The 56,585-nt window shown below is 53.8% G+C and carries 54 protein-coding genes and 1 CRISPR repeat array (2 of these 55 only partly in view); of the genes, 27 read left to right on the top strand and 27 right to left on the bottom strand.

The features are described 5' to 3' along the window. Positions 1-79: the beginning of a hypothetical protein gene (locus tag QLH52_RS08920; protein ID WP_240348211.1), read on the bottom strand. The gene continues 434 nt to the left of window position 1, outside the view; only the first 79 of its 513 coding nucleotides appear in the window; it begins with the start codon at positions 77-79; its stop codon lies beyond the left edge, outside the window. Between the two features lie 243 nt (positions 80-322). Here QLH52_RS08920 and QLH52_RS08915 point away from each other — a divergent pair, with 243 nt between their 5' ends. Beyond that, positions 323-1,162, top strand: a complete 840-nt coding sequence (locus tag QLH52_RS08915; RefSeq protein ID WP_319961287.1) for a CvfB family protein — start codon at positions 323-325, stop codon at positions 1,160-1,162. A gap of 54 nt (positions 1,163-1,216) precedes the next feature. Here the strand turns inward: QLH52_RS08915 and QLH52_RS08910 are convergent, their stop codons facing one another. The 8 genes from QLH52_RS08910 to gshA form a co-directional block, all read right to left on the bottom strand. After that, entirely contained in the window at positions 1,217-1,699 is a 483-nt protein-coding gene (locus tag QLH52_RS08910) for a cytochrome P460 family protein (protein WP_319961286.1), read from the bottom strand. A 240-nt stretch (positions 1,700-1,939) separates the two neighbouring features. Next, on the bottom strand, positions 1,940-2,488 hold the full coding sequence (gene fae / locus QLH52_RS08905; protein WP_020484951.1) for a formaldehyde-activating enzyme: 549 nt from the start codon (positions 2,486-2,488) through the stop codon (positions 1,940-1,942). A 54-nt stretch (positions 2,489-2,542) separates the two neighbouring features. After that, positions 2,543-3,199, bottom strand: a complete 657-nt coding sequence (locus QLH52_RS08900) for a pyridoxamine 5'-phosphate oxidase family protein (protein WP_319961285.1) — start codon at positions 3,197-3,199, stop codon at positions 2,543-2,545. A gap of 128 nt (positions 3,200-3,327) precedes the next feature. Then, positions 3,328-4,014 (bottom strand): DUF4336 domain-containing protein, encoded by a 687-nt coding sequence (locus QLH52_RS08895; RefSeq protein WP_319961283.1) that lies wholly within the window; start codon positions 4,012-4,014, stop codon positions 3,328-3,330. A 441-nt stretch (positions 4,015-4,455) separates the two neighbouring features. After that, positions 4,456-4,932 (bottom strand): hypothetical protein, encoded by a 477-nt coding sequence (locus tag QLH52_RS08890; RefSeq protein WP_319961282.1) that lies wholly within the window; start codon positions 4,930-4,932, stop codon positions 4,456-4,458. A gap of 104 nt (positions 4,933-5,036) precedes the next feature. Beyond that, on the bottom strand, positions 5,037-5,276 hold the full coding sequence (locus QLH52_RS08885; protein WP_101052192.1) for an integrase: 240 nt from the start codon (positions 5,274-5,276) through the stop codon (positions 5,037-5,039). Positions 5,277-5,332: 56 nt separating this feature from the next. Continuing rightward, positions 5,333-6,058, bottom strand: coding sequence for a phosphoadenylyl-sulfate reductase (locus QLH52_RS08880; RefSeq protein ID WP_319961281.1), 726 nt, complete (start codon positions 6,056-6,058; stop codon positions 5,333-5,335). A 4-nt stretch (positions 6,059-6,062) separates the two neighbouring features. Next, a complete protein-coding gene (gene gshA, locus QLH52_RS08875; protein WP_319961280.1) occupies positions 6,063-7,649 on the bottom strand; it encodes a glutamate--cysteine ligase in 1,587 nt (528 codons plus the stop codon). Positions 7,650-7,890: 241 nt separating this feature from the next. Here gshA and recQ point away from each other — a divergent pair, with 241 nt between their 5' ends. Beyond that, complete coding sequence (gene recQ, locus QLH52_RS08870) at positions 7,891-10,023, top strand: DNA helicase RecQ (RefSeq protein ID WP_319961279.1); 2,133 nt, start codon at positions 7,891-7,893, stop codon at positions 10,021-10,023. On the opposite strand, the gene QLH52_RS08865 is transcribed toward recQ, so the two are convergent. Genes QLH52_RS08865 through QLH52_RS08855 form a run of 3 tightly spaced genes read right to left on the bottom strand, consistent with a single transcriptional unit; the run spans position 9,992 to position 11,199 of the window. Beyond that, the gene (locus tag QLH52_RS08865; RefSeq protein ID WP_033157092.1) at positions 9,992-10,456 is read right to left on the bottom strand and encodes a DUF1249 domain-containing protein; all 465 of its coding nucleotides are present in this window, start codon (positions 10,454-10,456) and stop codon (positions 9,992-9,994) included. The genes recQ and QLH52_RS08865 overlap by 32 nt on opposite strands. Positions 10,457-10,458: 2 nt before the next feature. Then, entirely contained in the window at positions 10,459-10,863 is a 405-nt protein-coding gene (locus QLH52_RS08860; RefSeq protein WP_033157091.1) for a 6-pyruvoyl trahydropterin synthase family protein, read from the bottom strand. Between the two features lie 36 nt (positions 10,864-10,899). After that, positions 10,900-11,199 (bottom strand): PilZ domain-containing protein, encoded by a 300-nt coding sequence (locus QLH52_RS08855; RefSeq protein WP_033157090.1) that lies wholly within the window; start codon positions 11,197-11,199, stop codon positions 10,900-10,902. Between the two features lie 249 nt (positions 11,200-11,448). On the opposite strand from QLH52_RS08855, the gene QLH52_RS08850 reads away from it, so the two are divergent. The 5 genes from QLH52_RS08850 to QLH52_RS08830 all read left to right on the top strand — a co-directional run bounded on the left by QLH52_RS08850 (position 11,449) and on the right by QLH52_RS08830 (position 16,923). Continuing rightward, positions 11,449-12,462, top strand: a complete 1,014-nt coding sequence (locus tag QLH52_RS08850) for a tryptophan--tRNA ligase (RefSeq protein ID WP_033157089.1) — start codon at positions 11,449-11,451, stop codon at positions 12,460-12,462. 111 nt (positions 12,463-12,573) lie between these two features. Further along, on the top strand, positions 12,574-13,332 hold the full coding sequence (locus QLH52_RS08845) for a YdcF family protein (protein ID WP_319961278.1): 759 nt from the start codon (positions 12,574-12,576) through the stop codon (positions 13,330-13,332). A gap of 91 nt (positions 13,333-13,423) precedes the next feature. Next, positions 13,424-15,241 carry an ABC transporter ATP-binding protein gene (locus tag QLH52_RS08840; protein WP_319961277.1) on the top strand — a complete coding sequence of 606 codons (1,818 nt, stop codon included), beginning with the start codon at positions 13,424-13,426 and terminating at the stop codon, positions 15,239-15,241. 69 nt (positions 15,242-15,310) lie between these two features. Continuing rightward, positions 15,311-15,991, top strand: a complete 681-nt coding sequence (locus QLH52_RS08835) for a hypothetical protein (RefSeq protein ID WP_319961276.1) — start codon at positions 15,311-15,313, stop codon at positions 15,989-15,991. A gap of 422 nt (positions 15,992-16,413) precedes the next feature. Further along, positions 16,414-16,923 carry a GNAT family N-acetyltransferase gene (locus QLH52_RS08830; protein WP_205453473.1) on the top strand — a complete coding sequence of 170 codons (510 nt, stop codon included), beginning with the start codon at positions 16,414-16,416 and terminating at the stop codon, positions 16,921-16,923. Positions 16,924-17,229: 306 nt separating this feature from the next. Here the strand turns inward: QLH52_RS08830 and QLH52_RS08825 are convergent, their stop codons facing one another. Continuing rightward, on the bottom strand, positions 17,230-17,718 hold the full coding sequence (locus QLH52_RS08825) for a peroxiredoxin (RefSeq protein WP_033157086.1): 489 nt from the start codon (positions 17,716-17,718) through the stop codon (positions 17,230-17,232). Between the two features lie 329 nt (positions 17,719-18,047). Here QLH52_RS08825 and QLH52_RS08820 point away from each other — a divergent pair, with 329 nt between their 5' ends. The 6 genes from QLH52_RS08820 to QLH52_RS08795 all read left to right on the top strand — a co-directional run bounded on the left by QLH52_RS08820 (position 18,048) and on the right by QLH52_RS08795 (position 22,263). Then, complete coding sequence (locus QLH52_RS08820; protein WP_205453475.1) at positions 18,048-18,722, top strand: response regulator; 675 nt, start codon at positions 18,048-18,050, stop codon at positions 18,720-18,722. Then, positions 18,715-20,112, top strand: a complete 1,398-nt coding sequence (locus QLH52_RS08815) for a sensor histidine kinase (protein ID WP_319961275.1) — start codon at positions 18,715-18,717, stop codon at positions 20,110-20,112. Before QLH52_RS08820 ends, QLH52_RS08815 begins: the two co-directional genes overlap by 8 nt. A 99-nt stretch (positions 20,113-20,211) precedes the next feature. After that, entirely contained in the window at positions 20,212-20,838 is a 627-nt protein-coding gene (gene can / locus QLH52_RS08810; RefSeq protein WP_033157080.1) for a carbonate dehydratase, read from the top strand. Positions 20,839-21,007: 169 nt separating this feature from the next. Then, on the top strand, positions 21,008-21,319 hold the full coding sequence (locus tag QLH52_RS08805) for a hypothetical protein (RefSeq protein WP_101052182.1): 312 nt from the start codon (positions 21,008-21,010) through the stop codon (positions 21,317-21,319). A 117-nt stretch (positions 21,320-21,436) separates the two neighbouring features. Next, on the top strand, positions 21,437-21,793 hold the full coding sequence (locus tag QLH52_RS08800; RefSeq protein ID WP_051670067.1) for a hypothetical protein: 357 nt from the start codon (positions 21,437-21,439) through the stop codon (positions 21,791-21,793). A 44-nt stretch (positions 21,794-21,837) separates the two neighbouring features. Continuing rightward, on the top strand, positions 21,838-22,263 hold the full coding sequence (locus QLH52_RS08795) for a hypothetical protein (protein WP_101052181.1): 426 nt from the start codon (positions 21,838-21,840) through the stop codon (positions 22,261-22,263). 76 nt (positions 22,264-22,339) lie between these two features. Here QLH52_RS08795 and rpiA read toward each other — a convergent pair whose 3' ends face one another. From rpiA to QLH52_RS08780, 3 genes are all read right to left on the bottom strand, one after another. After that, positions 22,340-23,017 carry a ribose-5-phosphate isomerase RpiA gene (rpiA, locus tag QLH52_RS08790; RefSeq protein ID WP_319961274.1) on the bottom strand — a complete coding sequence of 226 codons (678 nt, stop codon included), beginning with the start codon at positions 23,015-23,017 and terminating at the stop codon, positions 22,340-22,342. 73 nt (positions 23,018-23,090) lie between these two features. Beyond that, entirely contained in the window at positions 23,091-24,119 is a 1,029-nt protein-coding gene (lpxD, locus tag QLH52_RS08785) for a UDP-3-O-(3-hydroxymyristoyl)glucosamine N-acyltransferase (protein WP_033157076.1), read from the bottom strand. An 8-nt stretch (positions 24,120-24,127) separates the two neighbouring features. Continuing rightward, positions 24,128-26,356: a spermidine synthase gene (locus QLH52_RS08780; protein ID WP_319961273.1), complete on the bottom strand. Its 2,229-nt coding sequence runs from the start codon at positions 26,354-26,356 to the stop codon at positions 24,128-24,130. Positions 26,357-26,693: 337 nt separating this feature from the next. Between QLH52_RS08780 and QLH52_RS08775 the strand changes: the two genes are divergently transcribed. Both QLH52_RS08775 and QLH52_RS08770 read left to right on the top strand, forming a co-directional pair. Then, the gene (locus tag QLH52_RS08775; RefSeq protein WP_319961272.1) at positions 26,694-27,440 is read left to right on the top strand and encodes a hypothetical protein; all 747 of its coding nucleotides are present in this window, start codon (positions 26,694-26,696) and stop codon (positions 27,438-27,440) included. A 172-nt stretch (positions 27,441-27,612) separates the two neighbouring features. Then, a complete protein-coding gene (locus QLH52_RS08770; RefSeq protein WP_319961271.1) occupies positions 27,613-28,866 on the top strand; it encodes a glutamate-5-semialdehyde dehydrogenase in 1,254 nt (417 codons plus the stop codon). A 48-nt stretch (positions 28,867-28,914) separates the two neighbouring features. On the opposite strand, the gene QLH52_RS08765 is transcribed toward QLH52_RS08770, so the two are convergent. From QLH52_RS08765 to QLH52_RS08750, 4 genes are all read right to left on the bottom strand, one after another. Further along, on the bottom strand, positions 28,915-29,847 hold the full coding sequence (locus QLH52_RS08765) for a hypothetical protein (protein ID WP_240617990.1): 933 nt from the start codon (positions 29,845-29,847) through the stop codon (positions 28,915-28,917). A 269-nt stretch (positions 29,848-30,116) separates the two neighbouring features. Beyond that, the gene (locus QLH52_RS08760) at positions 30,117-30,566 is read right to left on the bottom strand and encodes a hypothetical protein (protein ID WP_165786281.1); all 450 of its coding nucleotides are present in this window, start codon (positions 30,564-30,566) and stop codon (positions 30,117-30,119) included. A 120-nt stretch (positions 30,567-30,686) separates the two neighbouring features. Further along, positions 30,687-31,112: a VOC family protein gene (locus QLH52_RS08755; protein ID WP_171696384.1), complete on the bottom strand. Its 426-nt coding sequence runs from the start codon at positions 31,110-31,112 to the stop codon at positions 30,687-30,689. An 82-nt stretch (positions 31,113-31,194) separates the two neighbouring features. Next, entirely contained in the window at positions 31,195-32,559 is a 1,365-nt protein-coding gene (locus QLH52_RS08750) for a cytochrome P450 (RefSeq protein ID WP_319961270.1), read from the bottom strand. Between the two features lie 371 nt (positions 32,560-32,930). On the opposite strand from QLH52_RS08750, the gene QLH52_RS08745 reads away from it, so the two are divergent. From QLH52_RS08745 to csb2, 5 genes are all read left to right on the top strand, one after another. Next, positions 32,931-33,902: a helix-turn-helix transcriptional regulator gene (locus tag QLH52_RS08745; protein WP_319961269.1), complete on the top strand. Its 972-nt coding sequence runs from the start codon at positions 32,931-32,933 to the stop codon at positions 33,900-33,902. A gap of 92 nt (positions 33,903-33,994) precedes the next feature. Then, positions 33,995-36,349, top strand: a complete 2,355-nt coding sequence (cas3g, locus tag QLH52_RS08740; RefSeq protein WP_319961268.1) for a type I-G CRISPR-associated helicase/endonuclease Cas3g — start codon at positions 33,995-33,997, stop codon at positions 36,347-36,349. Beyond that, entirely contained in the window at positions 36,346-38,637 is a 2,292-nt protein-coding gene (cas8g1, locus tag QLH52_RS08735; RefSeq protein ID WP_319961267.1) for a type I-G CRISPR-associated protein Cas8g1/Csx17, read from the top strand. The genes cas3g and cas8g1 overlap by 4 nt, the downstream gene beginning before the upstream one ends. Before the next feature lie 163 nt (positions 38,638-38,800). Further along, a complete protein-coding gene (gene cas7g / locus QLH52_RS08730; RefSeq protein ID WP_319961266.1) occupies positions 38,801-39,796 on the top strand; it encodes a type I-G CRISPR-associated RAMP protein Csb1/Cas7g in 996 nt (331 codons plus the stop codon). Positions 39,797-39,799: 3 nt separating this feature from the next. Next, the gene (gene csb2, locus QLH52_RS08725) at positions 39,800-41,317 is read left to right on the top strand and encodes a type I-G CRISPR-associated protein Csb2 (protein WP_319961265.1); all 1,518 of its coding nucleotides are present in this window, start codon (positions 39,800-39,802) and stop codon (positions 41,315-41,317) included. 4 nt (positions 41,318-41,321) lie between these two features. On the opposite strand, the gene QLH52_RS08720 is transcribed toward csb2, so the two are convergent. Then, entirely contained in the window at positions 41,322-41,666 is a 345-nt protein-coding gene (locus QLH52_RS08720) for a type II toxin-antitoxin system PemK/MazF family toxin (protein WP_319961264.1), read from the bottom strand. After that, positions 41,663-41,971 carry a ribbon-helix-helix protein, CopG family gene (locus QLH52_RS08715; protein ID WP_319961263.1) on the bottom strand — a complete coding sequence of 103 codons (309 nt, stop codon included), beginning with the start codon at positions 41,969-41,971 and terminating at the stop codon, positions 41,663-41,665. Before QLH52_RS08715 ends, QLH52_RS08720 begins: the two co-directional genes overlap by 4 nt. 115 nt (positions 41,972-42,086) lie before the next feature. Between QLH52_RS08715 and QLH52_RS08710 the strand changes: the two genes are divergently transcribed. The 4 genes from QLH52_RS08710 (at position 42,087) to QLH52_RS08695 (ending at position 50,788) form a co-directional block, all read left to right on the top strand. Beyond that, positions 42,087-42,248 (top strand): hypothetical protein, encoded by a 162-nt coding sequence (locus QLH52_RS08710; RefSeq protein WP_319961262.1) that lies wholly within the window; start codon positions 42,087-42,089, stop codon positions 42,246-42,248. A gap of 24 nt (positions 42,249-42,272) precedes the next feature. Beyond that, a complete protein-coding gene (cas4g/cas1g, locus tag QLH52_RS08705) occupies positions 42,273-43,994 on the top strand; it encodes a CRISPR-associated endonuclease Cas4g/Cas1g (RefSeq protein WP_319961261.1) in 1,722 nt (573 codons plus the stop codon). Continuing rightward, positions 43,994-44,290, top strand: a complete 297-nt coding sequence (gene cas2, locus QLH52_RS08700; RefSeq protein ID WP_319961260.1) for a CRISPR-associated endonuclease Cas2 — start codon at positions 43,994-43,996, stop codon at positions 44,288-44,290. Before cas4g/cas1g ends, cas2 begins: the two co-directional genes overlap by 1 nt. Before the next feature lie 209 nt (positions 44,291-44,499). Beyond that, positions 44,500-46,565: a CRISPR direct-repeat array (repeat unit 36 nt; unit sequence GCATTCCCCGGCCTCCCGCCGGGGCCTCATTGAAGC). A 326-nt stretch (positions 46,566-46,891) separates the two neighbouring features. Continuing rightward, positions 46,892-50,788, top strand: coding sequence for a PAS domain S-box protein (locus QLH52_RS08695; protein ID WP_319961259.1), 3,897 nt, complete (start codon positions 46,892-46,894; stop codon positions 50,786-50,788). A 32-nt stretch (positions 50,789-50,820) separates the two neighbouring features. Here QLH52_RS08695 and QLH52_RS08690 read toward each other — a convergent pair whose 3' ends face one another. Continuing rightward, on the bottom strand, positions 50,821-51,096 hold the full coding sequence (locus tag QLH52_RS08690; protein ID WP_033157059.1) for a hypothetical protein: 276 nt from the start codon (positions 51,094-51,096) through the stop codon (positions 50,821-50,823). Here QLH52_RS08690 and QLH52_RS08685 point away from each other — a divergent pair. Continuing rightward, complete coding sequence (locus QLH52_RS08685) at positions 51,095-52,357, top strand: alpha/beta hydrolase (protein WP_319961258.1); 1,263 nt, start codon at positions 51,095-51,097, stop codon at positions 52,355-52,357. The two genes, QLH52_RS08690 and QLH52_RS08685, sit on opposite strands and share 2 nt — an antisense overlap. 105 nt (positions 52,358-52,462) lie before the next feature. Here QLH52_RS08685 and QLH52_RS08680 read toward each other — a convergent pair whose 3' ends face one another. Continuing rightward, positions 52,463-53,086, bottom strand: a complete 624-nt coding sequence (locus tag QLH52_RS08680; protein WP_319961257.1) for an NUDIX domain-containing protein — start codon at positions 53,084-53,086, stop codon at positions 52,463-52,465. Continuing rightward, positions 53,083-54,192: a PQQ-dependent sugar dehydrogenase gene (locus QLH52_RS08675; protein ID WP_319961256.1), complete on the bottom strand. Its 1,110-nt coding sequence runs from the start codon at positions 54,190-54,192 to the stop codon at positions 53,083-53,085. Before QLH52_RS08675 ends, QLH52_RS08680 begins: the two co-directional genes overlap by 4 nt. 112 nt (positions 54,193-54,304) lie before the next feature. Between QLH52_RS08675 and htpX the strand changes: the two genes are divergently transcribed. Then, positions 54,305-55,180, top strand: coding sequence for a protease HtpX (gene htpX, locus QLH52_RS08670; protein ID WP_319961255.1), 876 nt, complete (start codon positions 54,305-54,307; stop codon positions 55,178-55,180). 42 nt (positions 55,181-55,222) lie between these two features. Continuing rightward, positions 55,223-55,450, top strand: coding sequence for a DUF2835 domain-containing protein (locus tag QLH52_RS08665; RefSeq protein WP_205453501.1), 228 nt, complete (start codon positions 55,223-55,225; stop codon positions 55,448-55,450). 175 nt (positions 55,451-55,625) lie between these two features. Here the strand turns inward: QLH52_RS08665 and QLH52_RS08660 are convergent, their stop codons facing one another. Beyond that, the gene (locus tag QLH52_RS08660; RefSeq protein ID WP_205453502.1) at positions 55,626-56,135 is read right to left on the bottom strand and encodes an RNA polymerase sigma factor; all 510 of its coding nucleotides are present in this window, start codon (positions 56,133-56,135) and stop codon (positions 55,626-55,628) included. 258 nt (positions 56,136-56,393) lie between these two features. Then, positions 56,394-56,585 carry the 3' portion of a TonB-dependent siderophore receptor gene (locus tag QLH52_RS08655; protein WP_205453503.1) on the bottom strand. The gene runs 2,343 nt beyond the window's last position, so 192 of the gene's 2,535 nt are visible here — the last part of the coding sequence; the start codon falls outside the window, past its right edge; it ends in the stop codon at positions 56,394-56,396.

The following is a 56,585-nucleotide window of genomic DNA, read 5'->3' as shown; positions in this document are numbered from 1 at the left end:
TAAACGAGTTAGGCGGGACTAACTCGGACGGGTTGTTCAGAAACCAGCAAGAGGATAGATACTTCAGGAGTAAATTCATAATCGACACTTATATTCGATAAAAGCAGGTTTTATCGAATTGAAAAAACCGTCCATTATAGACGGGCGGCAGATTAACGGGGTTTTTGACTTCGTTTTAGGTGCGTATTTGGAGTATATGGTGCCGCCGTTTAAGGCGATGCAGCCTGCGGTTTTACCGATTCGTTTGTATAATAGCCCTTCATTTCTCCGCGTGTGGCTAGCAAGTGCCAACGCTCATGCCCAATCAAACTCCGGAACCTTCATGATCGAACTAGGCAAATTCAACATTTTAACCGTCGTCAGCCAGCGTGATAATCAGTATGGTCTGGATGGTGGGGAGCTTGGCGAGATTGGCTTGGCGGACAAAGATGCCGCGGATAATCTAAAGGTTGGCGATACCGTAAACGCCTTTGTCTACATTGACGGCAAGAATCAAACCATCGCTACCTTGCAAACTCCGCTAGCGCAAGTCGATCAGGTGGCCTGGTTGAAATGCGTGTCTCTCAGCCATGCCGGCGCGTTTTTGGCTTGGGGTTTGCCCAAGGATTTGTTGCTGCCGTTCAGCGAGCAAAAGGGGAAAGTTGTCGAAGGCCACTCTTATCTGGTGCGTCTGTTTTTAGACGAAAACAACCGCATCGCCGCCACGATGATGCTGGATGATTTCATTCAGGATCAGGCGTTTTATTACAAAGACGGCCAGGCGGTGCAACTCATTATCGCCGACGAAACCGACTTGGGCTTTAAAGCCGTGGTGGACAATCAATATTGGGGCGTGTTGTATAAAAGCGAGACGTTTCAGCCCTTGCAAAAAGGTCAGTCATTGACCGGCTATATTAAAAAAGTGCGTCCGGACCACAAGTTGGATTTGGTTTTGAGTCAGGAAAAATACGGGCAGAAAGTCGATGCCACGTCCGCAAAGATTTTGGCGATACTGGAAAAGCGCGGCGGTTATGTGGCGCTAACCGACAAAAGTGCGCCGGAGATTATTTACGACACCTTTGGCGTCAGTAAAAAGGTCTTCAAGCAGGCGATAGGCGGCTTGTATAAACAACGGCGGATCGTCATCGAAGAAACCGGTATCCGTTTGGTCGATCAAGCTTAAAGAAAATGGAGAGACGCAATAGTTTGCGTCTCTCCCGAGCATCAGCGGTAGAGGCTAAGGCCGATATTGCGAGAACACATAATCGGTTTTTTGCTCGGAGGCATGACAGGCAAAGCACGATGTGCCGCCGTCTTTCACCAGCCGTTCGGTTTTGCTGTTGCCGGCAAAACCTTCAAAGCCCCAGCCGCCGGTCGCGGCAAATTTTTTCGCGTCTTTCAGCATCACGCCTACCAGCTTGCGCTCGCCTTCCTGAATGGTTTTATCCTTTTCCTGATATTGCAGTAAGTCGAACACCAACACCGAGCCGTCTGCGTACTTACCTGTCTTTAAACCCGCTTCCGCTTGTTTATTGGCGTAGACATGGTGCAGGCCTTGAAACGGATTCTCCAATGCGTGGCCGGGCTGAATCAACATGCTTTTAGCGTGCAGCCAGTTGCGATAGCCCTCCGGAAACGGCACGGCCTGATCGGCCGCAAACGCGGTAACGGCGGTTGTGCTTAGCAGACCCATCAGCAATATCGAAATGCTTTTTTTCATGATCGTATCCCCCATAAAAAGTAAATGCCACATAATTTCGAATCGAAACCATAGGGTCTTTTTAAGCGGGTTTACGGATTTTGTCAAACAAATAGTGATGCGCTATTAGTTTGCTTGGCGAGGCGCTACTGGATGGTAGGGGCGGTGTTAAGCGGTAATGGCGGCTAAGACGACAGCAGGGGCGGGAAAAATGGCGTGGTGTTGGGCTGCAATAGGCATGCAACCCAAGTTTCCAGCTAATTAAATCTTACCGTCCAACCCCATCTGAAAATATTTGTGGGTGATTTTTTCCTGGTTTTCCAGTAGCCAATCAATGTCCGGCGTGTTGGTCATGGCCTTATGAATGGCTTTGGCCATGGCCTCGCGGTGGATGTTGAACAAAATTTGATGATCCAGATTGTCGTCTTTGATCACGCTGGGATTCAGCCAGACCGAGCAAATAATCCCCAAGTCGTTGGCTTTTTCTTTGGGAATATCACCCGCGCGCACCGCATCCAGCACGCCATTGGCAATCGCCGCCTGCACGGTGCCCATTAAAATATTGGTGTAACGGCTGTTCTTGACAGTGACCTTGCTGACCATCAGCGTGACCGGGCGCACCTGAATATCAGTATTCAAAATCGCAAACACCCGAGTATGGCCTTGCACTTGATCGCCGGTTAGGGTGGCAATGGCGGTGCCGACCGGTCCGTCCAGTTCGCCGATGATAATTTCCGGTTCCGCTGCCGTGCCGGCTGGTCCGCCAGCCACCAGGGCTTCGCCGGTGCGCATAATGATTCTTTCGCTCATGTGGGTCTCCAAATGTATGTTGAGGTTAGAAATTTTCCTGAGGGAGGGGGTGAGCTAAGCATCACCGCTCAACACCATCGCCCCGTATTCTTCCGGTGTGATTACGCCGCCCAGACTTTCCGCAACGCGGCTATCGCAAGCCGGTAACACGTCTTGCACCGCATCTATACGCTTCCATTGCGGCAACGGCGTGTCCTGATGGGCTTGCGGGACGTATTTCGAGCTGGCAAGCCGGTTCATCCGGTGAATGTAACGCGGACAATTGATGAATATCTCGCTGATCGCCACCCGCACGATCAGCTCCGCGCCAGGGTATTCGGCCAGCAACGGATCGTTGGCTTCAATGCGGGCGTCGCCATGCACCCGAATCCGGTGCGGGGTTTCGAAGTCGATGAACAGCATGCCGATTTTCGAGTTGCCGTTGATATTGCCCATCGACAAAAACATGCCGTTACCGTCGTAACTGGGGAAGGCCAGTTCCTGCGGATTAACGACCTTCACCAAGCCAGGATTACCGCCTTTGTAAAAGCAAGTTGGGTAACCGCGTTGGTCGATCGTGGTCAGAAAGAAAAAATCCCGGCTCTCTATAAACGGCTGATGCTGCTCGCTGACTTGCTGTTCAACGATCATTTGTTCCAAACGATCCGCCAGATTGACGGTGTCATGTTGCTCTTGCAATTGCCGGTGCTGCGGGCTGTAAAAGTCGCTCATGGGCGATGCTCCTTGATGGGGTGTACTGCGATTCTAACAGGAATGCTGGTTAGTCAGGTTTTGCGGTTGCATGAAACAGAACGCCGGGTCGGATTGCTAAGAGGAGCGTGGGAACGATAAAAAACGGCTTATTTTCTCAGCCAGTTGAACGCCGCGCTTAATTTGCGCTTGGCGTCGTTTTCGATGATTTGGTCGTGAGCCAGCACAATCCGCTCAACATCCAGTGCCAGCAGCGCATCGACCGAGCGCGCCAATGCGGTTTTATCTTTAACCAGCAGTTTCATGGTTCGCGACATTGCCAATTGATCGTCGACGCCGAGCAGCCTCGCTACCACGCGCGCTAATCCGATGTGCTCAGCGCCGAAGCAAAATAGCAGGTCGGTAAGAATCAAAGTACCCGTTGCGCTGTGAAACCATGCCGTCTCGTTAATGATGGGCAGGCCTTCCACAAATACGGGGATTAATTCGGTCGTCCAGGCCGGCTTTTTCAATGGTGACAGCACCTGGTAAGCGCGAAGGTCTGGCCGCTTTTCTGCTAACCCTGGCGCGATATAGCCTTCGGCATTCGGGAACGCCTTCATGAATGGCGTAAAAAACAGGTGGTGGCTCTTGTTCGGTGCAAGCACATAACGCACTGGGCCGATTTCGGCAATTTCAGCCAACAGTTGGGCTGACGGTTCGATTGGCGAATGCACCCAAACCGAGCCGTCCCGCAGTTTGATGAAAGTGGCTCTGGTGCTTAGATTTAACGGACCGAATTTAATAGCTTGCTGTGCATACCAGATTTGGCCGGGAACGAGAGTTTTTAGGAGCACTTGGTCTTGGGCGCTGGGTAAAACTCGATATGCTAAAAGACGAAAACTACGGTGTCAAAGCCTTGAATGGACAAGAAGAGTTAGTCCGCGTGGGCACAAAAACCGTGCCCATTCTAGATCTGGCGAAGGGTTTTCTCCCGTATGTCGCGCCGAGCACCGCAGCTTTTGAACGGACCAGCCCGAAGGGGCGATGCAGGGATGCATCGCGTTGCATGCAGGGGCTGGGAAGCCCCTTCAGGCAACCCCGTTCAAAAGCGAGGAGCGCAGGAATCAAGCGGCATCCGGGTCGCCTTTTCTTTGGATACTTTCTTTTGGCGACGCAAAAGAAAGTATCTCGGTTGTCGGTCCGAGAACCGACATTAAAATACTCGTCGCGATAGCGACACAATATCCAAATTCCGCATCGGCACAAAAAGACGTGGCGACCCTACGATGAATTATTCAGTCAGGATATGGGCTGGTCGGATGAATTGCGAATCCAAGAGATTCTAATCTGTTCATTTCATCCAAAAGGTTTTTGACGGCTATCCGTAGTTTTTTGCCCTTTAGAAAGTGCACGTTATTAGTTACATCAATCACCCGGATTTCGCGAATACCTCTATGACGGATGTGACCACAAGGAATTAGGCCGATTAGATTCCGTCGTGGTGCCACCTCTGAGCCTCTAGGAACGAGGAAAAAAAGGGGGTAAAAGGTTTCCCCATAATCATTGGTTGCTTCAAGTTGTTCGAAAAATATGGATTCAGCGCCAGGATTAATGATTTTTATGGCGAGGGCCAAAAAGCTTCCAACGCCGTCCGCATTAGGCTCGTGGCACCAGTCGCAGGCAAGCTTGAGGCGGGGACGCTTTAAAAAGTAAGACGCCAATTCCTTCGCGATAGCCAAAACTGGTTTTATGAATATTTCAGGTCCGAGCATAGCGGCTTATCAAGGACAGCAGGAGATGCATACTCTGATACAAATCGTCTGCTTATCGGTGGAAAAATAAAATGTTGTTAGTCTGTTCTCTTAAGCTAACTAACTCAAGCAAACACTTTCCAAAGCATCGCCATAGTAAACGCCAAATTAAACCCAATCATCCATTTCAACAACTTAAACTCACCCTCTGCGTACATTTGATACTTGAGCATCTGCTCTTGTACAAAGTGCAAATGATCTTCCTTGCTGAGCTGCTGGATGGCTTCCGCAGCCTTGATTGCCTTGGACTCGCTGACGCCGGCTTCTTTCAACGCTTCATAGACTTCTGTAATCATCGTGGCCATGTTGTTCCTCCGCTAACGTGCTGCCAAAGTATACCAAGTTTCATCAGCTTGAAATTTCAAGCCGATTTAACATTCCCCCCATGCAACCCACATTCCTTCTTCGCCGCATCCTCCCACCACCAACGCCCCGCGCGCTCATGCTGATTCGGCAACACCGGCCGGGTGCAAGGCTCGCAGCCGATGCTGATGTAGCCGTGTTTGTGTAGTTCGTTGAACGGCACCTGATAGGCTTCGATGTAATCCCACACCTGCGCAGACGACCAGTTCAGCAGCGGGTTGAATTTGATCAGCTGTTTACCGGGGCCGGAGAAGCCGGCGTCCAGCTGCACTTCCGGGATGTCGCCGCGGGTGTCCAGACTTTGGTCTTTGCGTTGACCGGTGATCCAGGCATCCAGTGTCGCCAGCTTGCGTTTTAAAGGTTCGACTTTGCGGATGCCGCAGCATTGTTGATGGTTGTCTTCGTAAAAGCTGAATAGGCCTTTTTCTTTGACAAAGGCATCCAGCTGCTCGCGATCCGGGCTCAAGATGTCGATGGCAATTCCGTAATGCTTACGCACTTTTTCCATGAAGCGGTAGGTTTCCGGATGCAGGCGGCCGGTGTCCAGCGAGAATACTTGAATGTCCTTGCGGATTTGCAAGGCCATGTCGATCAGTACGACGTCTTCCGCGCCGCTGAAGGAAATGGCGATGTTGTCGAAGTGAGCCAGCGCGGCTTTTAAGATCGTGCGCGGGTTTTTGCCTTGTAGCTCGGTTTGGGCGGTGCTTAAGTCGAATTCAGTCATGGGTTTAGCTCTGGGCAAAGTAACGGGATAAATACTCGTCAAAGTCCAACTTGTCGTTGGCTTCAATGTCGGCTTGTTTTTGCAGGGACGCGGCGGCCATGTCCTCGAACTGCCGTTGCGTTTCATCGTCCAGCGGTTCGGCGTTGAAATAATGTTTATGCAAGGCCGAAGTGTTGCTGGCGAAGCAGCCAAATTCCTGGCCGTTCTCGCGCATACAGGCCAGAATGCGGGCCGAGGGCGTCAGCGCCGGGTTGTCCACCACCGCCAGTTGCTGTTGTAAAGCCAATTGGTACGGGCGCTCCAGGCTGCCTCTATCCAACACCGCGCAGATGGGTTGCATGGCGTACAAGATGCTGTGCGCCCATTGCTGCAGGGTGACGGTGTCGCCGCCTCGATTTAACTGCAAACCGGGGCGGCGGCCTTGATTGGCGACCAGCAATTGGTTGCTGTTGTTAACCTGGAATTCGTCCGGGCCTTGCGGCGGGCTGTCCTGCAATAGGCAGTACAACAAAAACGCCTCGACAAAGCGGGCGGTGCTTTCGTCTATGCCAATCGGATTCAGCAGATTCAAATCCAGCGAGCGCATTTCCACATACAGCACGCCGCGCCGTTTCAGCGCCAGCGTCGGCTTCTCGCCGGATTTGGCGATCTGTTTGGGGCGCATGGTGCTGTAAAACTCGTTTTCGATTTGCAGGATGTTGGCGTTCAGTTGCTGATACTCACCATCCACTTTCACGCCGATAGCTTCGTAGTCCGGATAAGGGGTGTTGATGGCTGCGCTCAGGCTGTCCACGTAACCGTCCAGCGAGTTGTAATCGATCTTTAAGCCTGCCTGGTTTTTGCTCTTGTAACCGATGTCGCTCATGCGCAGCGAGGTCGCATAGGGGTGGAACACGGTGTGCTCGTCAAACTCCTTGAATTGCTCCATCAATTGCGGGCGGCTTTTGAAAAAAGTTTTGCAAATCGCCGGCGAGGCGCCGAACAGATACAGAATCAACCAGCCTTGGCGGTGGAAGTTACGGATCAAACCGAAATAAGCGTTGGAGATAAAGTCTTCCAGGCCTACCGTGCAGCCGCTTTGCTGGTACAGCGCCGGCCACAGCGCTTCCGGCACCGAATAATTGAAATGGATGCCGGCGATGGCTTGCATGGTGCGGCCGTAACGGTGCCACAAACCTTTACGGTAAACATGCTTCATCTTGCCGATATTGGATTTGCCGTATTCGGCGATGGGTATGCTCAAATCGCCGTCGATACCGCACGGCATGCTGGTAGCCAGCAGCATTTCCTCGCCTAGATGCGGATAGACAAACTGGTGGAGCTGGTGCATGTAGTCCAGGGTTTGGCGGATGTCGGCAAACGGCGGAGTGATGAATTCCATCAGCGCTTCCGAATAATCGGTGGTGATGTAAGGGTGGGTCAATGCCGAACCGAGCGCCGTGGGGTGAGGCGTTTGGGCGATCTCGCCATGCTCGGTGATGCGCAGGCTTTCTTTCTCGATGCCTTTCAGGCCTTGTTTTAACAGGTATTGTTGATCGTTATCGATCAAATATTTAAGACGGTCGGGTAAACGGCAGTAAGTAATGAGCATAGAAAATTAGGCGCCTTCCGCGGCTTGGGTAAGCGCGGCATTATATAGGGTGGATTTTGAATTGTTGAAATCGGCGTGCTGTACATTGAATTAAGGAGATTGGGGATGTGCGTTACTATTTCAAGGCGTAGAAGGCCGTAGCGGATTTCGCATGGATCGGGCGGTTGCGGATGATGGCCTGATCTATGGTCTAATACCGCGACAACTTTTTTGCCGGTTTAGATTTAGCAAGTAATGATTTATGAGCAATAACCCCGCCCTGCAAACCCTGCGTAGCGTGTTCGGCTACGATAGTTTTCGCGGCCAGCAGCAACACATTATCGAGCAATTGATCGGCGGCCGGGATGTGTTGGTATTGATGCCGACCGGCGGCGGCAAGTCCTTGTGCTACCAGATACCGGCCTTGGTGATGGATGGCGTCGGCATCGTAATTTCGCCGTTGATTGCGTTGATGCAGGATCAGGTCAGCGCTTTACACCAAGTGGGCGTGCGAGCGGCCTATTTAAATTCGACGCTGGCGCTGGAGCAGGTACGCGAAATCGAACAGCAATTGCAGAACGGCGAGTTGGATTTGCTCTACATCGCCCCGGAGCGCTTATCCAACGCCAGAACCCAAGCCCTGTTTGCTCGCTGCAAGATTGCGTTGTTTGCCATCGACGAGGCGCATTGTGTGTCGCAATGGGGCCACGATTTTCGTGCCGATTACTTGTTGTTGTCGGTATTGCACGAACAGTTTCCGCAAGTGCCGCGCATTGCCTTAACCGCGACCGCCGACGAGCGCACCCGCCAGGAAATTATTGCCCGCTTGGCGCTGGAACAGGCCCAAGTCTTCGTTAGTGGTTTCGACCGGCCGAACATTCGCTATCGGATCATTCAAAAAGACAATGCCCGCCAGCAATTGCTGAACTTTATCCGCACCGAACACCCCGGCGACACCGGCATCGTCTATTGCTTGTCGCGCAAAAAAGTCGAGGAAACTGCCGACTGGTTGAATCAAAAAGGCCTGAAAGCGCTGCCTTACCATGCCGGCATGGAGCATAGAGAGCGGCAGAAAAATCAGCATCAGTTTTTGATGGAAGACGGTTTGATCATCGTCGCGACCATCGCGTTTGGTATGGGCATAGACAAGCCCAATGTGCGCTTTGTGGCGCATCTGGACTTGCCGAAAAGCGTGGAAGCCTATTACCAAGAGACGGGCAGGGCGGGGCGCGACGGCCTGCCGGCCAATGCCTGGATGGCTTACGGCTTGCAGGACGTACTGACGCTGCGGCAAATGCTCAGCACCTCGAATGCCGACGAGGCGCACAAGCGGATTGAATTGCATAAGCTGGACGCGATGCTGGCCTTGTGCGAAATGGTCAGTTGCCGGCGGCAGGCGCTGCTTGGCTACTTTGGTGACGTTCTGGAGCAGGGCTGCGGCAATTGCGATACCTGCCTGGAGCCGGTGGAAACCTGGGATGGCAGCGTTGCCGCGCAGCAAGCCTTGTCGTGCATCTATCGCACCGGCCAGCGCTTTGGCGTGACTTATTTGATCGACGTGTTGCTGGGCAAAGCCGATGACCGCATGCGCCAGTTCGGCCATGACAAGCAGTCCACCTTCGGGATCGGTAAAGCGCTGGACGAAAAACAATGGCGCTCGGTGTTTCGGCAATTGGTCGCCAAGTCTTTGGTGGAAATCGATTTCGAAGGTCACGGTAGTTTGAAACTGACCGATGCCTGCCGGCCGGTGTTACGCGGCGAGCAAACTTTGATGTTGCGCAAGGATGCGCAGATCGCCAAGACCCGCCGCGAAAAAGCCGAAAAACGCCAGCCGGGTGGCGCTGCGGACAGCGCCTTGTGGAATGCTTTGCGAGCCAAACGCAAGGAACTGGCCGACGAGCAGGACGTGCCGCCGTACTTCATCTTTAATGATGCGACGTTAATGATGATGGTGGATGTTCGTCCACGTAATCACCAACAAATGGCAACAATTTCCGGTGTTGGCCAGCGCAAGCTGGAGCTATACGGCGATGAGTTTTTGGCGGTGTTAGCCCAATTCGACGACGAGCCGCCGGTGTCAGCCACCGACACGGTTGCGGAAAGTCTGGATTTATTCAGATTGGGCTATAGCGTCGAGCAAGTGGCGAAACAGCGTGGCCTGAGCGAGGACACGATTTACAATCACATGGCCAAAAGTCTGGAACTGGGGCTGGTGGCGCTGGGCGATGTGTTGAGCTTGTCGCCGGCGGAAGTCAGTGAAATCGAAGCGGTGTTGTTAAGCTTGCCGGAAGAACAACGCAATGCCTTGAAGCCGGTCTACGAGCAACTGGGCGGCGCTTACAGTTACGGCGTGTTGCGTTGTGTCAGAGCGGCTTTACAGCAGCAGCTTGGTTGAGTTTGTCGTGCGTGAAGCGGTAATCAGTCTTAAGGCAATGATCCAGCCACTTTTGCAGGAAATAGTTTAAGCGCCATTTGTAGTTTCTGATTTCCACTAGACTGCCGGGATCTTGGTAAACCTTATCGACTGTCGGCCGGTCAATGTCGCGCAGCACTTCCGCCAATTGCGCATCCAGATAAATCCGAATTTTCACCGCCGGCACGATGTGCTCTGACAGTTGTTGGTCGAAGCAATGGCTAAGTTCTATCGTCAAGGTGTAGGGGTTACGCTCCAGCACTTGCAGATACAGCGCCGGTTTGTTTTGAGTCAGGCCGACGGCGGTTTTATCAAAAGAGCGCAGATTCGGAATCAGCCTGAACAACTTCTGATAATTGGATTCGCAGATCTTTTCCAGGCAGAGTGCGGTGTTGACCGGTTGCACCAAGCTCATGCTTAGTCTTCCCGATAGCAAGCATTGGCGCTGGCGGTTTCCCACAACACCACTTGATCGACATTAAAGCCTTGTTGTTTGACGTGCTGGTAAATCATCTTACTCAGTACTTCGGCGGTGGGATGTTCGTCGATTGCCAAAAACTGTTCGTGGTTGGCGACCAGGGCCGGGATGATAGGGTCGTCTTTATGCAGTAAAAAGTTGTGATCCAGCACCTTATTGATAAAGCCATCCACGCAGTCTTTCACGTCGGAAAAATCGCAGACCATGCCTTGGTCGTTTAGGCTGTTTTGTTTGATGGAGATGCTGGCTTTGACGCTGTGGCCGTGCAAGTTGCGGCACTTGCCCGGATGGTTCATCAGGCGGTGGCCGTAGCAAAAATAAACTTCTTTGGTGATGATATACATAGCGTGCTACGTCCTTGTCAGGAGCGGGTGTTGTCCTTAATTGCCTTTAATGCTTTTGATTGATGCGGCTATTTCAAAGCTGCCGTCGCCTTGTTTGACGCTACGCACCACTTCGATGAAGGCCGTCATCGGTGGGGTGATTTGGGTTTTCGGCATGATGCTGACTTCCATGGCTAAACCGACATCGAACGGCCGGTTGGCAATAAACGATACGCCGGCGCCGCTCAGCGTTGTGCATTTACCGGTACTGACCTCGCTGGAATCGGCCAGCTTATAGGTAATGTCACAGTCCACATCCATACGGATGTAATCGCGTTTTTCATCATGATTCAGCATTGGCTTCCCCCGATTCGGATTGGCAGTGGTTGGGTAAAAAATCAGTCGCAGGGAGTTTACTATAAAAATCCGTGGCTCTGGTTAGGAAATAGTGGCTCATATCGCCCGAATCAGCGGATTTTTTGGGCGGGCTGTGACGCAGTTGGCATCCAGGCAATTGCCAGGTTCGGCGGTTTTATTGCCTGACTATCCCAGGCTATTTGTGTAAAATTCCGCCACTTTTTCATTACAGACAGCGCAGGCAGCAGCATGAGTAAATCCATTGTCCTTACCGGTATCACCACCACCGGCACGCCGCATCTTGGCAATTACGCCGGGGCGATCCGGCCGGCGATCAATGCCAGCAAAGACGAGCAGGTCAGACCGTTTTATTTTCTGGCCGACTACCATGCGCTGATCAAATGCAACGAGCCTGCCAGGGTCAAGCAATCCAGCCTGGAAATCGCCGCGACCTGGCTGGCGCTGGGATTGGATACCTCCAACGCGGTGTTTTACCGCCAGTCCGATGTGCCGGAAATTCTGGAACTGACCTGGATGCTGACTTGCGTGACCGCCAAGGGCTTGATGAATCGCGCCCATGCTTATAAAGCCGCCGTCGCCGAAAACGAAGAAACCGAAGGCAACGATCCGGACAAAGGCATCACGATGGGCTTGTTCAGTTACCCCATCCTGATGGCCGCCGATATTTTGATGTTCAACGCCAACAAAGTGCCGGTGGGCAAAGATCAAATCCAGCACATCGAAATGGCCCGCGACATCGCCAGCCGCTTTAACCATATTTATGGTGAACATTTTGTCTTGCCGGAAGCGGTGCTGGACGACAACGCCGCGACCTTGCTGGGCCTGGATGGCCGGAAGATGAGCAAAAGCTACAACAACACTATCCCGTTGTTCGAACCGGAAAAGAAACTGCGCAAGTTGATCAACAAAATCAAAACCAACTCGCTGGAACCTGGCGAACCCAAGGATACGGAAGGTTGCACCTTGTTTGGTATCTATCAGGCCTTTGCCAATCACCACGAAGTCGAAGCGATCCGCCAACGCTACGCCGAAGGCATAGGCTGGGGCGAGATGAAGCAGGTGTTGTTCGAGAAAATCAACGATGAAATCGCCCCGGCTCGCGAGCGTTACGAAGCCTTAATGGAAGCGCCGGAGCATATCGAGCAGCAATTGCAAGAAGGCGCCGAGAAAGCCCGTGCCATCACCCGGCCGTTTATCAATACCTTGCGGGAAGCGGTGGGGATTTCCAGATTGGCGATATAACCGCGCTAAGCCTGTAGGGACGCAAAATCTTGCGTCTCTAACTCACTCCCAATGTGGTTTGTCTATAGCCATATTGACTGATACTTGCTTGCTCAAGGATGATCGTGTCCCATGTCCATCATCGCTATCTACTTTATCAAGCTGCTGTTGTTGCCGCCAACCTCTTTGGCGATGCTGGCGCTGGTTGGCTTGCTTTTGCGCAAGCGTAAATGGGGGAAGAACATGGCGATAGTCTGTCTGGCACTGTTGTGGTTATTGAGTTTGCCGATTGTGGTTAAGCACTGGGCCATGCTCTGGGAAAGGGTTTCGCCTCTTTCTACCGAAGCCGTGCAGCAATTTAAACCGCAGGCCTTGGTGGTGATAGGCGGCGGTATCGAATATAGCGCGCCGGAATATCCAGGGCAGGTGACTTTACATGTCAGAACCTTGCTGCGTGTGCGCTATGCTGCCAAGTTGGCCGGGGAATTGAGTCTGCCGATTTTGGCTTCAGGGGGCGGTATGCTGGAGCCGGATGACATTCCCGAAGCGGATTTGATGGCGCAAACCTTGGAGAGCGAGTTTAAAATTCCCGTGGCCTGGCGGGAGCCACGTAGCAGCAATACCGCCGAAAATGCCCGTTTCAGCCACGAGCTGTTAAAAGAGTTTGGCATCAATAAGATTGTTCTGGTCACCCAGGCCTACCATATGCCGCGCGCTGCTTTGGAGTTTCGCAAAGCCGGTTTTGAAGTATTGCCGGCGCCAACGGCCTTTATCGGTCATGCAGGCAAATCCCGCTGGCTGGATTGGTTGCCGTCTCCAACAGCCTGGTCCAACAGCTTCCTGCTGGCCCACGAAATGGTCGGCATGTGGTGGTATCGAATTCGTTACTGATATAACGCTGCTCTACCTGGCCCGCTCATCAACGGCGCGGCCGCCGGGCAATTGGCTATAATGGCCGGCCGCTTTCTTACTTGACGCCATCATGTCCAAATCGCCCACCAAGGAAGGTCTCCGCCGCGCCGCGGACGCACCGCCATTACCCGCCAACCCCTGGCGTTTTATCCTGTTTTGCTTAAAGCCGTTCCGCTGGCTGTTGCTGTTGATGCTGATACTGGAAACCGGCCAAGCAGCCGGCAGCATTTTAGTGCCTTATGCGATCAAAGCCTTGATGGATGCGGTCGCCAATCAGCCCGTGCCGGTTGTTGATTGGCTGGAGACTTTCAAACAACCCTTGTTGTTGCTCGCCGGCCTGAATCTGGCCGAGATTATATTCAGCCGCAGCAGCGGCGCGGTACTGATCATCATGGGTCCGCGCTTGCGGCAGGGCACAGCGCGGTCTTTGTTTGCCTATCTGCAAAACCACGCGCCGCGCTACTTTGGCAACCATTTCGCCGGCGCGCTGGCGCATCGCATCAGCGAAACGGCGATGAGCGTCAATCACACCACCTGGTCCATCATCTGCGATTTCTGGCCGATAGCCGTGACGTTTACGGTGTCGGTGACGCTACTGCTGGGGGTGCATCAAGGCTTGGGCCTGTTCGTGGCTGGTTGGGTATTGATGTACGTGTTGATCTCGTATTGGCTGGCCACTCGCTGCCAACCCTACGCCCAGGATTTTGCCGCCACCCGCAGCATGGTCAACGGCAAGATCGTCGATGCGGTGACGAATATTCTCAACGCCAAATTGTTCGCCCGCTTGCAGCACGAACGCACATATCTGGATAGCTTTCTGGACACCGAACTAAAAAGCGCCCGCCGCACCTTTTGGTATATGGAGCGGGTACGCTGGTTTCAATTTACCGCCGCCGCCATTTTAAAGATCGGCACCATCGGCTACGCCTTGCAACTCTGGCAGGCCGGGGAAATCAGCGTCGGTGCCTTTGCGATGAGCACCGGCTTGGCGATTTTGGTGATCGGCGACGCCCGCAATTTGAGCCGGCGTTTTCTGGAGTTTTTTGAATACGTCGGTAACGTCGCCAACGGCGTGGACACCATCATCCAAAGCCACGAAATCATCGACCTGCCGGACGCCAAACTCCTGCACATCAACCAAGGCCGCATCGAGTTTAAAAACGTCTGCTTTAGCTACGAGCCGGGCAGGCAGGTGTTCGACCATTTAAATGTAGTGATCGAACCAGGGCAGCGGGTGGGTTTGGTCGGATTCTCCGGCTCCGGCAAATCCACGTTTGTGAATTTGATCTTGCGCAACTTCGAGCCGCAAGCCGGGCAAATCCTGGTCGATGGGCAGGATATTTTGTTGGCGACTCAGGATTCCCTGCATGCGCAAATCAGTCTGATTCCACAAGACCCCAGCCTGTTTCACCGCAGCCTGAAAGAAAACATCGGCTACGGCAAACTGGACGCCGACGACGCGCAAATCAGCTTCGCCGCCAAGCTGGCACATGCCGAAGAGTTTATCGCAGCCATGCCGGAAGGCTATGAATCCCTGGTCGGTGAACGCGGCGTGAAACTGTCCGGCGGCCAACGCCAGCGCATCGCCATCGCCCGGGTGATGCTAAAAGACGCGCCCATCCTGATCCTGGACGAAGCCACCTCCAGCCTGGATTCGGTCACCGAAAAAACCATCCAGGAAAACCTGGACCGCGTCATGGGCCGCAAAACCGTCATCGCCATCGCCCACCGCCTCTCCACCATCGCTCATCTGGACCGGGTGCTGGTGTTCGATCAAGGCCGTATAGTCGAGGACGGCAGCCATCAGGAGTTGCTGGACAAGCAGGGCTTTTATTATCGGCTGTGGACGATGCAGGCTGGTGGTTTTTTGCCGGATGAGGTGGTTTAGTTGACCTAATCCGAAATCTCTAAAGTGGGTTGGAAAATGCTATTCTGCTCACGCCAACAGACTATCTAAATGGTTATGACCAATAAGTTTACTGTAACCGAGATTATTGATCCGACTTCCGGAAATATTGAACGTGTTTATAAGTACAAAAAAAAGCCATGTCGTCGTCTTCTTCTAGACTCCAAACTTTGTAGGCAACTTGCTGGCTACACACTCATAGAAAAAGATCTACGTAACGTGCTTACGTGGCTCCATGAGATTGAGACTCGCCATGATGAGAGGCCAACTCGAAAAGATCAAAACGTTCATAAACCAACTAATCGCGAAAATTATGATTTGATCAAGGGGTTGTTCGTTGCTGCTCTTACGTTTTATGGAAAGTGCTTTTCAAAATGCGAAGGTCGACCAGTAAAGCTTGAACGTGCACAGCTTGACGTTAAATTTCATGGGCTACACGATAATTGCATCTCCTATCGCCATAATTTCGCTGCTCATAGTGGTGCGGAGCGAGTTGAGCACGTGGAAATAGCCCTTGTATTTCCAGTAAAGTTCAAGAATAACGTGCCATTTGATTTATACCGGGAACTAAATCAACCGTATTTGTTATGGCATACTTCTGATGAAATTGCGCTTGCCGATCTAGTTGAGCATGTACGATCAATCGCCGTGTCGAAAATTGATTTTTTGAGCGAAAAAATCAAGAGGGAGGAAATACTACCTAATGCTAAAAAGTACTGGGAACCAAAATGAGCCCGAGTGGGTGTGATTAGCTCGAAGCCTCGATGCAATCGAGGTTTCGAAGGCCAATATCCTTCAACTGCCGATATGGGTTTTGACTGGCTCCCAAGCTCTGGCTTGGGAGCTTTGGTCTTGGAAGCTATTGCTTCCAGTAGAGTCGGGAAGCTGAGCTTCCGAGATAGAGTTCCCAAGCCGGAGCTCGGGAACCAGGCAAAAAACCGCTACGCGGTTTTTGTCGGGTGAGCCCGGAGTTAGCAAGTAGCCTCGATGCAATCGAGGTTTCGAAGGCAAATATCCTGCAATTGTCAATATATGTTTGGTGGTCGGTAAGCCTACGCCCTCGATTCCGCTGACGCTGCATCGAGGCTACAATGTCTCATCGTTACGAAAAGCTAATCTGACAAACAACAAAAACCTTATCCGTGATTCCGCCCATGTCGATACGTCTTGCTATTCCGGCCGATGCAAAAGCCATTGGTCAAATTCGCGTGGCGGCTTGGCGCTCTGCTTACCAGCCGTTCATGCCATCGGAGTTCTTGGCGTCATTAGATCCTTCCGCAAACCTGGACGCACTAACAGAACGGTTAACTAATCCAACCAGAGAGTTCATGGTGTTTGTTGCGGAGGACGAAGGCAATACGGTTGGCTTTTCAATTATCGGCGCACCTCGTTATCCGACACAGGAACTGACTGTTGAACTTTGGGCGCTCAATGTGTCGCCTGCCCATTGGCGCCAAGGATTAGGGAGAAAACTCATTGATCGTTCAGTGGCGGAATCATTCAATTTAGGTTTTGCCGGCATCGAGCTGTGGTGCATCAAAGGCAATTCCCCAGCCGAAGCTGCGTATGCGGGTTGTGGTTTTACACTCACCGATAAAGAGCGCACCTCGTCGGCATTGACGGGACATCCATTGCACGAAGTTCTTTACTCAAAGATACTCTAAGATCACTTCGAAATGGATGTGACAGTAAAGTAACCGTCCAGGCTGCTATCTAAAACAAGTAGCCTCAATGAAATCCAGGTTTCGAAGGTTATTTCCTCCCAATTGCGAACAAGAGTTTGGCGGTCGGTAAGCCGACGCCCTCTTTCAGGGCTGTGGATGTGTTGAACAGCGTGCAGCGCATCGTTCGTGATTGCTCAGGGTTGGAAATTCGGTATGAGCTAAGCGATATTTCTGGTCGTCTTGGCTGGTAGGATTCATTCCGGTAGGTCGGGATAGGCATAAGCCGCAACCCGACCTAGTCATCTTTTATGCCTCAGCCGGCGCGTTCAGTCCTTTGATAATATCCAACACCGCCTGCGCATGTCCTTCATGGTTAACACCATACATGGCTTCGATCAGTTTGCCGTCTTTGCCGATGATGAAGGTCGAGCGGACGATTTTCCATTTTTTCACGCCGTCTTTTTCCACTTCCTGCCAAACGCCGTAAGCTTCGCAGAGGTCGCCGGAGGTGTCGGCCAGCAATTGTACGTTTAGGCCGTATTTGGCGATGAAGTCGCGGTGGCTTTGGCAATCGTCTTTGCTGACGCCGATGATTACGGTGTCCTGGGCGTCGAATTCGCCGGCCAGCGCGGTAAAGTCGTTGGCTTCGATGGTGCAGCCGGGGGTGTCGTCTTTGGGATAGAAGTACAACACTACATTTTTGTCCTCTTGATAATCGGACAGGTAAATGAGTTTGTTGTCTTGATTGGCGGATCTAAAAAAGGGCGCTTCCTGGTTTTTTTGTAATTGTGACATGCGATTCTCCTCTTGTTTTTGGCCGGATAAGTTCCAGCACGCGGGCTGTCGGCGGCGTTTTGCGGCGCCAGGTTTTCACGACGCTGGGTCGTTGAAACTGAAAGGCTTTCTCAGAAAAGGCTGCTTGAACGGATTATGACCCAGGATCACGGCGGCATCTACCACAAAAGTGTTGGGATAAAGCTTAATCCTTGCAGTTAAGCCATTCGCGTTAAGCACTGCCTAACCGCGAGCTGCTTTTTCCGATATGGCGCTAAACTGCGTTGATTGTAGAATTTGATGCGAGCGCTCTGCCAATGTTCATTAACCGATCAAGCTAGGAAAAAAACATGCGAATTTTATTAGTCGAAGATGACGCCGCATTGGGGGACGGCTTGTCGCGAACCCTGAGCGATTGGGGCTTCGACACCACGCTGGCCAAGACTGGGAGTTACGCCGGTAGCGCGCTGATGACGCAACCCTACGATCTGGTGATTCTGGATTTGGGCCTGCCCGACATCGACGGCCGGGAGGTATTGCGGCAGTTGCGGGCGCGTAAATCGGCGATCCCGGTATTGATATTGACCGCCCGCGATGCGCTGAATGATAGGGTCAGCGGTCTGGAACTGGGCGCGGACGATTACATGACCAAACCCTTCGAACTGCGGGAGTTGGAAGCTAGGGTCAGGGCGCTTCTGCGCCGCAGCCATGGCGGTTTTAACCATGACATTCGTTTCGGGGCATTGACTTTGGATACCCGCAATCAGCAGATCAGCGCCAACGACATGCCGATGGCGCTGCCGCCGCGGGAATACGGCGTGTTGGAAGCCTTGATGTTGAACAGCGGCCGGGTGGTCAGCAAGGATAATATTGCGCAACGGCTGGCGGCCCATGCCGAGGAATTGGCCGACAATGCCATCGAAGTGTATGTGCATAGGCTGCGCAAGCGCTTGGAACCGTTGGGGATCAACATTAGAACCCTGCGCGGGCTGGGTTATCTTTTGGAGAAAAGTCAGGATGAATAAACCGCAAAGTCTTAGGGCCCAGCTGCTTTCCAAGCTGACTTTGCCCCTGCTTTTCGTGGTATTGCTGGATGCCGCTGCTTCTTATTTCGTGGCAATGCACTATACCGATCTGGCGTACGACCGCTGGTTGCTGGATTCGGTGAAGTCGTTGACGCAAGAGGTTCATGCCCAACAAAACCACGTCACTTTCGAATTGCCGCCGATCGCTGTCGAGGTATTTCGTTGGGACGACGTCGATAAAACCTTTTTTAAAGTGGAGTCGCAAGCAGAGGGTTTCATGGCCGGCGATGCAGACTTGCCCAGTCCAGCGATTAACATGTTAACCAGTAATGAACCGTTTTTTTCGAACGGCGAGATCGAAGGCCATGAGGTGCGGATCGTGTCAGTGCTGACCACGCCGACGCCCAGCTCCGAGCATGTGCTGGTGTCGGTGGCGGAAACTCTGAACAAACGCCGCAGCATGATGACCGAGATTTTGCTGGCCGTGGTCCCGCCACAATTTTTGCTGCTGTTCATCGTCGGTTTTCATGTTTGGACCGGCGTTAATCGCGGGCTCAGGCCGTTGAACGATCTGGCCGCGCACCTGGCCGAGCGTTCGGCTCGCGACTTTAATCCGATCCTGGATGCCGACGTGCCGTTGGAAGTACGCTCGCTGACGCATACGATTAACGATCTGTTGCAACGGCTGGGTTCGACCTTAATCACCCAGCAGCGCTTCATCGAAAATGCCGCGCATCAACTGCGCACGCCGCTGGCGGGTCTGAAACTACAGGCTGAACGCGCGCGGAGCGCCGACAACCCGGAAGCGATGAAAGCGGCGCTGGGCCATATCAAAAATGCCGCCGACCGCGTTGCTCACCTCAGTACGCAATTGCTGGTTCTCGCCCGCTCGGAATCGGTGTCGCAAAGCGCTCCGGAATTCAAACCGGTCGATTTGGTCAAGCTGGCACAGGAATCGTGTATGGATTGGGTGACCAGGGCTTTGGATCGCAATATTGAACTGGGATTCGACGCGCCGAACGTGGCGGTGACGGTCGCTGGCGACGAAGTCTTGCTACGCGAATTGCTCAGCAATCTGCTGGACAATGCCATTTGCTACGGCAACAGCGGCGGCCATATCAATGTTGGCGTTCTGGCTTTGCCGCATGCGGCGCTGATTGTCGAGGACGACGGCCCCGGCATTTCGATTATCGAGCAGGAGAAAATTTTCGAACGCTTTTATCGAATCCAGGGCAGCCAAGGGGAGGGTTGCGGTTTGGGTCTGGCTATTGTCAAAGAAATTGCCGATTTGCATGCGGCACGGGTCACGGTAGTCAGTGGCGGCCAGGGTAGGCAGGGTACTCGCTTCGAGATTGTTTTTAATGCTGACGAAAGTGTATTAAATAGTTAGCAGATGCTTTTGGGATAGCCAGCCGTTCTTTGAAAGGTTGATGAAAGGTTAAGCCGTTAATTTAGCCTCACCATCAACTCAATAAGGAATGTGCGTGCCATGCCTAACAAACTGCTTTTAGAAAACAAAGCCTGGTCTCAACAACTGGTAAACAGAAATCCGGACTATTTCGTCAATTTGGCCAAGGAGCAACGTCCCGAGTTTTTATGGATAGGTTGCGCCGACAGCCGGGTGCCGGCGGAGACCGTGGTCAACGCCCAGCCGGGAGAAATTTTTGTGCACCGCAACATCGCTAACCAAGTCGTTACCACAGACTTTAATTGCCTCAGCGTGTTGCAGTACGCGATTGAAGTACTGAAAGTCAAACATGTGATTGTCTGCGGTCATTACGGTTGCGGCGGCGTTAAAGCGGCATTGCAAGCGCAAAATGTCGATTTGGCGATCACCAATAAATGGCTGATGCATATCAAGGATGTCTATCGTCTGCATATGGACGAGTTGGATCATATCAATCCGGAGAAGCAGCTTGATCGGATGGTTGAGTTGAACATTATCGAACAGGTGTATCGCCTGGCGCATACCTCCATCATTCAATCGGCCTGGAAACAGGGTCATAAACCAACCGTGCGCGGCTGGGTGTATGGGCTTGACGATGGCTTGATTGAAGAGCTGATCAAGCTTGACCATAACACCCCGATCAACCCCATTTACCGTTACGCAGCTTGATTACGGCTGCTTTTTAAACAAAAAAGCGGCGTTTGCAATGGCTAACTGATAGGAAGAAAGGCAATGGTGTTGCTATTAAGGTAGCGATTCGCTATCTTAATGATGTGTGAAGGGGCATTTTCAAAAATCAAAACTGGGTCAGGCCAGATAACAACAGGAGCCGCAATTCATGTTTATTCCATTAGCTTCGGGAAAAAGCGCTGCACGGATAAGTGCCGCGTATTTAATCAGCGTTAGTTTGCTGATGTCCGCTTGTGCAACTAGGGAAAATGCCGAGTATCCCCATGCTGTTGGTGTGAAGACTGTCTTATCCGCTGTGGCGTCATCCACAACGGCTGCTGACAGCGCGTCTTCGACGCCGCAGCTTAACCGAGTTGCCGCAACGCTTACTCCGCATTCCGACGATATGCTGCAATCCTTTGAGCAAGCGTCGATGAAGATGGATCAATTGCATCGGCAAAAGGGCGAATGGAGTTTCTAACTTTTTTATTCCCTCCGTACCTTTGCCGAATCAGGGAGTTGGTTAAGAGTGATTGTAAAAACAGCACATTGCATTAGAAAACATTGTGATCACAAATAATAAGAAAGGAGACCATCAATGAAAACTAAACACTTAGCATCGCTACTGATTGCCGTCGGATTGCTGTCTGCTTGTGCGACAGAGTCTGGCCCCAAGCCGCAAAGTTGGGCAAAAGCGGTACAGACCGCTGATACCCGAGATGCGCATATACGTCTTGCCGATCATTACGAAGATGTCGCTAAAACGCTGGATGCGGATGCCCAGGAAGAGCGGGAAATGCTGGATCAATATATAGCCAAACCCTGGAAGTATGGAAAACGCATTCAGGATTTGAAGGCGCGGGCTGACGCGATGGTCAGAGATTTGGAGATGGCCGCTAAAGAAAGCAGGCAAATGGCGGAATACCACAGGCAAATGGCCATGGAAGAGCGCTAACCGGCCAGGTTGCGTTTGTTATTCACAAATCCTGGAGAATTGAGATGATTAAAGACCATCTTGACTTGGTTATCGTGGGGCTGATCGCGCTATCAATCGCCATGTATGACATGGTGATTGATTTGTTTATGAATGTTCTGCATCTGTGTTTCGAGCTACTGCATTTTCTGTACGAATGGTTCGAGCTAGGCATAGAGCACACGGTTGAACACCTATTTCATACCTCCCGGCACGGTAGCCAGATCGTCACGTTCTATATTCTGTTATTGATCGCCGGTTTGTTGTTGTACGGCTTATGGCGGCTTATGCCGCGCCTTTACCGCAAGTGTGTAGAGTGTTTGCGGTTGACTTGGGAACGCCGAAAAACCGAATGCCATTATTACTGGCTGTCGCTGCCTTTGCTGAATAAAGTGCGGCTGATTTCCACGGCAACCGGGGTTTTTAGTTTGACGTTTTATTTCGTAACGTGAGGGTAAACCGCCGAATGGGTGAGAACCTGCCCATTCGGCGGCATTGCTTGGGGTGGCTGTTGTCTGTTCGCAGGCACTAGGCCCACTGCTCTTCGACTTGGCCGTCTTGACCGCAGAATACTGCTCGGGTCAGGCCGCTGAAAATGCCGTGTTCGACGATGCCCGGAATGGCATTCAGCTGCTCGTTCAGGGTTTTGCCGTCCGGATTGGATGCGAAGGCTACATCCAGCACCAGACTGCCGTGTGAGGTAACCACCAATCCGTCTTGATTCGCCGTTTGTCGCAACGAGCCGTGGCCGCCAATCGCTGCAACACTGCGCTGCACCAGCCGCCAGGCAAATGGGCTGACTTCGAGGGGAATAGGGAATTTCTCGCCGATGCGATCAACCTTCTTGCTGGCATCAATCAATACCAGAAACTGATCAGCAGCCTTGGCCAGCAACTTTTCTCGCACCAGGTCGTAACCGCGGCCTTTCAGCAAAGTCAGGTCTGGGCTTACTTCGTCAGCGCCATCCACATATAAATCCAAGCCGTCGATATGTTCGATGCCGAGCAAGGACAAACCCAGTTGTTTGGCTTTATTGGCGCTGACTACTGAACTGGAAACCACCTTGAACTGCAGGCCTTCCTCGTTTTGCCGACGCGCCAGTGCTTCGATGAAAAAATTGGTGGTGGAACCGGTGCCCAGTCCCACTATCATGCCCGGTTTGACATGTTGTACCGCGTGTTCCGCGACCCGCTGTTTGTCGTTCATGATTCTGTCCTGTTGAGTGGTATAGAAATGTGCCAAGTTGTAGGGGCGATTTAAAGCGCCCCTACAAACCTGCTTACTCTTCCAGTTTGAGCACCCGGGCTTCCAGCGCCTTAAATTTTTGCAGCAACTCCGGCAATTTGGCCAAAGCGGCCAATTCTTTCCAGGCCACTTTGCGATCCTTGGCCGGGCTGCCGAACACTTGCGCGCCGGGATCGATGTCGCCGGAGATGCCGCTGCGGGCCATCACGACTGCCCGCGCACCGATTTTGACGTGGTCTGCCACCCCGGTGCTACCCGCCAGAATCGCGCCGTCTTCGATGGTGCAAGAGCCGGAGATGCCGGACTGGCCGCAGATAATCACATTACGGCCAACGATATTGTTGTGACCTAATTGCACCAAATTGTCGATCTTGCTACCCCAGCCGATTTTAGTGGCGCCCAGCGCGCCGCGGTCGATACAGGTATTGGCACCGATTTCGACGTTGTCGGCAATTTCCACATGACCGACATGCGGCACTTTCACATGCTGATTGTCTCGGAATTTATAGCCAAAGCCGTCGGCACCGATTACCGCGCCGGCGTGAATGATCACGTTATTGCCAATGATGCTGTGATCGTAGATCACCGCGTTGGGATGGATATGGCAGTGCTTGCCGATCATCACATGATTACCGATGCGGGCGCCGGCTTCGATGGTGCTGCTGTCGCCGATGCTGCTTTGTTGGCCCACGGTAGCGAACGGCCCGACATGTACGTCAAAACCCAAAGTCGATGTTTCAGCCAACACCGCATGCTCGGACACCTGGCGTTTAAAAACCGGTTCCGGGTGCAGCAGTTTTACCGCATTTAAAAAGCTGATTTCCGGGTCTTTGCAGACCAACAAGGTCAGATTTTCCGGAATCTCGCCATCTAGCAATTGTTCGGCGATAAAGCAGGCCGAGGCCTTGGAGTCTTTCAAATATTTTTTGTATTTACCGTCGCTAAGCACGGTGACTTGATGCGGGGTGGCTGACATGATGTCAGCCGCAGAATTAATAAAAGTGGTCGAGTCGCCGCCCTGGGCGGTGGCGCCGCAACGTTGGGCAAGGTCCGTAATGAGCATGTCCTATCCTATTTCCAAATGCCAATAATATGAGTGAAGTCGTCGGTCCAAGGCTGCAGACCGAACGTCAGCGGTAGTTTCTGCCAATGCCCGAGCCGGCTTTGCTGCAAGCGCTGCAGGCGCTCGGGCTGTTTCGCAATCACTACCCAGTCGGTAGCGATGACCAGAGGGACATCGGTTTCCGGTTTAAATTCCTGCAACAAGGCCGCCAAATGCAATTGGTTGACATGATCGGCCATGACTTTTTTCAAGGCCAGATGGCGGTTGGTGATATGAAAAGCCAGTAAACCGTTGTCTTTCAGCTTGCTAAAGTATAGCTGCAAAGCCTCGCGCGTCAGCAGATGTGTGGGCACCGCGTCGGAGCTGAAAGCATCCATGATCAATAAATCGAAGCTGCCGTCGGCTTCCTTCAGCAGCGACTGCCGGGCGTCGCCGACGATCATTTCCGCCTGCTTGTTGCAGCGGCTCAGGTAGGTAAACCAGGCCGGGTTTTGCGCCACGTCGACTACTAACGGGTCGATTTCATAGAATTTCCACAGTTGGCCTTCCTTGGTGTAACACGCCAGCGCGCCGGCGCCTAAACCTACCGCGCCGATGTGCCAATGTTGGTTTTCGCCGTCAAATTCCGCAAACAGCTGGCCGATGGGGCCGGGACGGCTGTAGTAGGTTAATGGCGTAGTGACGTTGGCGGCGGTCAGACGTTGCGCGCCGTGTTTGGTGGTGCCGTGATAAAGCTCGCGGACGGTTTCCGGCCGTTGGTTTTCATCGGGGATGACGGTGTCGCGCACCGACATCACGCCGAAAAAGCTGCGCTCCTGGTAAATGGTGTTGGAGGCCATGCTGTGCAAGCCCAGCGTGAACAACAAAATCACTCCGGTTAATGCGCCCAAACCGAAGGGGCTACGCCGTAGCGAATAACTCAAGCCGGCCAACAAAATCAGTGCGCCGCCGATCAGATCCAAATAGTCGAACAACTGCTGGGTAGTGAAATAAACCGTCAGGCCGGTGATTAGTAACAACGCCGGGAAAATCGGTTGCAAAAACCAACGGCCGTTGAAAAAACCGGGGCGCAACAGCAAGGCGGCGACGATCATGATCGGATATTCGTACACCGCGTTAAAGATAAACGGCGCCACAAAGGTATTGAACAAACCGCCCAGCATGCCGGCAAACGACATCACCAGATAAAAGCGGGTCAGATATTGCGGATGCGGCCGGCTTTTCGCCAATTCGCCGTGACAGACCATCACCGCCAGGAAGAAGGCCGTTAAATGCAGAATCAAATCCAGCCAGTAGGGTAGGGTAGCCGGATTGATGAAGGAATAAGCGATGAATATCGTCAATACCGCCGGCTGCGCGGCCAACATCCACGGCCGGATGCGGTCCGCCCAGGTGCTGAACACCAGGATAAAGGTCAACAAATACAGGGTCAGCGGCACGATCCACAGCAAGGGTACGGCGGCGATGTCGGTGCTGATAAATTGGGTCAAGCCCAGCAACAAGCTGGATGGCACGAAAGCCAGGGCCAGCCAGTGCAATTGTTGCAGTGTCGAAGGCGGTTCGATGCCGGCATCGCTTAACACTTCGTCGTCTTCGTTGTCTGCCTGGCTGCGCCAGAAGCTAATCGCGCACACCAAAATCAACGCACACAAACCAATATATCCGCCGCTCCAAATTAGTCTTTGGTTCGCCAAGCCCAGATTCGGTTCGATCAGAAACGGATAGCTCAACAAAGCCAGCAAACTGCCGGCGTTGCTGGCGGCATATAAATAGTAAGGATCGTCGCTACTATGGTGGCCGCTATGTGAAAACCATTTTTGCAGCAGCGGCGCGGTGGTGGAGACCACGAAAAAGGGCAGGCCGATTGCCAGGAATAAGGTCCAGACCAGCCACAAAGTCGGGTCGCCGTTGGTGGGCGGTGCGGCATTCTCCGGCAGCGCCACCGGCAGCGCAATCGCGCTGAAAACCAGCAAAGCGGTATGAATCTGAATCTGCCTTTGACTGCCCAGCCGCGAACTCAGCCAATGCGCATACAAATAACCCAGAAACAGCAGCGTTTGGTAAAACACCATGCAGGTGTTCCACACCGCCGGCGTGCCGCCCAACAGCGGCAGCAACAGCTTGCCGAACATAGGTTGCAGCACAAACATCAACGTGGCGCTGATGAACAGGGTGGCGGCGAATAAGATAACGGGAGAAATCAAAGATTTGGCGGTGGGTTGCGGAGTGTTATTCATTGTAATTATGCGAGTTCCGTACGTGTCCTGGCCCAATGATAAAGCATTTGGCTTTTAAAGTGGTTTTGGATGAGGGTGCGGGATGGCGGTATTGAGGCGTCGGAAGAGAAGGTTTGTCAGAGAGAATAAGCCTTCGGCTGCGTTTACTGTTAAATCTAGCAGGGATGTCTATGCTTCTATCTCAGCGTTTTAGATGTGACGTGGTTATTGATCCTGGCGTTGCTGATTGACTGTCGTTGTTTGCCTATTCGTTTGGTCAAAATTGTCATATAGCATTCGAAACTGGGACGTAGCCAATTACTTAAAAATATTTATTGAAATTTATGGAAGACTGGAAATGACCTTGGAATTTAAACTTCAGGCCTGGGCAATTATTCTTAATAGCTTAAAAACGGCTTGGAGAATTAAGAAAATATTCTTCAATGTAATATCACTGCCGGCTTTAATTTTATTAGTTTATTATGCGCTGGTCTTTAACTACGCTAAAAACATTGGAATCCCGTTAATGTTGGTACTTATGGGAATATTAGGCATAGGTTTGTCCTGGCTTGCAGTGGTATGTCAACGTCTTATTCTTGTCAGCGATTTTACAGCTTATAACAGTTTTGACTTCAGAATGGGGGTGCGGGCTGCTAAATTTTTAGTGATGATTTTTCAGGTATGTATAGTCGTGTGGCTTGTTGAAGGAGTAGTTTTTATGAGTATGTTGTTTATGTTTAACAAGTATTTTCCTTTCAATGGACTAGAGGATATAAACTATTGGATTAAATCATTCTCCCAAGTTATAGGGGGATATGCACTAGCTAGGCTCAGTTTGGTTTTTCCCGCTACTGCTATCGACAAAAAAGTAAGTTTAAAGTGGTCTTGGGTTGTTACTAGAGGTAATGGTTTGAACATGTTTGCCATCGTCGGTTTGTTTCCGGCGTTTTTTGATTTTATTATTACGTCGCTCTGGCGTGAAAATGCTACCGACGTTGAAAACGTGTTGTTATCAATAATATCTTTTTTTGTTATCGCCATTGAGGTTTTCGCTCTTTCACTTACTTATAGGGAGTTTGAGCGTTTTTATAGTGATAGCCAGTAGGATATGCAAGGTGCAGCGTCTTGAACGTGATTGGTAGATAGTAAACTCGCCATACCCAACGTAAGATTTGGGTGTAGATTATTCTTCGAGGTGCGAGCGCTGGTGACCTTTAATTCCTTACGTAAAAAAACCGGTCAGTATCAGCAGCCTCAAAATCAATTTTTTAAGACATATGACTATCAACACCGTCCAAACCATCGCCCAACAAAGCCGCGCCGCGTCGCGCCAATTAGCATCAGCGTCCGAATCTGCGCGCAATCGGGCCTTGGCGAAAATGGCCGAAGCGCTGGACTCGGTCAGGCAGAAGGTGCTGGAGGTAAACGCCCAGGAAATCGTCAAAGCTCGAGACGAAGGACAGTCTGAAGCGATGGTAAAGCGGTTGACAATAGACGACAAAACCTTTGATTACATGTTGTCGCGCCTGAAAAAAGTGGCGCAGTTGCCGGACCCGTTAAACCGGATACTGACCGGCCATACCAATCCGGCCGGGTTGCGGGTTTACAAAAAATCGGTGCCGCTGGGCGTGATCGGCATCATTTACGAATCGCGCCCGAACGTCACCACCGATGCCGCCGGGGTGTGCATCAAAAGCGGTAACGCGGTGATTTTGCGCGGTGGTTCGGAAGCCTTGCAAACCAACGCGATACTCACCGATGCGATGATTGCCGGCGCGGTCGCGGCCGGTCTGCCTGAACATGCGATACAGATCATCCGCACCCCCGGCCACGAAGCGGTGGGTGAGCTGCTGAAAATGGATGAATACATCGACGTATTGATTCCGCGCGGCGGCAAAGGCTTGATCAAGCGCATCGCCGAAGGCACGCGGATTCCGGTCATTAAGCATTACGACGGCATTTGCCACCTGTATCTCGCCGCCGATGCCGATCCGGAGCAAGCCGTCGCGCTGGCGGTCAATTCCAAATGCCAAAGCGTGCAGGTTTGTAATGCGCTGGAAACCTTGCTGGTGGACAGCGCATGCGCGGCACAGTTGCTGCCGTTGCTGCAAACCGCATTTGCCGAAAACCGCATCGAACTGCGCGGCTGCGAACAAACCCAAAAGCTGTTGCCCGGTGTTGTCCCAGCGACGGAAGAAGACTGGCATAGCGAATATCTGGCGCCCATTCTGTCGGTGAAGATCGTGGACGGCATTCAACAGGCCATAGACCATATCAACCACTACGGTTCCGGCCACACCGACGGTATCGTCACGCAAAGCCTGAGCTTGGCTCGGCAGTTTGAAGAGCAGGTGGATTCGGCGTCGGTGATGATCAACGCCTCGACCCGTTTGTCGGGCGGCGGCGATTACGGCTTGGGTTCGGTGGTGGGTATCAGCACCGATAAGCTGCACGTGCGCGGCCCGGTCGGGCCGGATGAGCTTACCACCTACAAGTGGGTGGCGTATGGGGAGGGACATTTGCGCGGCTAGGTAGCAACGCTAGAGACCTGTCCGTGATTTAACTACAGGAAATGCCGATTATTTTTCTATCCTTAAGCCAATACCCATGTGATCGGTAACAGCCGCTGTATATCTGCCGCCGCCGCTTACTGGTGTCGATTGCGAGAGGTAGACGACTTCCGCCAGTTTTAGGCTAGTCGTGTTAAAAACGGCTACATCGTATTTTTTGGTGGCCGTGCTGTTAGTGCCTTCAAAGCTGCGTTGATGCGAGTCGAAGGGATTTATGCTGTCACCGGGGTGGGCGTCGCTAAATTTGATGCCCAACGCTCGACTAAGCACTCTGGCGGTAAAATCGTTGGTCGGCTGATTCGTATCGCCCATTACCACGTCAATCGGCCCCAGTCCGGCTTGAATCACCACGCTGTTAATTTTTTGGTAATAGCTCATCAGGCTATTTTCATCTTTGGCGATGGAATTTGGCACGTGTACGAATACCACGATGATGTTGTAACACGCTATCGCCAGCCAACCGTCGCCTTCGCCCAGAAATTTGTTGGCCGCATCTTTAGTGGAATGGACGCTAAAGCAATTACAAGCCTTGGCAGGCGAGGATGTATGAATCAATTGCCCGGCGTTGCTATGCAGGGATGTCCAGTCCGAATGGCTGCTGTCCAGTTCGCCGCACACCAGTAAATCGGCGCCGCCGAAAGCGCGTATCAGGTTTTGGTAAATTTGCCGGACCTTATTGGCAACCATACTCGAAAAACTGTCGTTGCTGTGTTGGCCTTTATCCATGTATCCGGACGACGCTGTCGAACGCAGTTCGGCTGGTCCTTGTACCGGAATGTCCGGCGAAATATCGGGCGCGGTCGGCAGAACCAGATTCCAGGGGGCCGAATTTTGCGCCATATGCTCATGTGTCATTCTCGTGAAGTACTGAGAATTGGAGGCGCTGATACCGTGCTCGGAACTGGAGTTAGAGTTAAGGGATTGGTACGCAATAATCGGCATGTTTAGGTCCTTAAATCCGCTGAGATTTTGTTTGGAAGCAAAGAGAATATCGCGCTGAGATAGATCAATGAGGATATTGTCCGCCGATGGTAGCAGTTTGTCAGGCGGCTCTCAACAGCCTGTTTGGCGGCTTGGATAACCGGTCTTTGCGCAAATGGATTAACCGGGACTTTGCAGTCCGGAGCCTTTGGACCACGCAGCGATTCGGTATAGCCGCTGTGCTCCCGCCTGCGCGGGAGCGACGATATTGGCCAGGGGCGGATTAATAATCAGTTTTCGCCTCTACTGATATTATGCTGATGCTCAATAGATTCGGTTAAGTTATAGCCGTTGTCATTAAATAAATCGCCGGTAAAAAACAAGCGCATATCGATAATCCAGCCTATTTTTCTTTGCTTGTTATTTTCGACAATAATAGTCGCCAGCTTTTGGTTGTTATCAATAACCTGCGTCACAATGGTCTTTGGATAATCAGGATCTTCTTTTAAAGCTCCGGATACTATGCGCTGAGCCGATTCTATGGTTAGTATCTGGGTGATATTAGGGGTTGCCGAGTTTTTATCGTTTATTAACGATTGCGCTTTAAAATAACCAATATCGTAAGCCAGTTTGGCAATCAGGCTAATGACAATAGCCACGCCCCAAACGGACAGGCCGATTTTTAATCGTCTTCTAACGCGAGGATGAGATAGTCTTTGCAGAAAAACTCTAAATTTCATTTTGATGTGATTATCCGGCCTTATCGGCCACTATTGAATATTAATGGTTGCAGTTTTTGCCCAATAACGCCCGAACAACTGATATAACGCCAGTGCAAGGCGGGGTATTGGAATCTTGGTTTAGTTCGGCAGTTGCACAAAACCGTGTTGGTCGATTGGAAAAAAAGGATTGAAACAAACCTCCCAAAGAAAGCCGTCGGGGTCGGAAAAATACCCTCTGAAGCCGCCCCAAGCCGCTTTTTCGCCCGGACGAACCAGCTTACCTCCCGCCGAAACCGCTTCAAGCAAGGTCGCGTCAACTTCTTTTGCCGATGCGACGTTGTGAGCCAGCGAAAATCCGGCAAAGCCTGAGCCATCGGCCGATACCATTGCGTCGTCTGCTAATGCTTCGCGGCCATACAACGCAAATGCCAGGCTCCCTACTTGGAAGAATGCCACTTCCTGCTGGCTGCCGGAAGACTCTTGCCAACCCAGTGCCTTATAAAAACGCCGGCTTCTAGCCAAATCGGCTACGCCTAGTGTGACAAAACTAATGGTCTGTTTCATGACGCTCCCTGTTACGTAAAAAGGCCGTCTAGTCGGCCCGTGCGACGCCGACTAGCTATAACCGTCAGCGCAGACCGTAAGCTTAACCAATTGGTTCCACTCTGCCAACAACCGGACGGTCCGGTTTCAACGTAACGCTGAAGGCTTCTTTGACGGAAATGTCGGTTTCGAAGGTAAATGCCTTGAAAAAACTGGCTATGACCAACAGCATTTCCAGCTCGGCAAAATGACGCCCTATACAATTATGCAAACCGCCGCCGAACGGAAAAAAGGCGTATTTGTGTCCGCCGGGCGTCGCGGTTTCCAGAAATCTGTCGGGATTAAAAGCGTCCGGGCTGTCCCAAAGCCGGGCGCTATGGTGAGTGGTGTGCATGCTCAATAACACGATGGTACCGGCGGGAATCGCATAATCGCCCAGCTCTATGTCCTGAATGGTTTGCGTGGACAGCGCCGACGTGGGCGGATACAGGCGCAGGGTTTCGTTCAACGCGGCTTTGGTATAACTCAGCTGGCCCAAGTGCGCGGCGCTTAAGGTTTCGTTCGGCAAGCTGCGGATTTCGGCGGCGATCTTGTCGCGTACCTCCGGGTGCCTGCCGGTTAAATAAAAAAACCATACCAAGGTATTGATGGTGGTTTCCTGGCCGGCGAAGAACAGATTGACGGCTTCGTCTTGCAGCAAATTGTCGGGCATCGTGTAACCGGTACTGCGGTCGCTGGCTTGCATTAACTGCGATATCAGACTTTGTCCCGGATTCGTCCGCGTCTGCGCAATTTCCGCACCGATAAAGGTTTGCAGATAGTTCACGGCGGCGAGATAACGCTTGGATTTTAGCGGGATGAAGCGTTTCAAACGGCGGCCAAGCACAATTTCGCTGCCCAACTGTACCGGCAACTCCTGACAGATGATTTCAATCACCTTGATCAGCTCCGCGCCGTTGCTTAGCTGATCCACGGACTTGCCCAGCAGGATGCGGATAAAAATCCGCTGAATCAGCCGCTTTATCTCCGTGCTTAAATCAACTTGGCCGGACGCCGCCTTTTTCAACTCTTCCGCCATCGCCGCCGCTTCTTCGACCATGATCAACTCATAGTTTTTAACCGTGTCCTTGGTAAACAAAGGTTGCATCAAGCGGCGCTGTTTACTCCAAACCTGGCTTTCGCTATTGACCAAGCCGTTACCGAACAGCGATTTCTTGGCACTATAAAGAAAATTTCGGTTCAACTGGCCTTTGCCCTCCAGATTGAAAATCTGCTCTATATATTCCGGGTCGCAGACGAACAGAATTTTTCTGCCCAACAGCCGTCCCAACACCAGCTCGCCGTATTGCTTATGAATTCCGGCCAGCGTCGCCAACGGCCGCCAGATCAACTGCATCATCGGTAAAAGCACCGAATGCTCGGGCAGTGAGGTTTTTTTCGAACGGTTCAATAAAGTCGAGTTTTCCATGGTTTCAATCGATCATAGACTGCAGTTTTAACGATCATTCAGCCCGCGGCCCGCATGTTAAGCGGACGCCGTTGAATTGCCTTCCTCATATGCAAGCGGGCTGGAGTCAGGAACGTAAAGTAAGGTTAAAGCTTTGTTGAGCCCATTATCACCAGCTTCTCCCAAAGGGCAATGGCAGTTTTTGCCTGTCTTAAGCAAGGCTGGTAAGACAAGGCATCATCTTGCCAAGTTTAGCGGGTAAAGGTGTCATCATGCGGCTGGCTTTATAGGTTTTGGCAAACTCAGTCCGGCCCGTAAAGGTCAGCCCGGCCATGCTTGAAAAACTGGTCTAAGCTGTTAGCGACAAATCATCAAGGATAGAGATTTCCGCCATGCATCACCTCGACAAAATCGTCAAACTCCACGGCTTGCTGAAAAACCGCCGCACGCCGATTTCCGGATCAGAAATAGACAAAGAACTGGTTTGCTCAAAAGCCACCCGTCAGCGCTTGGTGGACGACTTGCGCTACCGTTTGAACGCGCCGCTGGTCTGCGACCGCAGCGCCGGCGGTTACTACTACGACCGCGACGACCCGCGCCACCCGTTCGAACTACCCGGCATCTGGCTCACCGCCGAAGAACTGCAAGCCCTGATCGCCTGCCAACACCTGCTCGGCAACCTGGCGCCGGGCTTATTGCAAAATGAAATCGGCCAACTCCGCGACCATCTGCAAAAACTGCTGGACCGCTCGCCGGGCGTTAAGACCCCGCAATTGGGCCGCATCAAAATCCTTAGCCAAGCCTACCGCAGCCGCAACGACGACTTGTTTCTGACCTTGGTCCAAGCCCTGTTCAATCAACACCGGCTAATTATCCAGTATCACGCCCGCAGCGACGACCAAACCAGCGAGCGATCGGTATCGCCGCAAAATCTGGTTTTGTACAAAGACAACTGGTACCTCGATGCCTACTGCCACCAGCGCAACGAACCGCGTACCTTCGCGCTGGACCGCATCAGATCGGCAACCGCCAGCGGCGAACCGGCGCAACTGCTGGACCCGGCCACGCTGCAACAACATTTTGGCTCCTCCTACGGCATCTTCGCCGGCATGCCCAAACACACCGCCATCCTCAATTTCTCCGCCAAAGCCGGCCGCTGGGTAGCCGACGAAACCTGGCACAGCCAACAAGAACACGAGTGGCTAACCGATGGCCGCTACCAACTACGCATCCCCTTCAACCGTCACGAAGAGCTACTGATGGATATTTTGAAATACGGCGCCGAGGTGGAGGTAGTGGAGCCGGGGTTTTTGCGGGAGTTGGTCAGGCAAGAAGCGGAGAAGTTGCTGGCGCTTTACCGATGACTTGAAAAATAGTTGTACGAAAAAAATCTCGGCCTCAGGTTCTGAGACCGAGCCATGTTAGAAAACGTTTACCCTGATTCAAAAGGTTTGCCATGAGCGACTACAGCGCATTTTTCAGACAAGCAACATTGTTAGCGGAACCTTTTCCGTATCAACAAACCCTTGCCCAAGCTGCTTGGCCGGATTTCCTGGAAATTCCAACCGGCCTCGGCAAAACCGCCGCAATCATATTGGCGTGGCTTTATAAACGCCAAGTCGCGCATGATGCCGACACGCCGCGCCGACTGGTGTACTGCTTACCGATGCGGGTTTTGGTCGAGCAAACCCAAGCCAACATCGATTCCTGGCTAGAACGCTTGAATCTGCAAGATCAAGTCAATGTTCACATTTTGATGGGCGGCGAAGACGGCCAATCCTGGGTGATGCAACCGGAAAAAGACGCTATTCTGATCGGTACTCAGGACATGCTGTTGTCGCGCGCCTTAATGCGCGGCTACGGCGTTAGCCGTTACCAATGGCCTGTGCATTTTGCCTTGCTGCATAACGAGGCACTGTGGGTGTTCGACGAAGTGCAGTTGATGGGGGCGGGCTTATCGACCAGCGCGCAAGTGGAAGCCTTCCGGCGTACGCTGACAACCAGTGTCGTCACAAAAAGCCTTTGGGTTTCCGCCACCTTAAATCGCGATTGGTTGAATACAGTAGACTTTGCCGATTATTTGCCAAAGGCAATCAGTTTGCCATTGAGCAGCGCCGAACAAGCCCTGCCAGAGGTACAACGACGCATTAAGGCGATAAAGCGCCTTTCCAAAGCGGCATGCCTGCTAAGCACCGAAACCAAAAAAAACTACGTCGCGCAACTCGCCGAACTGGTTAGCCAACAGCATCAACTAGGGACGAACAGTTTGGTGATCGTCAATCGGGTCGAACGCGCGCAGCAGATATATGCTCAACTGAAAAAGCAAAAGCCGGCGGCGGAATTATTGTTGGTTCATGCCCGATTCCGGCTGCAAGAGCGGCGGCAACTCAACCAGCGTTTACAGCAAGTGGCACCGGAAGCGGGCCGCATCATCATCGCCACCCAAGCCATCGAAGCCGGGGTGGATATTTCCAGCAAGACCTTGTTTACCGAGATTGCGCCGTGGTCGTCGTTGGTCCAACGCTTCGGGCGCTGCAACCGTTACGGCGAATATAACCAAACCGGCGGCGCGGATATTTTCTGGATCGACATCGAAGACGATACCTTGCCCTACGCGCCGGAGGATTTTGCACTTAGCCGCAGCCATTTGCTGAGTCTGGAGAGCGCCACGCCGTCCGAACTGCCGAAAGTGACCACTGAACAGGCGATTCATCCCGTCCTGCGCAAAAAAGATTTTCTGGATTTGTTCAACACCGACGCCGACCTGAGCGGCTTCGACACCGACATTTCCCCATTCATCCGTGACCAAGGCGCGGCGCAACTACGGGTGTTTTGGCGCGACATCGAAAAGCCGCAGACTGACGAACCGCAACCTTTGCATAGCGAGCTTTGCCCGGTGTCGATGGGACAAATCAAAGACTATTTCAAAGACAAGGAGCGAGCCGCTTTCGTCTGGGACGGCTTGGCAAAAACTTGGAAAAAGATCGATCAGCCATTTCCGGGCATGACCTTGCTCTTGCTGGCCCGACACGGCGGTTACGATCTGGAATCAGGCTTCGATCCCATCAAAAAACCAGCGATGCCGGTCGTGTTGTCGGAAGCGGCGCAAAGCGATGACAGTTTTACCGGCGACCAAGATAGCCGTAAAACCAAGGCGATAGAACTGCCCGCTCATTTGCGGCATGTTTTCGAACATGCCCAACACTTGGTAGAACAGGTGCAGGCCCAAGCAATTGGAAAACACGCGGTAGTTACAGCCGCTGCTTGGCATGACGTGGGTAAATCGCACAAAGTATTTCAACACACCATGCTGCAAGATGAACGGCTGAGCGATGAAAAGCTTTGGGCCAAATCCGCGGCAAACGCCGGTCACCAACGCCGATATTTCCGCCACGAACTGGCCTCCATGCTGGCGTGGCTAATCAACAACGCCGAACATCCGCAACGCGACCTGATTGCCTATTTGATCGTCGCCCACCACGGCAAAGTGCGCTTAAGCATCAGAGCCATGCCGGACGAAAAGCCTCCCAAGGACAAGCCGCATATCCTGTTTGCCCGTGGCGTTTACCAAGGCGACCGTTTGCCGGAAGTTGCCATCCTCGACCAAATCATGCCGGCTACCGAGTTGCGGCTGGAATTGATGCAACTGGGCGAAACCGAAGTGATGGGGCCGTCTTGGACCACGCGCGTGCAGAACCTATTGCGCGAATACGGCCCATTCGAACTGGCCTGGTACGAAACCCTGGTCCGCATCGCCGACTGGCGCGCCTCGGAAGCCGAACAACAAGAGGGTACGGAGAATCCGCTATGAGCCACGAAATCGAATTAAAAGGCTGCGCACCTACACCGCTGGCCTATTACCTGAAGGCGCTGGGCATACTGCGTTTGGTCGCGGAGCAGAAAGACCCGAATGCGAAAGGTTGCTGGCGGGACGAGGCCTTTGTGTTGCAAAGCAGTTTGGATAAAGAAAGTCTGTTGCGGTTTTTTCTGGATGAGTATCGACCCACGCCGATTACCGCGCCTTGGAATGGCGGGAGCGGATTTTACTTTCAGGAAGGCAAGACCAGTAACGTCGATCCTGAAACCGGAAAAAAATTAAAAACCGGCGTACGAGATCAGGAGACAGAAGCCACTCGCACGGTTAAAGCTTTTATCGATAGCGAATGCGACCGTTTTGCTGTTTATCGGGATGTACTAATACAAATACGCTCATTGCTGACCAAGCACGATTGCCAGGAAGCGCCAAAAGCAGAGGCCAAAGACCTGATGCTGCAAATTTTCCGCAATACCTTTCCCGATGTTTTCCTTAGTTGGTTGGACGCCGTTTTGCTGATCGGCACCGATAAAACCTTTTTTCCGCCATTGCTTGGAACCGGCGGCAATGATGGCAACTTGGACTTCACCAACAATTTCATGCAGCGGCAACTACAGTTGTTCGACCCTCTTACCGGCCAAGCGACAGTATCGAGCGCAGCTTGGCTATCAAACTCGCTATTTGCCGATGCCACACCACAGATGCACAAAGACGCGGCCATTGGACAATTTTTCCCCGGTAACGCGGGTGGCCCGAACGCAACGGTGGGCTTCGAGGCCAAATCGCTGATAAATCCTTGGGACTTTGTGCTGATGCTGGAAGGGGCGTTGTTGTTTGCCGCCAATACCACCAGACGCTTGCAGCAGGATAAAAACAGTAGTTTGAGTTACCCCTTCACCGTTCGGATGGCCGGTGGCGGTAGTGGTGCGGGCAACCAAAACGACGAAGCGGATTCGCATGACGAAATCTGGTTGCCTGTGTGGTATCAAGCGACAGGTCTAAACGAGTTAAACGGCTTGTTTCAAGAAGGCCGGGCCACCGTGGGCAGAAGACCAGCCAAAGACGGCTTGGACTTCGCGCGTGCCGTGGCGTCCTTGGGCGTGGATCGCGGCATTACCGAATTTCAGCGCTACGGGTTCATGATGCGTTCCGGTAAATCGTATCTGGCTACACCGATAAGCCGGATTGCAACGCGCGCTAACCCATCGGCAGAATTGATTAACGATTTGGAACGCAACCGCTTTTTGGACGGTTTGCGCCGCTTTGCCCGCAGTGACAAAGCGTCGGCGCGATTGGCCTCATTGGCGCATCAACTGGAAAACCGTTTGTTCGACCTCACGCGCGGCGCGGATCGTCGGGTTTGCCAAGACATTTTGATGTTACTCGGCAAAATTCAACGCACTGTCAGTATCAGCCCGAAAGCAAAAGAAGACATTCACCAATCGATACCCTTATTAAGCACGCAGTGGCTGGTCGCCAGCGACGATGCCAGCCCGGAGTTTCGATTAGCCTGCGCTTTGGCCGGCTTAAAAGCCGTTGGCGGCGGATCAACAAAATCCGCATTACAGGAAAGCCCTACCGAATCGGTTTTCGACACATCTGCCGGTTTGCCTATGCGCTTACATTTTGCCGGCATCAAACTCGACAAGAAAGGCTATGTCTGGGACAACGAATCGCGGCTGGCCGTTTGGGGCGAAGGTTCTCTCACGCAAAATCTGAATGAAACCCTGCGTTGCCGCTGGCTGGCGGCGCAACGGCTTTCACATAAGGACAAACCCTTTGCCTATGGTGTCGGCGCCAATCAAGCCGATATAGCCGCATTTTTGGCTGGCTCTGTGGATGATCGGCGGATCAGCGACTTGGTGCAGGGCTTGGCATTGCTCAAGGACTTCAACTCAACCGGACTTCAAACACCCACAATTCGGCATGCCGCATTGCCCGCCGCCTATGCCTTGCTTAAGCCGTTTTTCGTGCCGGATCGCGAATTGGTCAGAATCGGTCTCTTGGCGGCGGATGCCAAGCTACCGCTACGCGGCGAGTTACTGTCCTGGTTGGCCGCCAATCAAACGCAAAAAACCGTCGATTGGGCTTGGGCCAAGCTGCGCCAAGTCGGCGTCGGTTTGCCGCATTTCCCGCAGCAAGCGCCAAGAGCAGTTGGAATCGATGGGCCTCGCCTGTTGGCGGCGTTAGCTTTTCCGCTCGCATCCGGCCAACTGAAAAGTCTGTTGCTGACGCTGGGCACCGGTGAAAAAGCAACGGAACAGCAAGCCGAATCGGCCCAATGACATTTACCTCACATATTCCTTGTTCCAACGCGCCGCGTTGGAATACCGGGCTTGAACGCGCGGCGGTCAGCCTAGGCACCGCAGCGCGGTGCATTCGGGTTACCACGCAGCGCGTGGTAACCAGGGAATTGCATATTTTTATTTTGTTACCAGGAGATAAACCATGAGTATCGACTTTTCCGCTCTACACGCCGCCCCAAGACTGTTGATCGAGGCCGAATTACAACCCCTGCAAGGCGCGCGTTTTCAGCCCACCGGATTTCCCGACTTGGGCGCCGCCGTTTACGATGGACCCAACGGAAATCGACTACTGCTGGTGGAATCGGCGCAGAGTATGGCTAACCGGATGGAGACCGTTTGCTGGGATGCGCCGAATGATGATTGGGTGGCCCCGCTAAAAGGCTTACCCTTGATTAAGGTGATTGATAATCAAGGGAAACCTTTAACCAACACAGTACAGGAAGCCCACCGCCTAAACTCGGCATACGTCCTTGAGGGAAAAGACCAAACAGTCTTTGATAAATTGAAAGCCGAATTGGCGGACATGGACGAGGGGGCAGTAGATCTCAAAAAGCTCGCTGCGGTCGTACTGAGATACGACGCAAACGCCTTGCTCCACGGCTTGTTTCTTGCGAAAAAAGAATTGGCAGGCGGTCGCTTACGCTTGCCCCGCGTCGTGTCGTCGTTCATCGAAGCGGAAGACGTGAATTTGGCGCAAAGCGGCGGCGTCAAAAACGACCACGTTAATCCGTCCGGCGATACCGCCAAAGGTTTCGGCAACGTTCCTTATTCGCGCAGCGACTACACAGCACCCAAAATCACTGCTTACTTCAACATCGACCTCGCTCAAATACGCGGTTTCGGCCTGGGCATTGCGGTGGAGCAATTGCTGATCGCCTTGGCGCTCTACAAAATCCGGGCGGTTCTGGACTTCGGTTTGCGCTTACGCACCGCCTGCGATTTGGATGTCAAACAACTGACCGTTACCCGTCCAGACGCTTGGGAACTGCCTGAGCGTAATACCCTGGAAGCCGTGTTACCGGGGTTGATTGCCGCCGTTGCCGCCGAAAACCGCTTTGCCGAGCCGCGGGTTACCACGGTCACCTGGGAAAAAGGCAAAGCCAAAAAGCCCAAGGCCGAAACGGAAAGCGAGGACTAAGCCATGCTTACGCTATCGCTCAGCTTTCCCGGCGGGCGTTACCACGCCACGCCGTGGGGCAGGCACGTCAACGAGGCGGACGTGGCTTGGCCGCCCGACGCATGGCGCTTGACCCGCGCCTTGATTGCCACCTGGTACCGTAAACTCGACCATCAGCGTTACCCAGAGACCTTGCTGACAAGCTTGCTCGGTTTGCTGGCGGACGAACCGCCGCATTACCGGCTGCCGACGGCGGTGCACAGTCATACCCGGCATTACATGCCCAATCGGCAAAAATCCACGTTGATTTTCGATGCCTTTGCCCGCATCGATCCGACTGAAGCGCTGATCGTGCACTGGCCCGAGTGCCAACTGAACGAGGCACAAACCGCATTGCTGGACGAACTTTTAGACTGCATCGGTTATGTCGGACGCGCCGAATCCTGGGTGGAAGCAAAACGCCTCGGCGATTGGAACGGAGAACCAAACTGTTTTCCGGGAAGCACCCAAATCGATCAAGAAACCGGCGAGATTCAGACCGAACCGGTGCAGTTATACGCACCGCTTACGCCCGATGCCTACGCCAATTTCCAGCAGCAAATGCAGTCCGGCTTAGCCTTGCGTAAGTTGAAAGCCTCCGAATCGAAAAGCATCAAGAAAACCCTGCCGACCAGTTGGTTGGAGGCGGTCAGCCTGGACACCGCCGACTTGCAAAACGCCGGCTGGAGCGCGCCGCCCGCCGCGCAAAAAATTCTCTATCAGCGCCCGATTCAAGCATTGAAAAGCAGCGTTGCCAGCCGTGCCAAACCTAAACCTAGCCCGCCCGCCGACACGGTGCGTTACGCCGTATACGGCAAGCCGTTGATGCGGGAATTGGATACCATCAGATTTGCCGAGCACGTGCGCCGAGCGGTGATGGGTAAGGCCAAATGGACATTGGGCGAAACCGCGATTCCTCCGTTGCTGTCCGGGCATGGCTTGAATGCCGATAACCGCCACTGTCACGCCTTTTACCTGCCGCAAGCCGACTCCAACGGCCTGCTCGATCACGTGCTAATTCACGTCCCGGCCGGTATTGACGGTGACATGCGCCGGGTTTTCGGCGCGTTAAAAACGGTCAAAGGCTTTGACGGCCAGGAATGGCACTTAATGCTGGAGCATATCGGCCAGCGTGAAGATTTCGAAAGCGTCTCGCCTATCGTCCAGACCGCCAGTGTTTGGCAGTCGCAAACGCCGTATCTGCACCCTTGGCATTGCAAAAAAGACTTCGACGTATCGGCGCAGATTCGCCGGGAATGTTGGGAACGCCAATGGGCCGAACCTACCGAAATCCGGCTGTTACCGAACATTAAGCCCAACGGCCGCGAACTCCGCCCGATTGACTTTCACCGCTTTCGAAGCAAAAGGGGGCTGGTGCAACCGGATACCCGAGGTTCGTTCTGGCAACTGACGTTCGCCGAACCGGTTACCGGCCCGCTGGCATTGGGTTTTGGTTGCCATTTTGGCTTGGGTTTGTTTGCTCCGGTAAAAGCCAATGAATAATGGCTCACCACAACCCCATCACCGCCCGCAAACTCTTCTCCACCGCCGCCAGTTCCTCGGCGGTGACGGTGGCGAGGGGGCCTTCGCCGAAGCGGGAGCGGTCGATGGCGCGCGGTTGTTCGGCCATGACGTAACTGGCGGCTTTCAGCCGGCCTTGCGGGGCAATCGGTATCCGCAACGGCGCCAGATTAGGCCGAAACTGGCTGGTCAGCGGCACCACCACGATCGTGGGCAGGCCGCCGGTAATCAGCGTATCGTCCTGCAACACCAGCACCGGCCTGATTTTGCCGATTTCGGCGCCTTTGTTGGGGTTCAGATTGGCGGTCCACACCTCGCCGCGTTTCATCATTCCCACCATTTTTCGTCGGGGTCGATACCGGCGGCGCGTTCATCAGCAATTATTCGGTCCAGGCCATCGTCCGCTGCGTCGAAATCCGCGGCAATTTGCAGCGCTTCCGCCCTGGCTTGCGGATCGTTGGCCAAGGCGTGCGCCGCGGCCACCATTTCCGCCATAAACCGCTCGCGTTCGTGGCGGGCCAGGTATTCGGTGATCGCCAGGCGGGCGATTTCCGATTGGCTTTTGCCTTCCAATTGGGCTTCGGCTTTGAGGTTGGCTTCCACATCGTCGGGTAAACGTAGGCTGATGGCGGGCATGGCGGACTCCTTCAAAAGACAAAATGACAGACAAATTGTATGACAAAACGTATAACAAACCTGGTTTTTTAATATGTGCGATGTAACGACAAGCGATTGGCCCGAAGAAGCGCCTGTGCCCTTAGATCATCCGGAGATTCCGCCGTTAATCCTCGAAGCCGTTTTACAGTATTGGCAACCGGGGTATGTTTTGCATCGAATGGTCACCAAGCAAGGCTTGGAGTGGTGGCTGCTCGATACCGAAGGCGGATTGATCGAAGCGTTTTGGCTTGACTAAATTTTAAGAGCAATCGAGCGAATCATGTCCGACGACCAAGTCCCCATCCAGCTAGAGCTACCGCTACCGTTCCCGGAGCTCTCCGGCGACATGCCTTTATTGCCGGCGCGGATGATTAACGAATACCAGTACTGCCCGCGCTTGGCTTATCTGGAATGGGTGCAGGGCGAATGGGCGGCGTCGGCGGACACCGTGGAAGGCGACCACGCCCATCGCCGGGTGGACAAGCCGTCCAAAAGCTTTCCGGAAGCCGACGAGTTGGACGACGCCGAGAAGCTGCATGGCCGCTCGATTACCCTGTCTTCCAACCGTTTAGGCCTGATCGCCAAGCTGGATTTGATCGAAGCCGAGGACGGCGTGGTCACGCCCATCGATTACAAACGCGGCAAGCGTCCGCACGTGGCGCGCGGTGCTTACGATCCGGAGCGGGTACAGCTTTGCGTGCAGGGCATGGTGTTGCAGGAACACGGTTATGTCTGCGAAGAAGGCGCGTTGTATTTCGTGCAAAGCCGCGAGCGGGTGCGGGTGGCTTTCGACGAAGAATTGAAGCAACTCACCGCCAATGCCATCAACGGTCTGCGCCTGATCGCCGCCGGCGGCCATATTCCGGAACCCTTGCAGGACAGTCCTAAATGCTCCGGTTGCTCGCTGGTGGGTATTTGTCTGCCGGACGAAGTCAATTACCTGCGCCACGCCGATCTCGAACCCCGGCCGCTGGCGGTGATGCGCGACGAAGCCTTGCCGGTTTACGTGCAAGCCTGGAAGGCCAAGATCGGCAAGAAGGGCGAGGAGCTGGAAATCAGCATCGACGACGAAAAAGTCCAAACCGCGCGGCTGGTGGACACTTCGCAAGTGGTGGTCATGGGCAACGTCTACATCACCACGCCGTGTTTGCAAGACCTGATGAAGCGCGAGATTCCGGTCAGTTGGCACAGCTACGGCGGCTGGTTTGTCGGCCACACCATCGGCACCGGCCATAAGAATGTCGAGTTGCGCACCGCCCAATATAAAGCCAGTTTCGACGACAAAACCTGTCTGGCAATTGCCCGCAATCTGGTGCGCGCCAAAATCCAGAATTGCCGAACCCAGGCCCGGCGCAATTGGCGCGCCGACGAGCCGGTGGAAATGTTGCTGGAACCGCTGAAGTCCCTGGCCGACAAATCGCAACGTGCGCTGGATTTACCGCAATTGTTGGGTATCGAAGGCGCGGCGGCGGCCTTGTATTTCGGCGCGTTCGATAAATTGATCAAAAAGCCGGACGACAGCAAACAGATGAGTTTTGACTTCAACACCCGCAACCGCCGCCCGCCCACCGATCCGGTCAACGCCTTGCTGTCGTTTGCGTATGCCATGCTGGTACGCACCTGGACCATGAATCTGAGCGCGGTTGGCCTGGACCCGTATCGCGGCTTTTACCACCAACCGCGTTACGGCCGCCCGGCGTTGGCGCTGGATTTGATGGAACCGTTTCGGCCCATCATCGCCGATTCCACGGTATTGCAAGTCATAAATAACGGCGAAGTGCGGCCCACCGACTTTATCTGTGCCGCCGGCAGCGTGGCCCTGAACGAGGGCGGCCGCAAGCGCTTCATCACCGCTTTCGAACGGCGCTTGAGCCAGGAAGTAACGCATCCCATCTTCGGCTACAAGGCCAATTATCGGCAGGTGTTCGAGATTCAGGCGCGCTTGTTCGGCCGCTATTTGCTCGGTGAATTGCCGGAATATCCCAACTTCACCACCCGCTGATGGCTGCCTACGAACACCTGTATATCGTCACTTACGACATCAGCGATACCAAACGCTGGCGGCGGGTGTTTCGGCTGATGAAAGGTTACGGCGATTGGCTGCAATTGTCGGTGTTTCAATGCCGGTTGAGCCGCAAACGCCATGCGGAATTGGTCTCGTTGCTGGATGGCATCATCCATCATAGCGACGACCATGTTCTGATTATAAATGTTGGGCCGGCGGAAACGGTCAAGCCCTCGGTGGTCAGTTTGGGCAAGGATTTCGACGTGGTGGAACGGCAGCCGGTCATCGTCTGATGTGGATTTTCCGCCGCCGCTTTGCGAGCGCTGTAGTGGCGCGCAAAAACCGGTCAGCTCTCGCAAGCCGGCAGCTCTTTAACAATCAAATACTTAGCAAATTGGATTGGCGCGGCGCAAACTTTTCCGCTAAAGTTGAACGGCCGTTTTACGTAGTCCTCGCAAACGGCCCGCGCAGGCCCCGCCAATCATGGCCTCCAGCCCGCGCTGCATTCCCCGGCCTCCCGCCGGGGCCTCATTGAAGCGTGTTATAGGATTGAAACCATAACTTGATGTGGTCATGCATTCCCCGGCCTCCCGCCGGGGCCTCATTGAAGCTTGGTTTAAATGACGATGGCACGCAAACAGTATCAAGCATTCCCCGGCCTCCCGCCGGGGCCTCATTGAAGCTTGGTCGTTTGGGTGCCCTCTCTGGTACTGCTCCCGCATTCCCCGGCCTCCCGCCGGGGCCTCATTGAAGCAATGGCTTCGGCGCTGGGCTTCCAGGTAAACCGGGGCATTCCCCGGCCTCCCGCCGGGGCCTCATTGAAGCATTTATAACGGCAATGCTGGGGCAAGTACAGGTGTCGCGGCATTCCCCGGCCTCCCGCCGGGGCCTCATTGAAGCTGGTTTACCCAGCTCAGTCACCACTGGCCTCGTCGCCGGCATTCCCCGGCCTCCCGCCGGGGCCTCATTGAAGCAGCAAACAGCTTTGGCTGGTTTATCCCGGAAGCTGGGCATTCCCCGGCCTCCCGCCGGGGCCTCATTGAAGCGGTCGTAAAGGCCCGATCCTTTTGTGCCCACTTTTTCGCATTCCCCGGCCTCCCGCCGGGGCCTCATTGAAGCCGTCTAAAGATGTTTTCGGTGTCGATGATGGCGTCGCATTCCCCGGCCTCCCGCCGGGGCCTCATTGAAGCGTCAAAAACGGTATTGATGCGGCGGACGCGCTGAATGCATTCCCCGGCCTCCCGCCGGGGCCTCATTGAAGCAAGGATGAAAAGGGAAGGACAATAGATGTTTACCTTGGCATTCCCCGGCCTCCCGCCGGGGCCTCATTGAAGCCACGATCCCGCCACCGATCCCAAACGTGACAAAACGCATTCCCCGGCCTCCCGCCGGGGCCTCATTGAAGCTGGTACGTTTTGCATTGGCTCCCCATCTGTAAGCATGGCATTCCCCGGCCTCCCGCCGGGGCCTCATTGAAGCATAGGTTAAAACCCCTTGTCTAGCGGCTTCTACCTTGCATTCCCCGGCCTCCCGCCGGGGCCTCATTGAAGCAAATCCTTGCTGGACTTAACGCCGCCGATGGTCAGCGCATTCCCCGGCCTCCCGCCGGGGCCTCATTGAAGCAACCGCAGAATAAGGACCGTTACCGGTAGAAAGGGGAGCATTCCCCGGCCTCCCGCCGGGGCCTCATTGAAGCAAGCCAACCTTATGCCATCTTGTATGATAAAAACTCGGCATTCCCCGGCCTCCCGCCGGGGCCTCATTGAAGCGTAGACCTGTTGGCCTACCGATAGTAATGGTTTCAGGCATTCCCCGGCCTCCCGCCGGGGCCTCATTGAAGCTGGTGTTTGGAGTGGTGGGTTTTCCCTCGGGGCTACGCATTCCCCGGCCTCCCGCCGGGGCCTCATTGAAGCCAGACTTGCGCGTCTGTCTGGGCTTGTCCTGTTTGTGCATTCCCCGGCCTCCCGCCGGGGCCTCATTGAAGCGCAGTGATTATGGCAGTGTTATCCAGCCCGATCACCGCATTCCCCGGCCTCCCGCCGGGGCCTCATTGAAGCAATGTTTTCGGGGGTTTTGTTCACGGCACTATCCAGCGCATTCCCCGGCCTCCCGCCGGGGCCTCATTGAAGCCGCAACGCTTCCGTGGCTACGTTTTGGGCGCTGTTTTGCATTCCCCGGCCTCCCGCCGGGGCCTCATTGAAGCGAACGATTCGCGCGCTTGAAGTCACGCACGGCGAAAACGCATTCCCCGGCCTCCCGCCGGGGCCTCATTGAAGCACCGTGACAGTGCAGGAGACCGAGTGATGATCGAGAGGCATTCCCCGGCCTCCCGCCGGGGCCTCATTGAAGCGGTTGTTTGATCAATATCACCGACTTGCTGAACAACGCATTCCCCGGCCTCCCGCCGGGGCCTCATTGAAGCAACATCCCGACATTACCGACCAGACCAACTTAACCGCATTCCCCGGCCTCCCGCCGGGGCCTCATTGAAGCAAAACTCATTAACTGCCGGCTTTTCAGGCTCGAAATCCGGCATTCCCCGGCCTCCCGCCGGGGCCTCATTGAAGCAGTTATCCGGGAAATGAGTCTTGATGATGTGACCTCGGCATTCCCCGGCCTCCCGCCGGAGCACTCAGCCCGAACGGCACATCCGTGATAAATAGGGCCGGGTCAATAATCCAAGCGTATTCCCCCCAACCATCTACCTGCTGCCAGCATTTAATTCCACATAAAAAGTGGCTAAACCTTACGCTGTTTGGGCTAGCTGCTATGTTTAGTTGTATCGGATTTAGAGAATCCAAATGCGGGTTATGCGTTAGCTAACGGATACGGGGCGACGGTATGTCGTTCAAGTTCCCTAAATCGTGCAAATCACTATTACCGATCTTCCTGCCATGAATGACATTCTAAAGTTCCTGACCGACAATAATTTTATGCCGCATGGCTATTGCCTGAGCTGGTCGCCGGGTTTGTTGTGGACCTTCGTGATTAGCGATGGCTTGATATTCCTGTCCTACTTTTTGCTGCCGGTTGCCTTGGGTTATTTCGCGCGGCATCGGCAGGATTTTCCGTATGTCCGGGTGTTGTGGCTGTTTGTGGTGTTCATTCTGGCCTGCGGTACGACGCATCTGATGGATGTCGTGGTGATTTGGGAACCACTTTACGGACTGGATGCGTTTGCCAAAGTGGTGACGGCGATAGTTTCGGTGATAACGGTGGCGGTGCTGATACCGCTGATTCCCAAAGCGCTGCAATTGCCCAGTCCGGCGCAGTTACGCGAGGCCAACGCCCAGTTGCAGCAGGAAGTGGCCGAACGTGAGCGGGTCGAGCAGGCTCTGAAGGCGGCGAACGTATTGCTTGAGCAGGGCTTGGTGGCGGAACGTACCCAGTTGGCGGCGCTGGTCAATTCTTCCGACGATGCGATTATCGGCAAAAATTTGGACGGAATCGTTACCAGTTGGAACCCCGCGGCCGAACGTATTTTCGGTTACAGCGCCGTTGAAATTATTGGTCAGCCGATCACGCTGCTGTTTCCCGCCGAACTGGTGATCACGGAAGCCGACTTGCTCCAGCGGATTTTAAACGGCGAGCGGATCAGCAATTACGAAACCCAGCGGGTGCGTAAAGACGGCAGCCGGATCGAGGTCGCCTCGACGATTTCGGCTATCAAAGATGGCGACGGCAAGGTCATCGGCGCGTCGAAGATCGTCCGCGACATCACTGAGCGTAAGCGTATCAAGGCGGCGCTGCGGGAAAGCGAAGCTAATTTCCGTAAATTGTTCGATGTGGCGCCGGTGCCGATGGCGCTGGTCGCCGCCGACGGTACTATGCTGGCTTTGAACCAGTCTATTGCCCGGACCTTTGGTTATACCTTGTCCGACATCCCAACCGTCGAGGATTGGTGGCAGCATGCGTATCCCGATCCGGTTTACCGGCAAACAGTTTTCGACACCTGGCAGAATTTGCAGCAGCGCGCGGCCGAGCAGCAGGCACCGATAGAATCTCACGAATATCAAGTGACCTGTAAAAACGGCGACGTGCGCACCGCCATCATCTCCGGGGTGACGATAGGCGACAATTTACTGGCAACGTTGATGGACATCACCGAGCGTAAGCGTGCGGAGGAGACGCTGCGCAAATTATCCTTGGTAGTCGAGCAAAGCCCGGAGAGCATCGTTATCACCGACCTGGATGCGCGCATCGAATACGTCAACGAAGCCGTGATCCAGACCACCGGCTACACGCGCTCCGAGCTGTTGGGCCAAAAAGCCAGTCTGTTTAAATCGGGCAAAACCAAGCCGGAGTATTTTGCGGTGCTTTGGGATAATTTGACGCACGGCCGGTCCTGGCAGGGCGAGTTTATCAATAAGCGCAAGGATGGCCGCGAGTTTGTGGAATCGGCTATCGTGGCGCCAATTCGCCAGCAAGACGGGCGGATTAGCCATTACATGGCGATCAAGGACGACATCAGCGAGAAGAAGCAGATGCTCCTAGAGTTGGAGAGCTATCGCGAGCATCTGGAAGAATTGGTGGTTGAACGCACCGAACAATTGGCCGATGCGATGCAAGCAGCGGAAGTGGCCAATGTGTCGAAAAGTGCATTTTTGGCGAATATGAGCCACGAAATCCGCACGCCGATGAACGCGATTATTGGTTTGACGCATTTGCTGCAAAACACCACGCTGGATGCCAAGCAACGTGAACAGCTGGCGAAAATTTCGGTCGCTGCCCAGCATTTGCTGGGCATCATCAACGACATTCTGGATTTCTCCAAGATCGAAGCCGGCAAATTGGTGTTGGACATCGGCGATTTCGATCTCGACCAGGTTTTCAAAAGTTTGAACGACCTGATTTGCGACCGCGCCGCCGAGAAAGGTTTGGAAGTGATTAACCGTATCGACCCGGCGCTACCGGCGGTGTTACGCGGCGATGCGCTGCGGCTGGGACAAATTTTGCTCAATTTTGCCAGTAATGCCGTCAAGTTTACCGACGCCGGACACATCGTGTTTCGGGCTAAATTGCTAGCCAAAAATCCGGTGGGGATTGTGGCTCGATTCGAAATCAGCGACACCGGCATCGGCATGAATGCCGAGCAATGCAGCCGTTTGTTTCAAGCCTTCGAACAAGCCGATTCCACCACGTCGCGGCGTTTCGGCGGCACAGGTTTAGGCCTAGCCATCAGTAAGCGTCTGATCGAAATGATGGGCGGCACGGTGGGTGTGCAGAGCAACTTGGGGCACGGCAGTACGTTTTGGCTGGAATTGCCGTTTGAGTATGCGGTGGGGTCGGCGCTGCAATTGCCTAAGCCGGATATTCGTAAAGGTTTAAAAGTATTGGTGGTAGACGATGTGGCCGAGGCCCGCGAAGCCATCGCCCACATGCTGACGCGGTTCGAGGCGCGGGTGAGCGTCGCCGATTCCGGTTTGGCGGCCGTGCAACAGGTTGTCGATGCCCGGCAAGCCGATGCACCGTTCGATCTGGTGCTGATGGACTGGATGATGCCGGGGGTAGACGGCATTCAAACCGCGCGCCGGATGGGCGAAATCCTCGGCGAGGCCTTACCGAAAATTGTCTTGGTGACCGCCTATAGTTACGACGGCAGCGCCGAGGACTTGTACAGCGTCGGGATTGTGGGGCATCTTGCCAAACCGGTGACGCTGTCGGCCTTACACGATACGATTGCCGGCGTGCTGTCGGGATGGCGGCAAAAAGCGCCCGCGGATGCGCGGCATCCGGATTTATCCCGCCTAAAAGGCCGACGGGTGTTATTGGCCGAAGACAATCTGATCAATCAGGAAGTGGCGTTGGAGTTGTTGCAAGACGCCGGTTTGGTAGTCGATTTGGCCGAAAACGGCCGGATCGCTTGCGATATGGCCGCCAAACAGTTGTACGACCTGATTCTGCTGGACGTGCAAATGCCGGAGATGGATGGTATGGCCGCCAGTCTGGCGATCAGGCGCATGCCGGGGCGGGAAAAGACGCCGATATTGGCCATGACCGCCAACGCCTTTGACGAAGATCGGCGCGCCTGTCTGAGCGCTGGGATGAATGATCATATTCCCAAACCGGTGAATCCGGAGGTGCTGTACGACGTGATGTTACGCTGGATGCCGCCTTTGCCGCCCAGCCCGCCTGCCCGCGGTCATAAAACCCCGGATGAGCAAAACGACGGCAACGCGGCGCTGCTCGAGCGTTTGGCGAACATTCCGGGCCTGGATTTGCAGGCCGGTTTACACAATCTGCAACACAAGCTGCCGTTTTATTTGCGCCAGTTACGCCATTTCGCGCAGCGGCATGCGGCCGAAGTCGACAATATCCGGCATTTATTGGCGGTGGGCGATGGGGAGTCCGCACAAAGAGCCGCGCATTCCTTAAAAAGCAGTGCCGCAACCTTGGGAATAACCCACATCCGGGAGACCGCCGAGGGTATTGAGATCACGTTAAAACAGCGCGCGGCCGCAGCGGCCGAGTCCTTGCAAATTCCGCTCAAACAATTGACGGAGCAACTCGCCTGGTTTATTGCGCAGATTCTCGATGTGTTGCCGGCTGAACCTGCGCTTCAAGACATTTCGCCGCCCATCTATTCCGAGGAAGCGCTGCGTGCGGTGGTCGAAGGCCTGCGGATATTACTGGAGGAGGGCAATATTCAATCGCAAGTTTATGTACAAAACCATCGGGAGCAATTACGGCAAGCTTTTGGCCACGAGGGTGTCGCATCGTTGCTGCGGCATGTCGAGGTGTTTGCTTTCGACCAAGCCTTGGATGTTTTGCAGCGCGATCCGCACCTTTAGCCGGCTGAGACGGGTTTACCCATTTTTACAATTTACCTGCGCCGCTTGATACCGCTGTCGGCGATAATGCCGCACTCGAACCTGTCGCCGATTTTTTGCCGGAGTTGCAAAGTCATGTCCCAAGCTAATAAATTTTTTATGAATCCGGCCCTGTTTATCACGGGTATGCCGTTCCGGCTGGATGCGTCCAAGCCCAGGCGGCGGCGTCCTTCGATAAACTCCGTACCTTCAAGGGCATTAAGGCTAACGGGATTTGAGGGCTGGGTTAGCCATAAAGCGTGCCGATTGCTGTTGGCCTGTGCGCTCATGCTGCTAGCGGCTTGTTCCTCCAGGCCGCCGCTGCCCAGTCAGGAAGATCAGCAAGAAAAATTGAGTGAAATATTGAGCAATGGCGGCTACAAAACCGCGCGGAATTTTCCGGTGGATGTTACGCACGATGTCTGGATTTATCAGCAAACGGAACTGGAAGTAGAGCTGGTCGGGCCGAGTGCGCCGGGAAGCTATCCGTTGATTATTTATCTGCCCAGCTTGGGCGAAGATGCTAAAGCCGGGCGTTTGTGGCGGGAAACCTGGGCCAAGGCCGGCTACCTGGTGTTTAGCATGCAGCCGGTGCCGGTCAGCCAAGCCTTGAAGGCCTTGGAGGCGGAGCGGCGCTTCGATGACCCGGAGGAGATTCCGGACGACGACAATACGGAGCTGGCTGATGAAAATATGGCGTTGCGACCTGAGCCGACTAGCGGCGGTTGGTTTGGTGACAAGCCTCGTCGGCAATCGCGGACGGCTAGGGAAAGCGAATTGCGTTATGTCGGTCATCAATACTTTGGCGTGGAGAATCTGAAAACCCGCTTGGCGCAACTATTTTGGGCCTATGCGCAACTGCAAACGCGCGCCGGCTTACGACAACCTTTGTATGCGTCTGCCGATTTCAGCAAGGTGATACTGGCGGGCTACGACCTGGGTGCGCAAACCGTGACGGCAGCCTTGGGCGAGAATTTTGGTAGCGGTTTGCCGCGCGCAGACCAATTGAAGCCGGTGGCTGCGATGGTGTTGAGTCCGTCGGTGGATTTGGCGGAAGGCAACGTGCGCAGCCGGTTTCAAGCTTTGCGTCTGCCGATGCTGACGATTACCGGTAGCGAGGATAACGATCCTTACGCGATTAGTTCCGCCGCCGTGCGTACGGCGGTTTGGGAACAGGCCCCGGCCGGCGGCAAATATCTGTTGTTATTGCGCGGCGCCGGGCATCGCTTGCTGTCAGGCAATGAGTTGGGTGGGCGGTTTGGCTTAAGCGGGGTGCGGCGCGGAGACTTCGGCATGGATTCCGGCGGCGGTCCGGGCGGACATAGTGGCGGCGGGCGGCGCGGCATGAGCGCTGGCGGTGCAGGCGGCGGCTTATTTGGCAAAACAGAGCGCCGCGATCCGAACTTGGGTTATAAACAAGTGGCAGCCATCGCCAGTGTGTCCAGCGCATTTTTGGATATGCTGATTAAAAAAGACGAGTTTGCCCAAGCCTGGCTGAATGAAAAAGCCGGCAAATGGCTGGATAGGGCAGGTACTTTACAAGCGCGATAGCCGGCAAAACCTGGGCGTATCGCCTGTTGGCTTTGCCAGTGGACGCGGGCTAAAGTTTGCCCGACCGCTGTGTTTTGCGGACTAGAGCCCGGTTCACTGTGGCAGTTACCACGCGGGCGAATTAAGTCCGGCCAACCAGCGGGCACGTAATTGCTCACGATGAATATACAGCCATTGAATGGCAAGGATGGGGATGCCGGATTCGATCTTGCCGTCTTCCAGCATTTGAAATGCCTCGTCGAATTTGACGGCTGTGACGCGAATGTCTTCATCTTCCTCGTCCAGGCCGTGAATGCCGCCGACCCGGCTGCTATCGACCCGGCCGCAGAACAGGGTAATCCACTCCGATGAGCCGCCTGGGGTGGTGAAGAACTGTTTGATTTCGATCAGTTCTAAAATCTCGCAGCCGGCTTCCTCGCGCGCTTCGCGATAAGCGACGTCTTCAGCGGTTTCACCTGCTTCAATCGCACCGGCCACAATTTCCAGCTGCCAAGCCCGTTCGGGTTGCAGGACCGCGCCGACGCGGAATTGTTCTATCAACACCACTTCGTCGCGGTCCGGATCGTACAGCAGCACGGCCACGCAATTGCCGCGGCGGAACAATTCGCGCTTTAAAGGGGGGCTCCAACCGCCGTTGAACAGCGTGTGTTTCAGGGTGTATTGCTCCAGCCGGAAAAAGCCTTCATACACTACCTGCGTATCCAGTATTTGAAATTGTTTGTCGCTCATCGGCCGTAGCTTACCCGGTAGATGACGCCCAAACTGTCGTCGCTGATCAATAAGCTGCCGTCCGGCATTTGCAGAATGTCGTTCGGCCGTCCCAGTACTTGGCCGTCCGCTGTCAGCCAACCGCTGATGAAGGGTAGTTCGTTATAGGCTTGGCCTTCGCGGAATTTGACCACATTGACCTGGTAACCTTGCGGCACAGTGCGGTTCCAAGAGCCATGTTGGGCGACGAATAATTGCCGGAAATAAGTGTCCGGAAATTGTTTGCCGGTATAAAAACGCATACCGAGCGGGGCGATGTGGGCTTTATATTTCCAGGCAGGCGCTTTAAATTTGTAGCATTGTTTATCGCCGATATACTCGGGGTCGGCAAGGGTGCCGGCGTGGCAATAAGGGAAACCGAAATGCTCGCCTTTTTGATTCCATTCGTTCAATTCGTCGGGCGGTAAGTCGTCGCCCAGATAGTCGCGGCCGTTGTCATTGAAAAACAGATGGCCGCTGCGGGTTTCCCAATCGAAACCCACGGTGTTGCGAATGCCGCGCGCCAGGATTTCCATATCGCTGCCATCCGGGTCCATGCGAATCAGCGAGCCGTAAATCGGTTTGTCCGGGTCGCAGACGTTACAAGGCGCGCCGACGGCGGTGTATAACTTGCCGTCGGGTCCGAAGCGCAAATATTTCCAGCCATGGTGGCGGTCGGAGGGAAACTGGTCGAATACTGTGACTGCTTTGGGCGGGCTGGCCAAACGCTGGCCAACCTCGTCGAAACGAATGATGCGGTGAATTTCAGCGACATATAACGTGCCGTCTTTGTAAGCCACGCCATTGGGTAGATTGAGCTGTTGAATGATCAGATATTTTTGTTCGGCAACACCGTCGCCATCCTTATCCTGTACCGCATAGACGCTGCCTTGCCGGGAACCGACGTAGACCACGCCATTGTCGCCCAGCGCCATTTGCCGGGCGTTGGGAACGTCGTCGGCGAATATTCTGATATTAAAACCCGGCGGCAGGCGCAATTGTTTTAGCACGGCTTCTTGTTCGGGGGTGGCTGCCAGGCATAGCGGTGTAGCGGCAAACAGCATCAATAGCGACTTTATAATTCTCATTTTTATGTCCCTCAAGTAAACTTTGGCAGATGTTAACACTCTATAGCCTTGAATTTAATCTTTGGGCTCCCCAGATTAAACCCACTTTATAACAACACAGGAAAGTTACGCCATGATGAGAATATTGCTGTTTTTGGCTACCAACGTGGCCATTATGATTGCGATCAGCATCATATTTAGTATATTTGGCTTGCAAGGCGCACTGGATGCTCAAGGCGTCAACTTGAACATTGAAGGCCTGCTGGCTATGTCGGCGGTCATCGGTATGACAGGTTCAGTGATCTCGCTGTTCATGTCCAAATGGTCGGCTAAAAGCTCGATGGGTGTACATGTCATCGACCGGCCGCAGAATCAAACCGAACAATGGTTGATCAGCGTGGTCGAGCGCCAAGCCCGCCAAGCGGGTATCGGCATGCCGGAAGTGGGTATCTTCGATGCGCCGGAAGCCAACGCCTTTGCCACCGGCGCCAACCGTAACAATGCTTTGGTGGCGGTCAGTACCGGTTTGCTGCGCAGCATGAATGCCGATGAAGTGGAAGCGGTGGTCGGCCACGAGATTAGCCACGTCGCCAATGGCGATATGGTGACGATGGCCTTGATGCAAGGCGTGGTAAATACCTTCGTGTATTTCTTTGCCACCATCATCGGCTATGTGGTGGATCGGGTCGTATTTAAAACCGAACGCGGTTACGGTCCGGCGTATTACGTGACGCAAATGGTCGCGCAAATCGCCTTGTCGATTTTGGCTTCGATGCTGGTGATGTGGTTCTCCCGTTACCGCGAATTTCGCGCCGATGCTGGCGGTGCCAACTTGGCCGGCCGGCAAAAAATGATTGGCGCGTTGCGCGCCTTGCAGCGTGCGCATGAGCCCGCCGAATTGCCTGGCGAATTGGCGGCGTTTGGCATCAATGGCGGTGGCGTGCAACGCTTGTTTATGAGCCATCCGCCTTTGGAAGAGCGCATCGCCGCTTTGCAAAACATGCGTTAGAACGCTCCCTTGCCGCGCCGGGTAAACCGGCGCGGCTTTTTTATGGCTAATCAATTCATTCGCTTCAAACTTGATTTAAGTTACGACCAATATCTGGCCGTATATCAAGGCGTCGCCAAAACCGTGGTGACGATTGCCGATGACGGCCGGCGCATCGTCTTTCCCGCGGGCAATATTCAGCGGTATCTAAGCAAAACCGGCATTCAGGGCCATTTTGAAATGGAGTTGGGGGCGGGCAATAAGTTTGTCGGCATCAAAAAGCTGGCGTGACGGCTTAAATCTTAGCCGTGTTTGCGTTAATCGTTGATGTCGTCGCGGCGGACTGGCGGGACCCGGAGACAACCGAGTGCGCTGGATTTCGGCAATCCATGCCAATGACGGCGTTGACGATCCTTCAATGGCTAACGCAAACATTGCTTAAATCTTTCCGCTATCCCCCCTCAAGTTAAGCATCATCCAAGTTCGCGCCGGCCAACATGCGTCCGGTTTGGTACAGCACCCGCTCGACCTGGCGCTCCGAGATCTGTAATTCGGCGGCAATGTGCTGATGGCGCTTGCCGTCTAGCCGACGCAAGCACCAGATTTGCCGATTGAGCGCGGGTAAGCCGCGCAGCCAACTTTCGGCCGCCAACCATTGCTGCTCGCCTTGCACCATCCGCTCAGGTAAAGGACAGGGACATTGCCAGTCCTGGTCCAGCGCCCCGCCGTCCCGCGCCTGTTGCCGGGCTTGGCTGCGCAGATAATCCAGAGCCAGATTGCCCGCCACCCGGTACAGAAATGCCCGGCAATTGGCGATGGCATCCTGCCCAGCATACTCGGCAATATGCAAAAAGGTATCTTGCAGCAAGTCGGCTGCCGCCTCCCGGCAATTGACCTGGCGCAGCAGAAATTGCTGCAGCTCGGCTTGGTGGCGTAAATATGCGGCGGTTAAGGGTGGGTAATGATCGTTCAACATTGGGCATGCCTAATTTTGCCGCATTTATAGCTGTACGTTGACGCTCGTGAGCACCGAGCGACTCTATTCGGTAGGTTAGCAAGCCACCGGCAACCTAACAGTGATTCAAAAATGATCCCTTCCTGATGGGCGATCAGTAGGGTGGATAAGCCGTGCGCATCCACCAAACTTTCCAGATGCGCTTCGCTTATCCAGGGCGTAAGTTGGGGTGAGGTAACGAACCCCAACACGACAACTACTGTCCTCAACGGTACACGGTCAGTATTCTAATTTTACAGACCCCATAACTGTGATTGGCTCACCCGGTAAATTCCAAGCACGATTTGCATAATAAGGTGCTCCGGTAAAATAATATCTTTTATCAAAAATATTATTTACATTAAGCTGCGTAGTTAGTTTTGTTGGGCCAATATTCGTTGTATAACCTGCAAAGGTATCTACCCTCACATA

This window comes from Methylomonas defluvii (genome assembly GCF_033949435.1).
In the GTDB taxonomy this organism is placed as follows: domain Bacteria; phylum Pseudomonadota; class Gammaproteobacteria; order Methylococcales; family Methylomonadaceae; genus Methylomonas; species Methylomonas defluvii.
Note: the sequence above shows the minus strand (reverse complement) of the source record. Positions and strands in the feature narration are given on the sequence as shown.

Bases quoted from the DNA above. Each gene is read 5' to 3' on its own strand.
- QLH52_RS08915 (WP_319961287.1), top strand. From the start codon at position 323: ATGATCGAACTAGGCAAATTCAACATTTTAACCGTCGTCAGCCAGCGT.
- QLH52_RS08910 (WP_319961286.1), bottom strand. From the start codon at position 1,699: ATGAAAAAAAGCATTTCGATATTGCTGATGGGTCTGCTAAGCACAACC.
- fae (WP_020484951.1), bottom strand. From the start codon at position 2,488: ATGAGCGAAAGAATCATTATGCGCACCGGCGAAGCCCTGGTGGCTGGC.
- QLH52_RS08900 (WP_319961285.1), bottom strand. From the start codon at position 3,199: ATGAGCGACTTTTACAGCCCGCAGCACCGGCAATTGCAAGAGCAACAT.
- QLH52_RS08890 (WP_319961282.1), bottom strand. From the start codon at position 4,932: ATGCTCGGACCTGAAATATTCATAAAACCAGTTTTGGCTATCGCGAAG.
- QLH52_RS08885 (WP_101052192.1), bottom strand. From the start codon at position 5,276: ATGGCCACGATGATTACAGAAGTCTATGAAGCGTTGAAAGAAGCCGGC.
- QLH52_RS08880 (WP_319961281.1), bottom strand. From the start codon at position 6,058: ATGACTGAATTCGACTTAAGCACCGCCCAAACCGAGCTACAAGGCAAA.
- gshA (WP_319961280.1), bottom strand. From the start codon at position 7,649: ATGCTCATTACTTACTGCCGTTTACCCGACCGTCTTAAATATTTGATC.
- recQ (WP_319961279.1), top strand. From the start codon at position 7,891: ATGAGCAATAACCCCGCCCTGCAAACCCTGCGTAGCGTGTTCGGCTAC.
- QLH52_RS08865 (WP_033157092.1), bottom strand. From the start codon at position 10,456: ATGAGCTTGGTGCAACCGGTCAACACCGCACTCTGCCTGGAAAAGATC.
- QLH52_RS08860 (WP_033157091.1), bottom strand. From the start codon at position 10,863: ATGTATATCATCACCAAAGAAGTTTATTTTTGCTACGGCCACCGCCTG.
- QLH52_RS08855 (WP_033157090.1), bottom strand. From the start codon at position 11,199: ATGCTGAATCATGATGAAAAACGCGATTACATCCGTATGGATGTGGAC.
- QLH52_RS08850 (WP_033157089.1), top strand. From the start codon at position 11,449: ATGAGTAAATCCATTGTCCTTACCGGTATCACCACCACCGGCACGCCG.
- QLH52_RS08845 (WP_319961278.1), top strand. From the start codon at position 12,574: ATGTCCATCATCGCTATCTACTTTATCAAGCTGCTGTTGTTGCCGCCA.
- QLH52_RS08840 (WP_319961277.1), top strand. From the start codon at position 13,424: ATGTCCAAATCGCCCACCAAGGAAGGTCTCCGCCGCGCCGCGGACGCA.
- QLH52_RS08835 (WP_319961276.1), top strand. From the start codon at position 15,311: ATGGTTATGACCAATAAGTTTACTGTAACCGAGATTATTGATCCGACT.
- QLH52_RS08830 (WP_205453473.1), top strand. From the start codon at position 16,414: ATGTCGATACGTCTTGCTATTCCGGCCGATGCAAAAGCCATTGGTCAA.
- QLH52_RS08825 (WP_033157086.1), bottom strand. From the start codon at position 17,718: ATGTCACAATTACAAAAAAACCAGGAAGCGCCCTTTTTTAGATCCGCC.
- QLH52_RS08820 (WP_205453475.1), top strand. From the start codon at position 18,048: ATGCGAATTTTATTAGTCGAAGATGACGCCGCATTGGGGGACGGCTTG.
- QLH52_RS08815 (WP_319961275.1), top strand. From the start codon at position 18,715: ATGAATAAACCGCAAAGTCTTAGGGCCCAGCTGCTTTCCAAGCTGACT.
- can (WP_033157080.1), top strand. From the start codon at position 20,212: ATGCCTAACAAACTGCTTTTAGAAAACAAAGCCTGGTCTCAACAACTG.
- QLH52_RS08805 (WP_101052182.1), top strand. From the start codon at position 21,008: ATGTTTATTCCATTAGCTTCGGGAAAAAGCGCTGCACGGATAAGTGCC.
- QLH52_RS08800 (WP_051670067.1), top strand. From the start codon at position 21,437: ATGAAAACTAAACACTTAGCATCGCTACTGATTGCCGTCGGATTGCTG.
- QLH52_RS08795 (WP_101052181.1), top strand. From the start codon at position 21,838: ATGATTAAAGACCATCTTGACTTGGTTATCGTGGGGCTGATCGCGCTA.
- rpiA (WP_319961274.1), bottom strand. From the start codon at position 23,017: ATGAACGACAAACAGCGGGTCGCGGAACACGCGGTACAACATGTCAAA.
- lpxD (WP_033157076.1), bottom strand. From the start codon at position 24,119: ATGCTCATTACGGACCTTGCCCAACGTTGCGGCGCCACCGCCCAGGGC.
- QLH52_RS08780 (WP_319961273.1), bottom strand. From the start codon at position 26,356: ATGAATAACACTCCGCAACCCACCGCCAAATCTTTGATTTCTCCCGTT.
- QLH52_RS08775 (WP_319961272.1), top strand. From the start codon at position 26,694: ATGACCTTGGAATTTAAACTTCAGGCCTGGGCAATTATTCTTAATAGC.
- QLH52_RS08770 (WP_319961271.1), top strand. From the start codon at position 27,613: ATGACTATCAACACCGTCCAAACCATCGCCCAACAAAGCCGCGCCGCG.
- QLH52_RS08765 (WP_240617990.1), bottom strand. From the start codon at position 29,847: ATGCCGATTATTGCGTACCAATCCCTTAACTCTAACTCCAGTTCCGAG.
- QLH52_RS08760 (WP_165786281.1), bottom strand. From the start codon at position 30,566: ATGAAATTTAGAGTTTTTCTGCAAAGACTATCTCATCCTCGCGTTAGA.
- QLH52_RS08755 (WP_171696384.1), bottom strand. From the start codon at position 31,112: ATGAAACAGACCATTAGTTTTGTCACACTAGGCGTAGCCGATTTGGCT.
- QLH52_RS08750 (WP_319961270.1), bottom strand. From the start codon at position 32,559: ATGGAAAACTCGACTTTATTGAACCGTTCGAAAAAAACCTCACTGCCC.
- QLH52_RS08745 (WP_319961269.1), top strand. From the start codon at position 32,931: ATGCATCACCTCGACAAAATCGTCAAACTCCACGGCTTGCTGAAAAAC.
- cas3g (WP_319961268.1), top strand. From the start codon at position 33,995: ATGAGCGACTACAGCGCATTTTTCAGACAAGCAACATTGTTAGCGGAA.
- cas8g1 (WP_319961267.1), top strand. From the start codon at position 36,346: ATGAGCCACGAAATCGAATTAAAAGGCTGCGCACCTACACCGCTGGCC.
- cas7g (WP_319961266.1), top strand. From the start codon at position 38,801: ATGAGTATCGACTTTTCCGCTCTACACGCCGCCCCAAGACTGTTGATC.
- csb2 (WP_319961265.1), top strand. From the start codon at position 39,800: ATGCTTACGCTATCGCTCAGCTTTCCCGGCGGGCGTTACCACGCCACG.
- QLH52_RS08720 (WP_319961264.1), bottom strand. From the start codon at position 41,666: ATGATGAAACGCGGCGAGGTGTGGACCGCCAATCTGAACCCCAACAAA.
- QLH52_RS08715 (WP_319961263.1), bottom strand. From the start codon at position 41,971: ATGCCCGCCATCAGCCTACGTTTACCCGACGATGTGGAAGCCAACCTC.
- cas4g/cas1g (WP_319961261.1), top strand. From the start codon at position 42,273: ATGTCCGACGACCAAGTCCCCATCCAGCTAGAGCTACCGCTACCGTTC.
- cas2 (WP_319961260.1), top strand. From the start codon at position 43,994: ATGGCTGCCTACGAACACCTGTATATCGTCACTTACGACATCAGCGAT.
- QLH52_RS08695 (WP_319961259.1), top strand. From the start codon at position 46,892: ATGAATGACATTCTAAAGTTCCTGACCGACAATAATTTTATGCCGCAT.
- QLH52_RS08685 (WP_319961258.1), top strand. From the start codon at position 51,095: ATGCTGCTAGCGGCTTGTTCCTCCAGGCCGCCGCTGCCCAGTCAGGAA.
- QLH52_RS08690 (WP_033157059.1), bottom strand. From the start codon at position 51,096: ATGAGCGCACAGGCCAACAGCAATCGGCACGCTTTATGGCTAACCCAG.
- QLH52_RS08680 (WP_319961257.1), bottom strand. From the start codon at position 53,086: ATGAGCGACAAACAATTTCAAATACTGGATACGCAGGTAGTGTATGAA.
- QLH52_RS08675 (WP_319961256.1), bottom strand. From the start codon at position 54,192: ATGAGAATTATAAAGTCGCTATTGATGCTGTTTGCCGCTACACCGCTA.
- htpX (WP_319961255.1), top strand. From the start codon at position 54,305: ATGATGAGAATATTGCTGTTTTTGGCTACCAACGTGGCCATTATGATT.
- QLH52_RS08665 (WP_205453501.1), top strand. From the start codon at position 55,223: ATGGCTAATCAATTCATTCGCTTCAAACTTGATTTAAGTTACGACCAA.
- QLH52_RS08660 (WP_205453502.1), bottom strand. From the start codon at position 56,135: ATGTTGAACGATCATTACCCACCCTTAACCGCCGCATATTTACGCCAC.